Origin of the sequence: Rhizobium sp. R635 (genome assembly GCF_002211285.1) — a bacterium.
Lineage (GTDB): Bacteria > Pseudomonadota > Alphaproteobacteria > Rhizobiales > Rhizobiaceae > Rhizobium.
The window spans coordinates 168625-212734 of sequence record NZ_LOKX01000002.1 but is presented as its reverse complement, the minus strand read 5'-3'; the positions used below and the strand labels follow the sequence as shown (position 1 = coordinate 212734).

The window sequence follows — 44110 nt, the reverse complement described above, 5'->3', positions numbered from 1 at the left end:
AGCTCGGCGGCAAGGAGGTCGTCGCCCGTCTGCGCGCCGATGCCGGCATCGCACCCGGCCAAAACACACGCCTCGCCTTCAATCTCGACAAGGCCGTCTTCTTCGATCCCGAAACGCAGGCGCGGATCGTGTGATGTCCAGGTGCTAGAATGAGCGGTTCACCCGACATTGTTATCATCGGCTCCGGCGTCGGCGGCTCCACGATCGCCGCCGGCCTTGCTTCGACCGGCGCCCGGATATTGATCCTCGAAGCTGGCGATCACATCGCCGACCTTCCCGTCAATCGCGATCAGCGGGCCATCTTCCAGCGGGGCCACTTCCGGCCGCAGGAGACATGGTACGAAGCGGATGGCAAAGGCTTCAACCCCGGCAACTACTACAATGTCGGCGGGAACTCGAAATTCTACGGCGCCGTCCTGTCGCGTTACCGCAGGGAGGATTTCGGCGTCATCGAACACCGGGAGGGTGTGTCGCCGGCCTGGCCGTTCCCCTACGAGGTTCTGGAGCCGTGGTACTCGAAGGCAGAACATCTCTATCAGGTGCGCGGCAGTCTCGGTGAAGATCCCACGGAACCGTACCATTCGACTGCCTACGACTATCCGCCAGTCCCCGATGAGGCGCCAATCGCCGATGTCAGGGCGCGCCTCAGGAAGAAAGGCCTACATCCGTCTTCCCTGCCGCTCGGCCTGGATCTCGACGCTTGGCTCGCCAAGGCCCAAACACCATGGGATGCGCATCCGAATTCCCGCGACGGCAAGATGGATGCGGAGACCGCAGCTCTCGCGTCGGCGCTGAAGCACGAGAACGTGCGGCTGGAAACCAATGCTCGTGTTATGAAGCTCGAGACGGGAGCGGGGAGCCGGATCGACCGCGTCACCTATCTCAAGAACGGGCAGGCGGTGACCGTCTCGCCTGAGATCGTGATCCTCTCAGCCGGCGCGGTTCAGTCCTCCGTACTTCTGCTGCGCTCGAAAAACGACCGCTTCCCCAGAGGTTTGGCGAACTCTTCCGACCAGGTGGGCCGCAACTTCATGAACCACAACGCGTCCGCGGTCATCGCGGTCTCGCCGCGGTTCAGGAATACCGCGGTCTACCAGAAGACTTTTGCCTTCAACGACTTCTATCTCTCGGACGGGGAGGGAGGGCCGCCGCTCGGTAACGTGCAGCTTCTGGGCCGCATTTCCGAAAAGGTCCTCAAAGGGTCTCTGCCGCAAGCGCCAGAATGGCTTCTGCACTTCATCACCAGCCATGCCATCGACTTCTATGCGATGAGCGAGGATGTGCCCAATCCGGAAAGCCGGGTCATGGTGGATGGAGACCGGATCATTCTCCAATGGCAGCGAACCAACTGGGACGCCCATCTTGCGCTCGTCGCAAAATTGAAGGCGATCCTGAAATCGATCGGATTTCCGATCGTGCTGTCGAGGCCCTTCGACAAGCGCACGCCTTCCCATCAGTGCGGAACGATCCGCATCGGAAACGACCCGGCGACGGCGCCGCTGGACACCTACTGCCGTTCCTACGACCACGAAAACCTCTTCGTCGTCGATGCCGGTTTCCTGCCGACGTCGGCCGCGGTCAATCCTGCGCTCACCATCGCAAGCCAGGCGCTGAGGGTTGCGGATCACATTGCATCGAAGGACTTGCAGGCATCAGCAGATCCAACATTGAGCGCCGGCGGCTTTCGGTCGCGAGAGCGCAGGCAATAGGACAGTAAAATGGATTTCGACTACATCATCACGGGCGCCGGACCTGCAGGATGCGTGCTTGCAAACCGTTTGAGCGAAGATCCCGACGTCCGCGTTCTCTTGCTCGAAGCAGGTGGAGGCGACTGGAATCCGCTTTTTCACATGCCGGCCGGCTTTGCCAAGATGACCAAGGGCGTTGCCAGCTGGGGGTGGGAAACCGTTCCGCAGAAGCACATGAAGGGCAGGGTACTTCGCTATACCCAGGCGAAGGTCATCGGTGGCGGCTCATCGATCAACGCGCAGCTCTATACACGCGGAAACGCGGCCGATTACGATCGCTGGGCTGATGAAGACGGCTGCGAGGGCTGGGACTACCGCTCGATCCTTCCCTATTTCAAGCGTGCCGAGGATAACCAGCGCTTCGCCGACGACTATCACGCCTATGGCGGTCCGCTCGGCGTCTCGATGCCGGCCGCGCCGCTGCCGATCTGCGACGCTTATATCCGCGCGGGGCAGGAGCTCGGCATCCCGTATAATCACGACTTCAATGGCCGGCAGCAGGCAGGCGTGGGCTTTTATCAGCTGACACAGCGCAACCGCCGCCGATCATCGGCTTCGCTCGCCTATCTCTCGCCGATCAGGGACCGGAAGAACCTGACGGTCCGGACTGGCGTGCGCGTCGCGCGCATCCTGCTGGAGGGGAATCGGGCAATCGGCGTCGAGATCGCGACCTCGCGGGGATCGGAGATCGTGTGCGCCGAACGTGAGGTCTTGGTTTCCTCGGGCGCGATCGGGTCGCCGAAGCTTCTTCTGCAGTCCGGCATAGGACCGGCCGATCACCTCAAGTCGGTGGGCGTCAAGGTGCTCCATGATCTTCCGGGCGTCGGCGGCAACCTTCAGGATCACCTCGATCTTTTCGTCATCGCCGAATGCACCGGCGACCACACGTATGACGGCGTCGCAAAACTCCACCGCACGCTTTGGGCCGGAATACAATATGTCCTGTTCCGCACTGGCCCGGTGGCCTCGTCACTCTTCGAGACCGGTGGCTTCTGGTACGCCGATCCCGATGCGCGTTCTCCCGATATCCAGTTCCACCTCGGTCTCGGCTCCGGCATCGAAGCAGGCGTCGAGCGGCTCAAGAATGCCGGTGTGACGTTGAATTCCGCCTATCTCCATCCGCGCTCGCGGGGAACGGTGCGTCTGTCGTCGTCCGATCCGAGTGCCGCTCCCCTGATCGATCCCAACTACTGGTCCGATCCCCACGACAGGACGATGTCCCTGGAGGGTCTCAAGATTGCGCGCGAGATTATGCAGCAGGCAGCGCTGAAGCCCTACGTCATGGCCGAAAGGCTTCCCGGACCAAAGGTCATGACCGACGAGCAGCTTTTCGACTATGGCTGCGCCAACGCCAAGACCGACCATCATCCGGTGGGCACCTGCAAGATGGGGAGCGGCCCCGACGCCGTTGTCGGGCTCGATCTCAAGGTCCACGGCCTGGAAGGCCTCAGGGTCTGCGATTCCTCGGTTATGCCGCGTGTGCCCTCATGCAACACGAATGCCCCGACGATCATGGTCGGCGAAAAGGGATCGGGTCTCATTCGGGGCCTGCCTCCGCTGGCCCCAGCCATCTTCGCCTACGAACGCAATGATGCCAGGCCCCGCGCCCGCGCTGAAATCCGCTAAGCCCTGTCGAGAGGAGTACGACGATGTCAGAAGTGAGAGTTGCGGTGCTTGGCGCCTCGGGCTGGATGGGAAAGGTCCACACCATGGCCTACCAGACCTTTCCGCATTTCTTCGGCGTTTCCGATGGAACGGCGCGGATCGTGTCCCTTGTCGACGGCAATCCGAAGGTCGCCGATGACCTTGCCAACAGGGCGCCGGGCGCCCGAATACTCCAGGATTGGAAACTGGCGGTCGCCGATCCCGATGTCGACCTGATCGACATCTGCCTGCCGGACCATCTTCACTATCCCGTGGCCAAGGCGGCCCTGCTGGCGGGCAAGCATGTCTACTGCGAAAAGCCCCTGGCAAATACCGCTGGGGAAGCGCGGGAACTGGCCGACATCGCCAGAGAGAAGGGTGTCATCACGCGCGTCGGACACGCCTTTCCCCGAAATCCCGTCCATGATCTGGCCAAGGACATCATTCAATCCGGTGAAATAGGTGAGATCAAACTGTTCCGCGGCTGTCAGCACGTCGACATGTACGGTGATCCCATGGCGCCCTTCATGTGGCGCGCCGATGGAAAGCTCGCGCCGACCGGGATCGTCGGCGATACCGGCTCGCACATCTTCAGCTTCATGGATTTCCTGGTCGGCCGCGTCAGTTCCCTGATCGCCGACAATCTGATCGTGACGCCGCGCCGCCCGGTCATCGAGGGCCTTGCCTATGGCGAGCAGGTGAAACTGTCAGGCAACGAGGCCTGGGCCGATATCACCAATCCCGACGCGACGAACCTGCTCTGCCGGTTCGAAAACGGCGCCGGCGGCATCGTCGATTTCAGCCGCGTCGCGACAGGCCGCAAGTTCATGCAGACCTATGAAGTCTATGGAACGAAAGGCAGCATCGCCTATACCTATGACGAGATAAACCGGCTGCGTTTCTACTCCAACGACGACAGCACGGGACGCCGGGGCTTTCGCGAGATCGACGTGGGTCCGGAGAACCCGACTTTCAGGGCTTTCCTTCCGCTGCCGAACTTCGGCATAGGCTACAACGAGAGCAAGATCATCGAGGTGGCCGAGGTCATCCGATCGATCGTCGCAATGAAACCGATGTGGCCGACATTCGATACGGGCCATCATATCTGCCAGATCGTCGACGCATGCATGGAATCTTCCCGCCTGAAGCGCTGGGTCGATATCCCGCTCAATTGATTGTGACGAGCCGATGACCATAGACGTTCCGCAGGAAATCCTTGATGCATTGACCGATGTCGACATGCCGCGGCTTCCGCCGGAGGCTCCTGCTTCCGGAGCGGCCCGGCTCGCTGGCATCGATGTGCCGGTCTACCGGGCCGGCTGCGTCGTCGCCGGCTCCGGTGCGGCGGGCCTGCGCGCGGCGGTGGAAATGAAGCGGCGCGGCGATGACGTCGTCGTCATCAGCCAGAGCGCATGGGGCGGAACCTCGGCCTGTTCGGGATCGGACAAGCAGACCCTTCACACTGCGAATACGGCCGATCAGGGCGATAATTACAAGGCGATGGCCCGCGCCATCCGCAGCGGCGGCGCCATGGACGAGGATACGGCCTATGTCGAGGCTGTGGGCTCGTCGCGGATGATGGCGTCGCTGCAATTTTTGGGCCTGCCGCTGCCTCAGGACCCTCTCGGCGGAACGCTGAGATATCAGACCGACCATGACGAGGTCGGCCGTGCCACAAGCTGCGGCCCGCGCACCTCGCGCCTGATGGTCAAGGTGCTGGCGGAGGAAGCGATCCGGCTCGGGGTGCCGTTCTACAACCAGACCACCGCGGTCAAGATTCTCACCGAGGGCGATGGAACCGACCGGCATGTCGTCGGCATACTCATGATGCGCGCCGGCGACCGTACGCAGGAGAACCCGCTGGGCATCGCGCTATTCGTCAGTGATGTGATCGTGCTTGCCGCCGGCGGGCCGGGTGAGCTTTATCGTGACAGCGTCTATCCCAACGGCTGCTTCGGCTCGCTCGGGCTTGCCCTGGAGGCGGGCATCGAGCTCGTCAACCTGACCGAAAGCCAGTTCGGTATCGGAACGCGCAGGGAAGGGTTTCCATGGAACCTGTCGGGCACCTACGTCCAGGCGATCCCGCATATCTACTCGGTCGATATGCAAGGTGTCGAACATCACTTCCTGGGTGAATATTACCGCAGCACCCAGGAATTGGCGTCGAACGTTTTCCGCAAGGGCTATCAATGGCCGTTTCACGCAACGCGCATGCTCGATTTCGGTTCGAGCCTGGTCGACCTCGCCATCTATCGCGAAACGGCGGCAGGGCGGCGCGTCTTCATGGATTTCAACCGGAATCCGCTGCCGGTGCCGGGCGACCTGCCATTCGGCCTGGAGAGGCTGGATGAAGACGTCCGCCTCTATCTCGGCAAGGCCGGCGCCGATCAAGACATGCCGATCGACCGGTTGAAACACATGAACCCGCTCGCAATCGAGCTCTACCGCCGCTACAAAATCGACATTGCCGCCGAGCCGCTGGAATTCGCGGTCAACAACCAGCACATGAACGGCGGCCTCATGGTCGATGTCTGGGGCCGCAGTAATCTCAGGGGCTGTTACGCGGTCGGGGAGGCGGCCGGCACGCATGGCGTGACCCGGCCGGGCGGAGCGGCGCTGAATGCGGGGCAGGTCTTCGGCACCCGGGTGGCCGAGCATATCAGCGCGAGCGGTAGAGCGAAGCGGGCTGCAGCAGACGATATCACCACGACCGCGGAGGCAGGCATCGTCGACCTTCTGGGGGCTCTGCGCACCGAGAGCCCGCTCTCCGTCAAATCGATCCGTGCGGATGTGCAGGCGCGCATGAGCGAAAAGGCCGGCATCATCTGCGATCAGGAGAGCGTCAGCGGCGCCTTGAGCGAAGCACGCAAGCTGAATGCCGACATTCGTGACCAAGGCATCGCCTACGGCCGCGGAGCGGAAGCTGTTCGCGGCGTGCAATGGCGGCATATGGCGCTGGCATCGGAAGCCGTGCTCACCGCGCTTGACTTCTTCATCCGCAATGGAGGCGGCAGCCGCGGGGCCCGGGCAATATGCGATACGCAAGGCGAATCCCTTCCGCTTGTGCGCTCGGGTCCCCTGCAGCAGTATCGCTTCCGGAAGGAACGGCCGGCGCATCGGGAAGAGCAGATCGTCGTTCGGCTCGATGGGAATGAGATCGTGCTCTCAACGCGCCCGAACCGCACCTTCGATGAAAGCGCCAGATCCTTCTTCGAGCGGGACTGGCCTGCCTGGCTGACAGGCCGCATCTATGATCTCGCGGATGAATGAGGGCTGCTGATCAATCGGGATTCGGAACCGCCGGCGGAACCCGGACGCGTTCGGTATCGTCGGAACCTTCGGCGACGGCTTCTTCGCTTTTGCGCACATGCCTCGGTGGATATTTTCCCTCGATCGGCTTCGGCGACAGTTGGTCGTCGGCCTGGATTTCGTCAGTGTTTAGGTAGTTTTTGCCTTCGCTCATCGCCGTCATTTCCGATTGGAGGATTGCGGGGCGGGGATACGATCTTTCGGATCGGCGCGACCTGTTTCAGGGTTGGCACCGGCGGGACGGTCGCCCGCTTCACGGCCGCTGCCCATGTTGACCGGAGGCTTGCGCTGGTCGTCGATATTGGTTTCCGGCAGCTCGTCGTCCTGGGTGTCCTTGTTCAGTGACTTCGGCGGGATCTTTGCAGAATCGGGAATGGAATTGGTTGGCATGGGACAATCTCCTTCCATGCGTAACTCCAGCCGCCATTGCGGGTTCCCCGGCTCATGCGGCTCCAGCTTCGGGAAGGTCGAGTTCGATCATGACCGGCGCGTGATCGCTCGTATGCTCCCAGCCTCGCGGTTTCCTACGGACGCTCGCCGATCGAAGCCAAGGCGCGACTGCCGGACTGAGCAGGAAGTGGTCGATCCGAAGGCCGGCGTCACGCTCGAAGCTGTTTCGCCAGTATTTCCAGAATGTGTAGATGCGCTCGTCCGGATGCAGATGCCTGACGGCGTCGGTCCAGCCTTGAGCGACGAGATGGGCATAGGCCTTGCGGACTTCCGGCCTGAAAAGCGCGTCGTCCAGCCAGCGTTCCGGCTTGTAGACGTCGATCTCGGTCGGCATGACATTGAAGTCGCCAGCCAGGATCGCAGGCACACCGAGTTCGAGAAGCTCGGCGGCATAATCGTGGAGCCGACGGAACCAGCGGAGCTTGTAGTCGAATTTTACGCTTGGGAACGGGTTGCCGTTCGGAAGATATAGGCATCCGATCAGCATGCCGTCGATGACGGCTTCGATGTAGCGGCTGTGGGTATCGTTGGGATCGCCGGGAAGCCCGCGCCGTGTCGGGATCGGCGTCTTGCCCTTGGCGAGGATGGCGACCCCGTTCCACGATCTCTGTCCGTGCCAGATGGCGCCGTAGCCGGCTCGTTCGATCTCTTTTCGCGGGAATGTGGCATCATCTGCCTTCAGTTCCTGCAGGCAGACCACATCGGGCGCATCCTCCTTGAGCCAACGCAGCAGGATGTTCAGGCGGCCGTTGATCCCATTGACGTTGTATGTGGCGATTTTCATGAGACCCCCGCAACTCGGAGCGTTGCCTGGCGTCCTAGAAACGCTCCTGAGTTTCTTCCTCCGGAAGCCCGCGCCCGCAATCGGCCCAATTGAGGCGGCTTTCCACGCCGTAGTGTCCGGCCGGCCGGATTCTCTCCGGGGTATCAAGGGAGCCGGCCGTCACGCGCACCAGCTCATCGCCGTCATATTGCAGATAGAGCGGCGTTCCGCAGTCGCTGCAGAAGCCGCGTGTTGCGATCGGCGACGATCGATACGAAGCCGGTGTGCCGCGCGTCCAGACAAGATCGGCGATCCTGGTTTGCACGAGCACCGCGAAGGGACCTCCGGTCGCCTTCTTGCATATGTCGCAGTGGCAATATCCCGAGTGCGGCGGATGGCCTGCGAATTCATACCGGCAGGCTCCGCACAGACAGCCGCCGCTCCATTGCGTCGGCACGGCCGGCCTCAACGTGTCGCGCCGAAGACGAAGGCGATGCCGGCGACGATTGCGACCGCCGTCAGCGGCTGCTCGCGGATATGGTCTTCGATATCGCGCACGAAGCTACGCGCTTCCGCCTTTGCCACGCGGGCCGTCCCGGAAGCCAGCTCTGATGCCGATTCGGCTATCCGTCCGGCTTCTTTCCGAAGCGCGCGCATTTCCCGATGATCGGCTTGGAAACCATCGGAGGAGCCATCGGTCTCGCCGGTGGAGCGCAGGGCCTGGTCCACGAGCGGAAATTCCTCGTCGAGTTGGGTGATGTCGGGCTGCCGCCTCATCCGGTCGACCGCCTCTGTGTCGGTGCGGCCGGCAGGGATGGAGGTGTGAGTGGCCGACACGGGGTCGGACGCCGGGAAGGTGTCCTCGATTGCCTTGTCGAGCTCGCCTTTCCGGGGTTGCCTGCGCTGTTCTGCCTGTTCCCTACGCATGGATTGGACTGCCGGGGATTCGTTGGGGTTTACCATCAGGGATTCCTCCATTGTACGTCGACAATGAAAGCCACGACGAGGAAAGAAGTTCCGGAAGAATGCGTTCTCGCCTCACACAACGACAGTTGCGTCGAGGGCGGGCGATCCCGTCAGACTGTCCAGCGGATCACATCGGCTCATTTTGCCGGCTAAGGGAATTGGCAATCAGGAAGCCGGACTAAAGTCCTGCTGTGTCTGGCACCTAGGTCCGGTTGCTTTCGATTCGTGAAACAGCGAAAATGTCATGAGTCATATGAAGGCTGAAGAACGGGCGAACGAGGCTAGTAACATGCGTATCTCGAAACGAGATTTTCTGAGATTGAGCGGCGGCGCTGCCGTCGTCCTCGTGGCTGCCGCATCTCCAGCGACATTGAATTTCGACGGTCCCCTTCCTGGTCTGGCAATGAAATTCGCCGCGGCAAAAGACGGTAATAACGGGAACGGCAATGGCGGGGGCAACGGCAATAGCGGCGGGAACGGCGGCGGCAACGGCAATGGCGGAGGCAACGGCAACGGGGGAGGCAACGGCAACGGGGGAGGCAACGGCAACAGTGGCGGCAATGGCGGAGGGAGCGGAAGCGGCAATTCCGGGAGCGGCAGCGGCGGAAGCTCTGGATCTTCTTCCTCTTCGACCGGATCGTCAGCATCTTCGGGTGCGAGAGCGACCGCGGATTCCAACGGCTCGATCGACGTCCGTCATGCGAACGGCATCACGGAAACCCTCGAGCGCGGCCGCTACACCATGAAGGACTCGAAAGGCAGGACGATCATAAGCCGGCAGGCGACGGCCAATGATGCCCGCCGGCTGAGCCGCTTCCTCCGTTAAGGAAATTCCGGCAAATAGTGCAGCCGGATTGCATGAAAGCAAAGAGATAGAGCATTCGCCGGTCCGAGGCGCAAATGCATCTGGTTTAGCTTCGTTCGCGCCACTGCAGAGCCGCCTCGGTCCGGTTCGTTGCGCCGAGCTTGCTCAGAATCTGTGTCATATGGTGTTTCACGGTCTTTTCCTGCAGGTTGAGACGCAAGCCGATATGCTTGTTCGACAAGCCTTGCGCGACGAGATCCATCACCTCGCGTTCGCGCGGCGTCAGGCCATTTTTATCGGAGGTTCCGCCTTGTAAAGAATTCTCCATGGCCTTTGCAGACATTGTCGGCGAAATATATCGCGCACCGCCCATGATGGTTTGAATCGCCTCGGCGAGACCACGGGAGCCGACGCCTTTGAGGACATAACCCATCGCGCCGCGTTGCAGAGCGCCGAGCAGCGTGTCCACCTCCTCCGATACCGTCAGCATGAGAACTTTCGTCGAGGGACTGCGCGTCAGGACGTGGCCGATCGCAGATAGTCCGCCGCCGGGCATCGAGACATCGAGAAGCATGACGTCGGGACGATTGTCCGAGGCGATCATGGCCGCGTCGTCGCTGCTGGCGCCTTCACCCACGACGACGAAGTCGCTGATTTCCGACAAGCTGCGCGTGACGCCCTCACGGAAAAGCGGGTGGTCGTCCACGACGCCTATGGTGATTGCTGCCATCTCTAATCTCCCACTTCCATAGGCTCGAAGATCATGGTCACGGTTGTCCCTCCTTCGCCTGTCTTGACGTCAAAGGAGCCTCCCAGACTGTCGATCCGTTCCCGCAGTCCTACCAGGCCGAGGCTCGTCGGTCTCACCTCTGTCGGGTCGAAACCATCGCCCCGGTCGCTGACCTCGACACGAACATGACCATTGTGCGAGACCGCCTTCACAGCCTGTTCAATGCCGCCGCCATGACGATAGGCATTGTTCAGGGCTTCCTGGATGAATCGATAGATACAGATCTTCACGGCAGTAGCAAGTTCAGGTCCATCCTCATCGACAACAGTCTCGACGCGGGTTTCGGTCTTGTGCTGATGCGCTTCGACGACCCGGGTGACGATTTCGGTGATCGAGGATTTCTCGATCTGCGGCAGCACGAGGCCGCTGCAGATATTGCGGATCTCCGTCATGGCCTCGGCAAGGCTCGAGCGGATCCATGCAAGCTCCTTTTCCCGGACCTCCGGCTGCGTGGAGGCATTGACCAGCAAGTCGCTGTCCAGGCGCAGCGAGGCGTAGGCGATATGCTGGGCCGGACCGTCGTGCAGGTCGGCGCCGATGCCGCGCAGATAGGTTTCGTTCAGCGCCGCCGCCCGCTGGGAAGCGCGTTGCAGCCGCCGTTGAAGTCCGCGGTTTTCCGTCAGCAGCGCGGACAGTTCACGGACGCGTTCCCTCAGATCCTTGCGTTGCGCCTCTATCGTGCGGCTGCTGCGAAACACCAGAACGGAGAGAACCAGGAAAAAGATTGCCGTGAGTGCGGCGACGGCGCCCCAGCTCCGTAACCTGGCGTGCGCCAGGCTGTCCCCGAGCCCTTCCGCCGTTTCGTAGAATTCGAGGACGGCGACGGCCTGCCCCGACCATGGCTGGAGCACAGGGTTGTAGATTTCCATCAGCGGCTTGCCGAGCGCGCGCTCCTTGCCGCTTTCCGGATCGTCGGCGATCTCGTAGCGTGCGACGAGAGACCCCGCAAAAGCCCTCTGGAGCTTGTCGTTGACCGGAAACTTCTTGCCCATCAGCTCCTTTTCGTTCGAATAGAGGATGGTGCCGTCACTTCTCCAAAGTTTGAACGAAACCAGGCGCCTGCCGAGCGCGCCCTGGCCAAGGGTCTCGTCCAGCGCCTGAGCGCTGACTTCGTCCAGCAGCGATTCCTTCTGCATGTCGGGAAGCAGCGGCGCGACCACGCTATCCACGTAGAGCGCCGTCGCAGCGCCGGAATTGTGGATGACGGCCTCCTCGATGAGGTGGGTCACGAAAATGCCCACCAGCAACATGGCGGCGATCGAGATGAGTCCACCCGTGATGAAGAACTGGGAGGCAAGGGAGCGGGCATTCCAACGGCGAAGCCAATTCATTTTGATACCGGCGAGAAACGTCCCGCTTAACCTATCGCGTCTTTAGAGTTTTTCCAGATAAGATCAGGGTACGTTCCGGGTATCGAAGACTTCCGCGCCTCGGACGCTTTCCGTCAATTGGGTGGTGTCGCCCGACATTGCCGCGCCGAAGACATAGAGAAGGCCGGCGAGAACGATAAGGAGGGCAATGACGGACACGGTCCATGCTTCATCGGCTTTGGATCTGTTGCTTTGGGTCATGTTCAATCTCCTTCGCATCCTTCGAAACGACGCCGATCCCGTGGCGTTCCACCTTCGGGACCTCGGTCGGAGAGGGTGGGACCAAGGTCCGACCCCGTGGACATCGGGAGATTCGGCCATATTTCAAAGCGGATGAACCAGGTTCGGAGTGCGCGGACGTGACGATTGCCTTAGATGTCGAAGGCGGCTCCCAGGCCGCATCAACCGCTTCCTCCGCGCCGTTCGGAGAAGGCGTTGCCGATTTTTACGAGAGCCTTCTCGTGCCGATACTCTTCGAGCCCTATGCATCGGAGGTGGCGACGGTCGCCGAGCGGTTGAAGCCGACCAGCGTTCTCGAACTCGCCGCCGGGACCGGCGCCTTGACGCGCGCGTTGCGGGCAAAACTCGATCCGGCAGCGGAGATCGTGGCTACCGACCTCAGCCAGGCGATGATCGACGTCGGCGCGCCGACGCTGACGATGTCGCGAACGCACTGGATGCACGCGGATGCCCAAGATCTTCCGTTCGCGCCCGCGATGTTCGATCTCGTCGTCTGTCAGTTCGGGGTGATGTTCTTTCCGGATAAATCGAAGGCCTATGGCGAGGCTGCAAGAGTGTTGCGGAGCGGAACTCATTTCCTGTTCACGACATGGGATTCGCTCTCGGCCAACGACTTCGCGAGATCCGTTGACGAGTCTCTGACGAACATCTTTGCATCAGACCCGCCGGATTTCTTGAGAAGGCTGCCATATTCCTACTTCGACCCCCATGCGATCAAGGCTCAGGTATCTTCAGCGGGATTTGACGCCGTTTCCTGCGATCGGGTCGAGTTGACCTCGATCGCGGCCGCGCACGACGTCGCTGCTGCTTTTTGTCAGGGCTCTCCGCTCAGGGGAGAGATCGAAAACCGAGCTCCGGGACGCATCGGCGAGATCGTCGACGAGGTCGCCGAGCAGGTGGAATCGCGCCATGGGGTCCGTCCCTGCGGCGGCATGAGCGCCTTCATCGTCGGCGGCCGCGCTCCGTAACTCCCCCTTTACCACGTTGCGGCATCCGTCAGGCGAATCTTACAATCCGCGCCCTTTCTTATAACCATTCTTAATTTGGAGGTGCTTCACTTGCTCGAAATTTCGGGGCGAGCCTTCATGTCTATAATTTATCGATTTTTGATTACAGCATTGATTTTACTGACGACAACCGCATTCGCGACTGCCGAAGACTGGCGGGTCGTCAAGGCGACAGATCAAGCGAAATATACTGTCGACAGAACGAACTGGCTGGATCTGCGCACTGGCGACGTGCTCCCCAATCGGGCATGGGTTTCGACAGGTCCGCGCGGGCGCGTGCAGCTTGCCAGGGGCGTCGAGAGCATCACGTTCCAGCCGAATACGCTTGCCTCCATTACCGGTTACGGCGGATTCCTTTCGCCGCAGACGCAGATCGTCCAGCAGGTCGGCGCGCTGGATCTCGAAATCGAGAAGCGAAGCCAGCCTCATACGACCGTGCAGACGCCCTATCTCGCGGCTGTCGTGAAAGGAACGATCTTCCACGTGACTGTGGGCAAGACGAAGGCATCGGTTTCCGTGGATCGCGGCCTGGTCCAGGTCGCTTCCTTCGCAAGCGGCCAGCTGTCGAATGTTGGGCCGCGTCAGAGCGCGACCGTCGACAGCAAGGCCGGCATGACGGTGAAGGGCCAGCTATCCAAGCCCGACATCACGTCGGTTGCACCGTCGGTCGCCAGGGTTCCGGCGATCGGTACCACGAAACTTGCCGGCGCAGTCGATGCGTCCGAGGCGGCCAAGAACAAGTCCTCGGCTGTGGGAAAGGATACCGCTTCCAAAGCCGGTGACGCGGACAAGAGCGCGAACGGTAAGGGCAATGGCAATGGAAGCGGTAGCGGAAACGGCAATAGCGGCGGCAATGGTAACGGCAATTCCGGCGGTGGACACGGTAACGGTAATTCCGGCGGTAGACACGGCAATGGCAATTCCGGCGGCGGGAACGGCAATGATCACGGCAATTCCGGCGGAAACGGCAATAGCGGGAAGGGCGACAACAATAGCGGCGGTAACGGCAACGGCAATTCCGGCGGACACGGCAAAGGCAAGGACAAGTGAGACGAAGGGCGAGGGCGGTCGGGGATTATCTCTCCGGTAGCGTGAGCACCATCGCGGTTCGCATCCTGCTTATCGCCGTGATGCTGGCGCTGCCCCTGGCGGGTGCGGATATCGGCATCATCCAGGGATTCAACAACAGCCTTTTTGCCAAACGATTCGAGTGGGCTCCTCGCAAGGCCACCGGCGATATCGTCTTCGTTGCAATCGACAAGCGTTCTCTCGATACCGTCGGGACATGGCCCTGGCCCCGTAGCACCTATGCGACACTGCTCGACAAGCTGGTGGCATCGGGCGCCAGGGATATCTTCCTCGACGTCGATTTCAGTGCGTTCTCGACCAAGCAGGAGGACGACCTTCTGGCGGCGGCGCTGGAGAGAGCCGGGGGAGGTGTTCTTTTGCCGGTGTTCCGGCAGCAGGAGACGGCATCATCCTCCGAGGTGGCGGTGACAAGGCCGATCCCGCAATTCCTTCGGAATGCCTGGCCTGTGTTCGCCAATGTCGACATGGACCCGGACGGGTTCATTCGTCGTGTCGGCTTGGGAAGCCAGTTCGATGGAACTCCCACCCAGTCCGCTGCTTCAGCCCTCGGCAGGGTTGAGGGCGCTTCCGGTTCCTTGCCGGTCGATTACTCGATCAGGCCCGACACCGTTCCGACGTTCTCCTTATCCGACCTGCTTGATGGGACTGTCCCGGCCGAGGCAATCAAAGACCGCTCGGTCGTGATCGGAGCATCCGCGGCCGAGTTGAAGGATATTTTCGCCGTCCCCGTCTACGGAGCGATTGCCGGTCCGCTCATTCACGCGCTTGCCGCCGAGACCTTGCTCCAGAGGCGCTTCCTCAGGGCGCCCGATCAGGCGCCGCTGGAACTTTTATTTGCGGCCTTGCTCATCATCGGCGTGATCCGCAGCCGTTCGGCCGGAATGATCACCGTGGTGGCGGCCGGACTGGCCATTGCCGTCATCGGCGAAGTCGGCGCGTTCCAGCTACAGTGGCGCTATGGTCTCCTTGTCGGAACAGCCGTTCCGTGGTCGATGCTGATGCTCGCCTGGATGCTGGCCGTGAACGAGCGCGTCGACCTCGGCCGGGTACTTCTCGCCATGGCAAATACCGAGGCCCGGAACACCAGGCGTCTCATGAGGCGGATCATTGCCGACAGCTCGGACGGCGTCGTCGCATTCGACAGCGATCTGAGAATCGTCGAGGCGAGCCAATCCGCGAAGGCGCTGCTGCGGGCCGATGTCGGAATGTCACTTATCGGTGATGCCGATGCCGCCATCACCGATATCGTGCGCAGGCTGGTTTCGGAACACGATGCCGAACCGGGCAAGGTGCACGCGGCCCGGGTCGATTTCTCCAGCAATGCAGGTTCGCAGCCTGCTCACTATGAAGCGTCGGTTACGGTCTCGCCGCTCGAACAGCCGACTGCGCGCCGGACTGCGGGGCGGTCGCAGTTTGCCGGTTGGCTGATCATAAGGGACATCACCGCGCGACGTGAATATGAAGAGCGGTTGCAGAGACTGTCCGAGCTGGACGAACTCACGGGACTGCTCAATCGCCGGGAATTCGCCTCCCGGCTAGCCGGTCTTAAGGGGGACGTCCTCGTCTCCGTGCTGGATATCGAGCGCTTCTCGTCGCTGTGCGCCACGCTCGGCCGCGACGCCGGGGATGAACTTTTGGAGGCCGTGGCGGCCAGATTGGGCAATGCGTTCGCCGGCGATCTGCTGGCACGGTTGGACGGCGACCATTTCGGTATTGCCGTTTCCGTGACGGGCGAACGCCCGATCGAAGACTTTGCGGATGCTCTTTTGGGCCTGTTCGAGGAACCGGTCCTGATCCGCGGCGCTGCTGTGCCTATCTCGGTCCATCTCGGAATAGCCCGCTCGGGGGATTCAGCCCCAGGCGCACTTCCGAGTGCGGCTCAGTCGGCGTTGGATGCTGCGAAGGCGACGCCCGGCCGGCGATGGTCCTCTTTCGATCCTTCCACTGCCGTTCGCCAGGCCCGGTCGCGCCGGCTGGAACGGGACATGCGTGACGCTCTCCGGAACCGGCAGTTCTTCCTGCTGTTCCAGCCGCAGGTCGAACTTGCGGGCGGACGCCTCGTCGGCGCGGAGGCTTTGATCCGATGGAACCATCCGGAATTCGGGCTGATATCTCCGGCCGAATTCATCCCGATCGCCGAATCCTCCGGCTTGATCTGCGAGATCGGCCGCTGGACGCTGATCGAAGCCTGCACCGAAGCGGCCGGCTGGCCTGACGAGCTCAGCGTCGCGGTCAATGTCTCGGCGGTTCAGTTCGAGCGGTCCGACGTGGAGGCCGATGTGAAGGCGGCACTGTCCTCCAGTGGGCTTCCTTCTTCGCGATTGTGCATCGAGCTGACGGAATCCGCCTTCGTCGACCAGGGCGGATCGTCGGTCGCCAAAATGCGCGCGCTTCGTGAGACAGGGATCGTCATTGCCTTGGACGACTTCGGGACCGGTTACTCCTCGATGAGTTATCTTGCCGATCTCCCTCTCGACAAGCTCAAGATCGACCGGTCCTTCGTAAGGCGGATGAGCGGCAATACTGGCGCCTTCGAGATCGTGCGGGCGATCATTTCCCTGGCGCACGGGCTGAATCTGCAGGTTGTCGCCGAAGGCGTCGAACACGAGCCGGAGGCCGAGACACTGCGTCGGCTCGGCTGCGGGATGGGGCAGGGTTATCTCTTTGGGAGACCCGACGAACCTGTTTCGATGCTGTCCAAATGGAATGCCCAAAAGCTTTTATCCGCCGGGTGATGACGGCTCGGAGGCGGCTTATCCCTTTGAAATCTGCGCGTAAGAAGGTTCGCTCATCGCGCGGATGAGGTGCTGCTCGATCTCATGGCAGGTCTCGTCATACTCCCGCACCAGGTTCGCATGCGACGATCGTCCGCGAATGGAGTCACGCGCTGCGACCGCTGCCTGGTATGCTTCGAAGAGCTCGAGCTGCCACGGGTCGCGAGCTTCCATGATCAGTTTCCGCATCTGCGGCAGGCGCATCGCCAGGCGTCTGCGTCCGGCCTCCCGGCGGCTGGATCTTGCCATTCCTTCAGTCTCCTACTGCCCGCGACCGCAGGCCTTTGGATCGGCAATTAGCGTCGGCTGCGGACATTGAAATGGGATTTAGGACCAAGGGCCGGGCACCATCAGACTGAGGTCCGGGTTTGGGAACGACCCGGCACGCAGGTCGTTCGGTCAGCAGCGGTCATGAAGGCCGCGTTGAAACAAAGGAGGAAAAAATGCTCTCCAAACTTATCGTCGGTGCGGCAACGGCCGCGACCCTCATGTCGGGCATCGCCTTCGCCCAGTCCTCGACCGTCAATGGTGCAGCCGGCGGTGCGGTCACCGGCGCGATCGTCGGTGGTCCTGTTGGCGCTGCCGTCGGCGGTGTTGCTGGCGCAGTCGTCGGTACGGCGATCGATCCGCCGCCCGAAAAGGTCGTCACCTACGTCCGCGAGGCTCCCGCGCCGTCCGCGCGCGTTGTCGTGAAAGAGAAGATCGTCGTCGGCCAGCCCCTGCCGGAAACGGTTGTCGTAACGCCTATTCCGGACGACCCGACTTATGCTTATGCGGTGGTCAATGATGAACGTATCATCGTCGAACCGTCGTCACGCAAGGTCATCCAGGTCATCAAGTGACCTGATCCCCAGACGCGGCCCTGCCGCGTCTTCCCTCCGGAAGCATCAGCTAGAGCCTGAGAACCGCCGCGACGGCACGCCGTCGTGCGGCCAAAAACAGAGAGATTGTTATGAAGATCAAGACACTCGCCGTCATGATGACGGCACTCTCGATCGGCGCTTCGCCGATCGGCATCATGTCCGCCTCGGCGCAGGACGCACCGATCCTTCCCAAAAAAGGTGCCGCCCAAAGCGGCCAGCCCAGCGGCGATGCGGCCCAGCAGCCGGATGCGGGCAGTGGTGCCTCCGGCTCGAGTGACGCAGGCGCATCGAGCGGCGAGAGCAAGCAGCAGCCTTCCACTTCTGGCGGAACCTCGACGGATGGCTCCTCGGGTCAGACGGGAACCCAGCCCGATGCCAAGACGCAGTCCGGAACCTCCACTGAAACCGGTTCCGGTGGCGCGGGCACCGATACCCCAGGCGGAAATTCGGACAGCTCGAAGACCCCCTCGGGACAGTCCTCGACGGACACGCAGAAGCCTGCCGGCAGCCAGGACACAGGCACGTCGACCGGTTCCGGCGAGACCCAGAAGTCCGGCGATGCCAAGTCCTCCAGCGGCTCGACCGAGACCCAAAGCAATACAAAGACCGAAACGAACAATACGACCAATGTGAACATTTCGGTCGAGCAGCAGACGGAAATCCGTCAGGTGGTGAAAGAAGTCCAAGTCGAGCCGGTTAGGGAGGTGGACTTCACCGTTTCGGTCGGCACCACCATTCCCAAGAAGATCAGGCTCGAGCCGCTGCCGCCGCGGATCGTGGAGATCGTCCCGCAATACAAGGCCTACCGCTTCTTCATCCTTGCGGACGGCCGGATCGTCATCGTCGATCCCTCTGCATTCACGATCGTCTACATCATCTCGGCATAAGCGCCAGCATCCTGGCGGCGAACTTCGTCGCCGGGACCGGGGGAGAAGGAACATGATCTATTCCAAAGAGAAATCCGGCGGTCTGGCCCTGCCGCTCATTGCCATCCTGCTGGCGATCGCCGCCATTCTCGCCGCGCTTGTCGCCACGGGCAGCGATCATAGCAGTACGACCGGCCGGGTGTGGGTCCCGCAGGTTCAGCAGCAGGATCCGGGGAAATGAGAGCCATCGCATCCGTCGCCTTCGGCATCGCGAGCTCGGTCGGAGCCTGCATAGCGGTCGCATCCGTCGCGTCCCATGTCGTGGCGGATTCCAAACCCCAAGGATTCCGGGATCTGGCTTCGCCTGATCTGTGGACGACGAGGCCGATGAAGGTCGATCCTCGGCAACAGCGCTACGAACGTATTGCGCCCCAATATTCCAGCTATGTCACGGAGGCCCCGCCCATCAGAGTGTCGAGAGCGAGGCCGAATTCCGCTGGCCTTCCAACCGAACCTCAGACATCGCAGCCGCAGCATTCGGTCCAGCACCTCGCCTGGTGTGCGGAACGCTACCGTTCCTTCGATGCCGAGACCAACAGCTACCGATCCTATAGTGGCGAGATCCGGGAATGTTCGTCCCCGTTCCCGCAGACTGTCGTCGCGGCCGATGAACGCGCGGGTGTGAGTGTAAACCCGCAGGCGGCAGCCTGGTGCGCCGCCCGCTACAGGTCGTATCGAGCGGAAGACAACACCTATCAGCCATGGAACGGGCCGCGTCGCGGCTGTCAGGCCCCGGCTGCTGTTCCTGAGATTGTCGCCAGCAAAAATTGATCATTTGTGGTTGCGACAGGTACTATAACGAACCAATCCGAACCGTCAGACTTAGGTCCATGTCGCGAACGTTCCGGTTGTGATACCGGTTGCATTAGGGATTTGGCATTTACATTTTCAGGTTGGGAGATCGGGGATGGCCACGACGCTGCTAACGGAAATCCAGCAGGCCCAAACAAGGCTGCGGCTTCTCAGCAGGGCGGAGCGGGGAGCCCTGATCGCGCGCATCCTTCACGAGCTGAAAACGCTTCGGAACGAGGCTCTCGGAAATGTGCCGGCCGACCGCTGCGTCTGGATCGACAGGCTCATCGCATCCGTTTCCTCGACAATATCCGACATCGCCAACATGCAGGACGCCGAGTTCAACCGTGTCCTGAACGAGTTCGAAAAGCTCATGGCGACGCTGCAAGGTATTTCGCAAACGAGGAAGGCATCGAAGACCGTTCATTGAGAGGAAATGCCGCGACCTCGCACATCCTGAACCGGTGAGACAGGCGACGAAAGTGAGCTTTCGCCTTCCACCTGCAGATTGCGGGCTTGATCGCGGCAGTTCCCGTGAATTCTCTTTCGCGCCGAACGAGGTGGCATTGTCCCTCATCGCAGCCAAGGCACATTCCGCATCATAACCTGACGAGACGGCCGGCGGAGAGGAGTTTTCCAGCTCCCAGCAGCCGCTGGGAATGCGTGCTTCCCAGATACATGAGACCCCCATTCGACCAAAGTCCGGGGCTCCCCCGACTGAGTGCCTATGGCAGGAACAGTGAGCAAAAACCGTCGTTTGCCAAAGAGCTATCCCATCCGGAAACAGATGCGACGGCACCCATGACAAACGGAGGAATACACGATGATGAAGGTAACTCATGTAGCACTTGCGGCAGCACTGCTGGCGGGTACGGCGGTGTCCGGATTCGCGCAGTCGTCCAGCACCGTCGGCGCTGGCGGTTCGACGGCGGGCGGCGGAACTGCGAGCAGCACGATCGGTACTGGTGGCAGCTCCGCCGGTGGCGACTGCCCGGCAGGTTCCAGCAATTGCCCGTCCGGCTCTTCTTCGACGGTCGGCACAGGCGGATCTTCGGCAGGCGGCGGGACCTCCAGCAGCAGTGTCGGCACCGGCGGCTCCGCCGCGGGCTCGGGTTCCGGCTCGGCTTCGACGCTTGGAACGGGCGGCTCGTCGGCTGGCGGAGGCACCTCCAGCAGTTCGGTTGGCACGGGCGGTTCGGCTGCCGGCTCCGGTGATGCCAATTCGGCCTCCAGCGTCGGGACCGGCGCCTCGTCGGCCGATGGCGACAAGACGGGCAGCACGGTCGGCACCGGCGCAAGTTCGGCCGGGTCGTCTCATGACAACAAGGGCAAGAAGGGCTGTGCCCCCGGCCAGCTCAAGAAGGACGGCGCAGACAATAAGTCCTGCTGACCGCTCCGGCCGGCGCCTCGACAGGCGTCGGCCAACCCAGGAGATAACAATGACCAGCCTTTCTAAAGCCGCATGGACCGCCGCAGCCCTATTGGCCGCGGGGCAGGCCATGTCCGAAGACATAAAACTCGATGATGGCACCACCTGCACCGTCATCGAGGGAGACGTTTCCGCAAATGGCGGTATGTCCACGACGGTCACGGCCGGCAACGGTCATGTATCGTCATCGACGACAACAGGCGGGGGAACGACGAGTTCCGGCTCCTCATCGACATCCTCGGCAGGCGCTTCGGCAGGCTCGGGAAGCGTCGACAGTTTCTCGACGGCAAGCGTCACCCGGCCTGACGGCACCGTGATAACCAAGCGTTCAGACGGAACCTGTTCCGTGATGAAACCGAAGAAATAGGAGATCGCCATGAAACTCTCGAACATCATCGGAGCAATGTCGATAGCGCTCCTGACCTCGGCGGCAGCAGTGTCTGCGCAAGAATGCGAGACGGCCGGGACGGTCGGCTCGGGCGGAACGGCCTCGGCAGGCGGCACCTCGGCGAGTTCGGTGGGAACGGCCGGGACGTGCCGGACGGATGACGGAACGACCTCTTCCATCGGGTCCGGCGGAAGTGCCGCGACCACCGATGGAAAGGCCAAGAGCCAAACCCACGTCAATGATGGCGGCGACAAGCTGAAGGCACAGACGAAAGCGCAGGCGGTGGACAAGGGAACGTTCAGCAAGTCGCGAACCAAGACCAGTACGGACGGGGATACGCTGCAAAGCACGACCCGGACCATGTCCCGCGTCCCCGGCGAAAAGCCGGTCAAGAGCACGACCGGTCAGAAGATCATCCTGCCGGAGGAGTAGCTCTGAATGGCGCATTCGCTCGCATTCAGCGTTTTCCTGGCCGGCATCCATATCTGAGTTGCCGGCCTTTTCTCGCCGCCGCCGTATCGTCAGGGTTCACGAAGCTTTGGCTTCGAAAGTCGGGGCGAAATCACCCAGCGACTTCGCCTTGAGGATCATGCCCTCGATATCCTGCTCCACGATCGCTTCGAGATCGGCGAAGCTGTCGATGACATAGTAGATCGGCTGAAGGATATCGATCCGGTAGGGGGTTCTCAGCACGCTCATGAGATCGAACGGCCGGAATTCGCAGGCCGTGCCTTCCATTGCCGCCTTGGCTTCGCTCGGAGACGAGACGATGCCTGCGCCGAAGCAGCGGCGGCCCTGCGGCGTATTGATCAGCCCGAATTCGACGGTGAACCAGAAGATGCGGAACAGATGCCATGAATAGCCTTTACCGAGGCGAACGGCGGCTTCGCCGAAATGCCTGACGAAATTGGCATAGCTCTGGTTGGTCAAGAGCGGGCAGTGGCCGAAAACCTCGTGGAACAGGTCCGGTTCCTCGATGTAGTCGATATGCTCGCGGCGGCGAAGGAAGGTTGCGAGCGGGAATTTGCCTTGCGACAGAAGTTCATAAAAGCGCGAGGGCGGAATGAGCGCCGGCACGCCTTCGACGCCGAAGCCGGTGGTTTCGTTCAGGCGTCTGTTCACATCGAGAAGCTGAGGCACCTTCTCCGGCTTCAATCCCAGCAATTTGACACCGTCGAGATATTCGCGGCAAGCCGTATCGGCGAGCAACTTCATCTGGCGCACATAGAGTTCACCCCAGATCGCATCTTCTTCGGGCGTATAGTCGTATAGGCCGTCCGGGCCGGGCAGTTTGGCGGTGTAGCTGCTTTCCTTGGTCATAGGCTGATCCTCCCAGGCACGGCGCTGTTTCTGCCATTATGATCCGACTTTGGAGGATTTTCTTTTCTTTCGTGCTGGCTATTGCCATAATGATGGAAATTCTTCTCAGATATGGCACGGAAAATGAAAGAACCTGGGAACTTTCGCCGCAAGCTTCTGCAACTCGTCCAGGCCGACGGCAGCCTGTCGCTGGCCGACCTTGCCGAAAAGGCAGGCATGTCGCAGAGTTCGGCCTGGCGGAAGATCCAGGAGCTGGAAGCCGACGGCGTCATCCGCAAGCGCGTGACGCTGCTCGATCCGGGAAAACTCGATCTCAAGCTCTGCGTGATCGCGCATGTGACGCTGGAGGATCACCATGAAGAGGCGGTCGCCTCTTTCGCGTCGGTGGTGCTGGAGCGCCCGGAAATCATGGAGTGTTACGCCTTGTCGGGCGCTTTCGACTACATGCTGAAGATCCGGGCCAGCGACGTGGAAAGCTACGAAGCCTTCATGACCCGCTACCTCATGCGCAACCCGCATGTGCGCACCGTCGTATCGAGCTTCGTGCTGCGCGAGCTGAAATTCTCGACCGAACTGCCGCTCTGACGCCTGTTGGCAAAGGAGGCTGCGGACCTATCGCGCGTGGTCGCCATGCGCGCTGCCCGGCATGTGTATCGGAAAGCCTTCGAATGTCTTCAGCGTATCGAGCACGATCGACGTCTTCACGTGCTGCACGGATTCGTGGGGCAACAGAACGTCGTTGACGAATTTGGAGAGGTCGGCGAGCCCGCGGGTCGCGACCTTCAGATGATAATCCATTTCGCCGGTCAGCGCGTAGGCTTCGAGAACCTCCGGCAACCCATTGATCAGCTGGGAAAATCGGCGGGCATTGTCTCTGTTGTGGGTCGCAAGCGTCACGGAAATGACCACCAGCATATCCAGACCCAGTTTTTGCCGATCGAGGTAAGCCCGGTAGCTGCGGATATATCCCTCGGACTCCAATCTGGTGCGCCGGCGTGAGCATTGCGAGGGCGAAAGCGCGATCCGCTCGCCCAATTCGTTGTTCGTCAGCCTGCCGTCTTTTTGTAATTCCTGAAGCAGGCGAAAATCCAATTTGTCGAGATGCTCATCCATTGCGCGAAACCTCCAGAATGCTCACGAAGCATGCATAATATTTTCCTTGTATAGAAAGAATGCAAGAACTTTGCATGCGTTTTGGGTCACACTTTGCATGAGTGAAAGTTCAGTCTCGAGGAGGAGAAAATGGGCCCTTTCCCGCATGATGCGCCGCCGTCAGAAATCACCGCCGATAACCCGGCCGGCACCGACGGCTTCGAATTCGTCGAATTCGCTCATCCCGAGCCAGAGAAACTCAGCGAGCTCTTCACACGCATGGGCTATGTCGTGGTCGCCAGGCACAAGACGAAAGACATCACCGTCTGGCGCCAGGGGGACATCAACTATGTCCTGAACGCCGAAGCCGGCAGCCATGGCGCGCGCTTCGTCGCCAATCATGGTCCCTGCGCCCCATCGATGGCATGGCGCGTCGTCGACGCCAGGCACGCCTTCGATCATGCGGTGTCGAAAGGCGCGGTTCCCTATGAAGGCGATGACAAGGTGCTCGACGTACCGGCGATCGTCGGCATCGGCGGCTCGCTGCTTTATTTCGTCGAAACCTACGGGGCAAAGGGCGCGGCTTACGATGCCGAGTTCGATTGGCTCGGCGAGCGCAACCCGCGCCCAGAGGGGATCGGCTTCTATTATCTCGATCACCTCACGCACAACGTCTTCCGCGGCAATATGGACAAGTGGTGGGATTTCTACCGCAACCTGTTCAATTTCAAGCAGATCCACTTCTTCGATATTGATGGGCGCATCACCGGTCTGGTCAGCCGCGCCATCACTTCGCCCTGCGGCAAGATCCGCATTCCGCTGAACGAATCGAAGGACGACACGAGCCAGATCGAGGAATATCTGAAGAAGTACCGGGGCGAGGGCATCCAGCACATCGCCGTCGGCACGGAGGATATCTACGACGCCACCGACAGGCTTGCCGATAACGGCCTGCGCTTCATGCCGGGTCCTCCGGAGACCTATTACGACATGTCCTATGAACGGGTGAACGGCCATAGTGAACCCATCGATCGGATGAAGAAGCATGGTATCCTCATTGATGGCGAAGGTGTCGTGAACGGCGGCATGACGAAGATCCTGCTCCAGATCTTCTCGAAAACCGTCATCGGCCCGATCTTCTTCGAATTCATCCAGCGCAAGGGCGACGAGGGCTTCGGCGAAGGCAATTTCCGCGCGCTGTTCGAATCGATCGAAGCCGATCAGATCAAGCGTGGTGTTATCGGTACCGCAGCGGAGTAAACTCTCGTACATCCCGCGCGCCCGGAAGAGCGCGCAGGCGGCAGGAGTTTTCGGGGAGGAGTTGAGCAATGGACCAGACATCGATCCAGGCTTCCGAGGAAGCTGCGATAACAAACAAGCTGAAATACATGCCGGGCTTCGGCAACGATTTCGAAACGGAGTCGCTTCCGGGCGCCCTGCCGCAGGGCCAGAACAGCCCGCAGAAATGCAATTATGGCCTTTATGCCGAGCAGCTTTCCGGCTCGCCCTTCACCGCGCCGCGCGGGACGAACGAAAGGTCCTGGCTTTATCGCATCCGCCCGAGCGTGCGCCACACGAGCCGCTTTTCGAACGCTTCCTATCCCCACTGGAAAAGCGCGCCCTGCTTGGACGATCATTCGCTTGCCCTCGGCCAGCTTCGCTGGAATCCCATCCCCGCGCCTGAGGAGAAGCTGACTTTTCTTCAAGGCGTGCGGACGATGACGACGGCGGGCGATGTCACGACCCAGGTCGGCATGTCGGCCCATGCCTACGTCTTCAACGAAGACATGGTCGACGACTATTTCTTCAATGCCGACGGCGAACTGCTGATCGTGCCGCAGCTCGGCGCCATCAGAGTGTTCACCGAAATGGGCATCATGGATGTCGAGCCGCTTGAGATATGCCTCATCCCCCGCGGCATGATGTTCAAGATCCTGAGAAGCGGCGAGCAGAAAGTCTGGCGCGGCTATATCTGCGAGAACTACGGCGCGAAATTCACCCTGCCGGACCGCGGGCCGATCGGCGCCAATTGTCTTGCGAACCCGCGCGACTTCAAGACGCCCGTCGCCGCTTTCGAGGACAAGGAAACGCCCTGCCGTGTGCATGTGAAATGGTGCGGAAAGTTCTATGTTACCGAGATCGGCCACTCGCCCCTCGATGTGGTCGCCTGGCACGGCAACTACGCGCCTTACAAATACGACCTCAGGACATTCTCTCCCGTCGGCGCGATCAGCTTCGACCATCCCGATCCGTCGATTTTCTCGGTGCTGACAGCCCCCACCGAAGATGCCGGCACGGCCAATGTCGATTTCGTGATCTTCCCGCCGCGCTGGCTGGTGGCCGACCACACCTTCCGTCCGCCCTGGTATCACCGCAACATCATGAGCGAATTCATGGGCCTGATCCACGGCCAGTATGACGCCAAGGAAGAGGGCTTCGTGCCGGGTGGCATGAGCCTGCACAACATGATGCTGGCCCACGGGCCGGATGCACTTGCCTTCGAAAAGGCATCCAATTCCGAGCTCAAGCCCGTGAAGCTCGATAACACCATGGCCTTCATGTTCGAGACCCGATACCCGCAGCAACTGACGAAATACGCAGCCGAGCTTGAAACGCTGCAGGATGATTACCTCAAGTGCTGGGAGGGCCTGGAGCGCAAGTTCGACGGAACCCCCGGTATCAAGTGATGGCATCCTCCCGCATTGGAAATCAGACATGAAACTCGCGACATTGAAGGACTCCACCAGGGACGGCCGCCTCGTCGTCGTGTCCCGCGATCTCACCCGCTGCTCCGAGGTCGGCCACATCGCCCGCAACCTGCAGGCAGCGCTCGATGACTGGGAGCATGTGGCGCCGAGGCTTGAGCAGGTTGCCGAAGGCATCGAGACCGGCGCCCAGCCGACGATCCGCTTTCACGAACATGATGCTGCATCGCCTCTGCCGCGGGCCTATCAATGGGCCGACGGTTCGGCCTACGTCAATCATGTCGAACTGGTGCGCAAGGCGCGAGGCGCCGAGATGCCGGCGAGCTTCTGGACCGATCCGCTGATGTATCAAGGCGGCTCGGACGGTTTCCTCGCGCCGCGCGATCCGATCCTGGCGGCAGACGAAGCCTACGGGATCGACATGGAGGGCGAGGTCGCCGTCATCACCGGGGACGTGGCGATGGGCTCCGGTTCGCAAGCCGCTCGAAGCGCGATCCGCCTCGTGATGCTCGTCAACGACGTGTCGCTGCGCGGCCTCATTCCAGATGAACTGGGCAAGGGATTTGGTTTCTTCCAATCCAAGCCCGCATCGGCATTTTCTCCCGTCGCCGTGACGCCGGATGAACTCGGTGAGGCCTGGGATGGCGGCAAGCTGCATCTGCCGTTGCTCGTGAGCTTGAACGGCACGGCATTCGGCAAGGCGAATGCCGGCATCGACATGACCTTCGATTTCGGCCAGTTGATCGCCCATGCCGCCAAGACGCGCAATCTCGTGGCCGGCACGATCATCGGCTCCGGAACCGTCTCCAACAAGCTGGACGGTGGCCCGGGCAGGCCGGTGGAGGAGGGCGGAAACGGCTACTCCTGTATTGCCGAACTCAGGATGATCGAGGCCATTGAGACCGGATCGCCGAAGACACCCTTCATGCGGTTCGGGGATCGGATTCGCATCGAGATGAAGGATCAGGCCGGCCATTCCATCTTCGGGGCGATCGAGCAGACGGTCGAAAAATACGCGGGAGCCGGGGAGGCATGAGCGAGGTCGTTCTCTACGATTACTGGAGATCGTCGGCGAGCTACCGCGTCCGCATCGCCCTCAATCTCCTGGGCATCGATTACAAGACGGTGCCCGTCAATCTGTTGGAGGGCGCACACGAGACGCCGGAATATCTCGCGCTCAACCCGCAAGGGCTCGTGCCGACATTGGTGATCGATGGGAAAACGCTGACGCAATCACTGGCGATCATCGAATATCTGGCCGAGCTTCGGCCGGAATCGGGATTGCTGCCAGCTGACATCGCCGACTGCCAGAAAGTGCGCGCCCTCGCATATGCGGTCGCCATGGACATCCACCCGATATGCAACATGCATGTCACAGCGCATCTCATGACCATGACAGACAAGGCCGACGCCCGCGAGCAATGGATGAAACACTTCATCGCCGCTGGGCTCGGGAAGGTGGAGGCCATGATCGGCGAAAGCGCCGGAGACTTCACCTTCGGCGACCGGCCCACGATGGCGGACCTCTGTCTCATTCCGCAAGTCTACAACGCCCGCCGCTGGGGCGTCGAGATGACCGATTTCAAACGCATCGTCGAGATCGACGCGAGATGCGCCAAACTGCCCGCCTTTGAGGCGGCGCATCCCGACCGGGTGAAACCGTAGCTTCATTACACGGCAACACTACACGTCCCGCCACGAAGAAATTTTCGCAGCCTGACCCAACCTCCGCCCGGCCTCATCGATGAGCTGCCAGACGGTCACGTCCTCGATCCAGAACCGCCGCCCCGATTTCGCGATCCTGACACCACGCCCATTCTCGACAAAACCATCACGCGTGACGGCATCCAGCAACCGCTGCCGCTCGGCACGATCGGGCTGCTCGGCCGAAAGCCGCGAAGGCAGCGCGATGAATTCATCCCAGCTGTATTCGAAGCAGTTCTGCGCGGTCCGGTTTGCGTAAATGAAGCGCGGATCGGGCTCGGTATTGTGGGCGAGAACGACGAAGGGGGCGTCGTTGTAAAGCCAGTCTGGGCCTTGGCCGTCCTCGACGAGAGGGCAGCCGACGATGCGGGCGTAGCTTCCGGTTAGGAGCGAGAAGAAATCGGGGTCGTTTCTAAGGGCGGGGCAGGGAGGAATGTCGTAGTGGGACGTCATGAAATGCCTTGTTGGTGAAGTATTTTCATGCATGAGACATAGTCGATAGTCATTGCATAGGTCTACAACGCCCGCAGCTTGGGATTAATATGGCCGATTTCAAGCGTATCGTTGACATTGACGGCAGATGCGCCGAACGATGAAATCGCAGCGGCAAACAAAACCGCGACGAAATCGGCGTATGCGTTAACTGCTTTCTCGCGCTTCCACATCAATCGCCGGCATGACGTCGGGCTGGAGATTGATTTGAACGTCGAACACTGCGAGCCCAAGCGAAGGCTGGACAACGGAAGAACTCGCCGCAGAGGATGGTAAGGCGATCGATACGATCGACGGAAATTCTCTACTCGCTTCAGTCGATATTATATGCACATACCTTGGACTAAACATAAGGAAGATGTTCAGGAACAAGGCCTACGCCGATTCCTTCAATTATTCTTTCTATCTCGTCCAATACGGCGCTCGGAATTCGTTTGCGAGCCATGCGAAGTGCCTTTGGAACAGTATTTATGTTGTCCGCAAAGCATAAGTCAACTAAAGGAGGGGTGCCAGCTTCGCCAGTGGCAAGAAGCAGCATCAGACCATTTTGATATCCACGACAGTAGCAGGCATCCCAGTAGTTGGACGCAGCGACGTACGTTTCAACTTTTTTCTCGTAAGCGTGGATAAGATATCTGACCCGTTCCGACTGGAAATATTCTCCGCTTGAGCGTGTGTCCTTGATGCGCATAAGTGCATCCTGGAGCCCATCTTGGTAGGAGAGCACCAAAGTCATAATCGGTTTGCGCGTTTCAATAAAAACATCTGCCGCGTGATGATGGGCCTCATTGACATAGAGGAGGAATTCTTCGCAAAAATCAAATCGCTCATCATCTATTATTTGGTGTTGCTCGCAGAGCTTGCGATTGATGTGTATCCGCAGTTGCTCAAGAAAAAACGATCCGTCCGTTTCTATGGGAATAAGATTCAAGCCAGTCGACTTTAGATAATCACGGTCTATATTTGGTGATACAAAATAGGCAGAGCGAGAGAATTTCCCCATAATCTTGCTGAGTGACTTTATTATGGAAAGATAATTCGAATCTCGTAGGGAGTATCCGATATATATGATTGTTTTTGTAGCAAGTAATGTCTTGAGGTATGCTCCAAGGGCACCCTTTTCTAATCTGCGTAACGCTTGGTTGTAGTCATCTTTCGTTGCGACGATTGAACCGGCGTTGCTTATTGATCCGTGTATTTTGACTATTCGTCGAGCGGAGCTTTCAATAAATGGCAAGTCTTGGTCGTACACAAACGGACGAAGCCCGCTTTCTTCCTCAAAGAAGTCGTCCCAATTTGTCGTAATCACGTCCTCAATCATATAAAGCGGTCGTAACGCTCTATGAAAACGAGTCATTGGGACATAAAATCCGCGGAACGAACGAAAATATTCTATCCGCTCTCGTATCTTTTTTATGAGATTAATTCTCCCATCAACCCGGTCGCAATACTTGGTCATTAAGGTTGGAAAGTCTAAACTTGAATCAGAGATATTCATCTCTGCCTGGATCTGTTCGTAAAACGTAGTTTTGCAATGAGTGCGGTTCTCAGTGCTTATTCCTGCGCCTGCGAATATGACGCATCGACCCGCCACCAGTCTATCTAGTAAATCTGGCGGCAAGCTAAATTCTATTTCATCGCGACAAAATGCACAGCCACACTCCGACATGATCCTAGCTCCGAAGAAGCGCCGCCCGTCTATACCGTGACGGCGCTTCATATTGTAATCGGCTAAACTACGCTGGAGAATTTAGTTTAGCGGTGGGTGGCTAGACCTGGCGCTGGATCTGATAAGCCTGCTCAGCTGCACCCACTCGTAGCCCCACAAGTATCGCACTTCTCGCAAGTCCCATTCCTCACCATCGTGAAGTTCTGGCACTCCGAGCACATGTTGCCCGTATACCCCTGCATGATCGAGCGCTGGCGGCGTTCGGCTTCCATCTTCTTGGCTTCCGTCTTGGCCGAGGCGGCGTCGGCTGCGGCCTTGTCGGAGAAGAGGGCCGTTGCGTCGCTGGTGATTTCCTCGGTCACCTCTTCGGCGATCTCTTCCGCCAATTCCTTGGCGCGCTCCTCGTAATCGCGCTTGAAGGCGACGATCTCGGAGGTGGAGATGGCAACCGTCGGCTCCAGCTTGCGGGCAGCGCTGCCGGCAAAGGCGGTCACGGTGCCGGTGGAGGCGGCGCGGGCAGGGGCGGCGGTGGCGGCACCCTTGGGTTCGCCCGCCTGGCGTTCGCTGCCGGTGCCGGATACCAGCGTCGGCTTGTAGCCGCGGGTCCAGCCGGTGGAGAGCAGGTTGGTCTTGCCTTCCTGGATGCCCTTGCCGAGTGCCGTGTTCGAGAAATCAGACGTATCGACATGCGCGAGATCGTGCCGGCCGAGATAGGAGACGGCGAGTTCGCGGAAGACGTAGTCGAGGATCGAGGTGGCGTTCTTGATCGCATCATTGCCGATGACCATGCCGGCCGGCTCGAACTTGGTGAAGGTGAAGGCCTCGACATATTCTTCGAGCGGCACGCCATATTGCAGGCCGAGCGAGATGGCGATGGCGAAGTTGTTCATCATCGCACGGAAGGCAGCGCCTTCCTTGTGCATGTCGATGAAGATCTCGCCGAGGCGGCCGTCGCCGAATTCGCCGGTTCTGAGATAGACCTTGTGTCCGCCGACGGCGGCCTTCTGGGTGTAGCCCTGGCGGCGGTTCGGCAGCTTCTCGCGTTCACGCGAAACACGCTCGATCACCCGTTCGATGATCTTCTCGGTGACGGTGACGGCCTGGGCGGCGACGGGCGCCTGCAGCAGTTCCTCCAGCGCATCCTCGTCGTTCTCGTCTTCGATCAGCGAGGCGTTGAGCGGCTGCGAGAGCTTCGAGCCGTCACGGTAGAGGGCGTTCGCCTTCAGGCCGAGCTTCCAGGAGAGCATATAGGCGTTCTTGCAATCCTCGACGGTCGCCTCGTTCGGCATGTTGATCGTCTTGGAAATCGCGCCGGAGATGAAGGGCTGGGCAGCCGCCATCATGCGGATATGGCTTTCTACCGAGAGGTAGCGCTTGCCGATCTTGCCGCAGGGATTGGCGCAATCGAAGACCGGCAGATGCTCGGCCTTGAGGAAGGGCGCGCCTTCCAGCGTCATCGCGCCGCAGACATGGATGTTGGCGGCTTCGATGTCCTTCTTCGAGAAGCCCATATGGTCGAGCAGGTTGAAGCTCATGTCGGAGAGCTGCTCGTCGGAAACCTTCAGCGTCTCCTTCAGGAAGTCGGCGCCGAGCGTCCACTGGTTGAAGACGAACTTGATGTCGAAGGCGCTCTTCAGCGCCGCGTTGACGGCTTCCACCTTCTCGTCGGTCAGGCCCTTGGCCTTCAGCGTCGACGGGTTGATCGCCGGCGCCTGGTTCAGGTTGCCGTGGCCGACGGCATAGGCCTCGATCTCGGCGATCTGGCTTTCCGAATAGCCGAGCGTGCGCAGCGCTTCGGGCACGGCGCGGTTGATGATCTTGAAGTAGCCGCCGCCGGCGAGCTTCTTGAACTTGACGAGGGCGAAGTCGGGCTCGATGCCCGTGGTGTCGCAATCCATGACGAGGCCGATCGTGCCGGTGGGCGCGATGACCGAAACCTGGGCATTGCGGTAGCCGTGCTTTTCGCCGAGTTCGAGCGCCTTGTCCCAGGCCGATTTGGCATGGGCGGCAAGATCCTGGTCCGGGTTTTCCGAATGGATCAGCGCCACCGGATCGATCGACAGCGCCTCATAGCCGGAGGTTTCGCCGTAAGCGGCGCGGCGATGGTTGCGGATGACCCGCAGCATGCTCTCGCGGTTCGGTGCGAAGTTCGGGAAGGGGCCGAGTTCGCCAGCGATTTCGGCTGAGGTCGCATAGCAGATGCCGGTCATAACAGCCGTCAGCGAACCGGCGATGGCGCGGGCCTCGGTGGAGTCGTAGGGAATGCCCGATGACATCAGCAGGCCGCCGATATTGGCGTAGCCGAGGCCGAGCGTGCGGTATTCGTAGGAGAGTTCGGCAATGCGCTTCGACGGGAACTGCGCCATCATGACCGAGATTTCGAGCACGACGGTCCACAGGCGAACGGCATGTTCGTAATCGCCGATGTTGATGCGCTTGGTGGCCTTGTCCTTGAACTGCAAGAGGTTCAGCGAAGCGAGGTTGCAGGCCGTGTCGTCGAGGAACATGTATTCCGAGCACGGGTTCGAGCCGCGGATCGGGCCGCCGGCCGGCGAGGTGTGCCAGTCGTTCATCGTCGTGTTGAAGTGGATGCCCGGATCGGCCGAAGCCCAGGCGGCATAGGAAATCGTTTCCCAGAGATCGCGCGCCTTCAGCGTCTTCATCACCCGGCCGTCCTTGCGGGCGGTCAGCTTCCATTCGCCGTCATTCTCGACGGCGCGCAGGAAGTCGTCCTTGATCGAGACGGAGTTGTTGGAGTTCTGGCCCGATACCGTGAGGTAGGCTTCCGAATCCCAGTCCGTGTCGTAGGTCTTGAATTCGAGATCCTTGTAGCCCTGGCGGGCGAACTGGATGACGCGCTGGACGTAGTTTTCCGGAACTTGGTCCTTCTTGGCGGCGCGGATCTCGCGCTTCAGGGCAGGGTTCTTGGCCGGGTCGAAGCAATCGCCGCTATCGCCGCCTTCGCAATTGAAGCAGGCCTTCATGATCGCCTTCAGGTGCCTGGCGACGATCTTGGAGCCGGTGACGAGGGCCGCGACCTTCTGCTCTTCCTTAACCTTCCAGTTGATGTATTCCTCGATATCGGGATGGTCGATGTCGACGACAACCATCTTGGCGGCGCGGCGCGTCGTGCCGCCAGACTTGATGGCGCCGGCGGCGCGGTCGCCGATCTTCAGGAAGCTCATCAGGCCGGAGGAGCGGCCGCCGCCGGAAAGCTTTTCGCCTTCGCCGCGCAGCATGGAGAAGTTGGAGCCGGTGCCGGAGCCGTATTTGAAGAGGCGGGCTTCACGCACCCAGAGATCCATGATGCCGCCTTCGTTGACGAGGTCGTCTTCGACGGACTGGATGAAGCAGGCATGCGGCTGCGGATGCTCGTAGGCGGACTTGGACTTGGTCAGCTTGCCGGTGAAGGGGTCGACGTAGAAATGGCCCTGGCCGGGGCCGTCGATGCCATAGGCCCAGTGCAGGCCGGTGTTGAACCACTGCGGGGAGTTCGGCGCGACGCGCTGGGTGGCGAGCATATAGGCAAGCTCGTCCTTGAAGGCTGCCGCATCTTCTTCCGAAGAGAAATAGCCGCCCTTCCAGCCCCAATAAGTCCAGGTGCCGGCGAGACGATCGAAGACCTGGCGCGCATCGATTTCGGAGCCGGTCTGCTCCTCCTTCGGCAGGTTCTTCAGCGCGGCATCATCGGGAACGGAGCGCCACAGGAAGGAAGGAACGTCGTTTTCCTCGACCTTCTTCAGACGGGTGGGAACGCCGGCCTTGCGGAAATACTTCTGCGCCAGAACGTCGGTGGCGACCTGCGAGAACTGCGCGGGGACATCGATATTCTCGAGGCGGAAGACGATCGACCCATCCGGGTTCTTGATCTCGCTCGTCGCCTTGCGGAATTCGATATCCGCATAGGCGCCTTGGCCGGCCTTCGTGAAACGACGTTCGATGCGCATAGTCTTGACCTCGCGTTGGCGCCCGTCCCCGGGGCGCAAATTTCCTATCCGGCGGCAGATTGTCGTCGTGCAGCCAGCCTCGTTTCCGTATTGTGACAGGGGTGTCATCCGGAGAGATGTCTTCCTGTATCTTGTGGTGATGGTGGCTGCAAACGCTAAATATAGTATTAACAGCTTATTATCGCCAGTCCCGACGCCGCTTTTTTTGGAGGCTGAAAACCGCGCAAAAATCCTGTCGGGCCTGAACCGCTCCCGGTGCAAAACCCTGATTCTGCGTCCTGTTTTTCAAAAGGGAACCGGGCTCGTTACCTCCGGTCCTGTCGCCGCCGCAACATCAGTCACAATAAAGTTTGAAACAGGTGATTCCGTCAAGGGCTGGCTCTTAATTGAATGGTAACCACAACATATTGTGGATGCGCCTGTGGAGATTGGGGAAAGCCGGGGAATGTTGAAATTACAATGGCTTGCAGGCGCTGCCGGCTAAGGAAAACGGCGCGGCAGCAAAAAAGCGCCTTGCGGCAAATCTTGTGATGGCGTTTTCGATGCAAATGCGCATACCGATTCGCCCCGCCTGCGAGCGCCTTCAGAGCGCATCGATGGCGATGGTGACGATCGCCACGCCGATCGGCCTGTCCGCTTCGTCGAGGACGACGAAGCTCGCCTGGGTTTCGAGCATCTGCGTGGATTCGTTGCGTTCCGCCCGGTCGATGAAGATCTCGCGGGAGCCGTTGGCGAAGGTTTTGAGGTATTTCTCCTCGTCGCCCTGCCAGTAGTCGGCGGTGATGATGCTCTGCCCGACATTCAGCCCATGCGCGTCCGTGACGAAAAATTCGACGATCGCCCCTTGCGAAGCGTCCTGCCTGGCCTTCAGGTAGTGCGAGACCGATTTGTCGAGCAGCAGCTTGACCATCTGCAGGTGGTCCTGACCGATCTCCGACCGGTAGGCTTCGTCGAGAACCCGCATATCCATTTCGCTGACATTGACGAACTTCGCATTCTGCTCGGCAATGGCGCTCAGCACCAGCGGCGTCTCGACCAAGGGCCTGATCCGCTGTTCGACATAGTCGCGCACGAGGGGCACATAGGCAGGTTCGGCGTGGGCGGGAAAAACACATGCCGCCAGCCCGACCGACAGAATTGCTCCGAGATGCCCCCACCGCGCCATTTTGCTTCCCCGTATCGCATCAACAGTTTGCACGTTTTAAGCGCAACCTGACACGATTCTCAAACCACCGCGTCTATGAGAAGAAAATAAAATAGGTGCGGGAATCCCGGTAGCGGAATCAGGCAACCCCGCGGACAAAATCTGGAACAATTTCAAGTGGTAATTGCGAGGATCACGCGCCGCTGCCGGCGGCGGTCAGCGTGCGCCCTTGGCGATCGGCTCCTGATAGGTGAAACCCATGTCCCAGGGGAAATAGATCCAGGTATCCTGGCTGACCTCGGTGACGAATGTGTCGACGGTCGGCACGCCCTTCGGCTTGGCGTAGACGCAGGCGAAATGCGCCTTCGGCAGCATGGCGCGCACCTGTGCCGCGGTCTTGCCGGTATCCGTCAGGTCGTCGATGACGAGCACGCCTTCGCCGTCATTTTCGGTCAGCTCGGGCGTGATCCCCTTGAGCAGCACCATGTCGCCCTGGTTCACATAATCATGATAGGAGGCGACGCAGACAGTCTCGATCAGCCGGATGTTCAGTTCGCGCGAAATGATCGCGGCCGGAACGAGGCCGCCGCGAGTGATGCAGACGATCGCCTTGAAGGTTTGGCCGAGGCCGGCAAGGCGCCAGGCAAGCGCACGCGCATCGCGGTGGAACTGATCCCAGGAAACGGGAAAGGCTTTATCGGGAAGGGACATCGGGCTGCTCCGCGGCATGATGGAAACGACACGCCGTTTACCGGCGACCGGACGGGCTTGACGCGGCGATCGGCAAAACGGGAAATCGCGCGAGATGCTGCTGCGCGAGATCGCGAGCTGCAGCGCGCGAGCTGTGCCGAGGCGCGAAGCCGTCATCGGTCGCCGCAATTAGCGGGATTTGCCGGCAAAACGCAAGAGCAACGGTTATCGCGACAACAGGGTCAGCGCCGTCATCGATTGCAGCACGGTTTTCGTCGTGCCCCCGAAGATCGTCTGCCAGAGCCAGGAATGCGTGTAGGCGCCCATGACGAGAAGATCGATGCTGCTGTCGGAAAGCCGGTTCTCGATGACATCAGACGTGTGCTTGTCGATACTCTCCGCCGTGGAAAGCGTCGCCTTTACCCCGTGACGGGCAAGCGTGGCGGCGATCTCGGCGCCTGCCGTCAACGGCGATTGCAGCGCCGTTTCGGCCGGATCGACTGAAAAGATTTCCACCTCGTCGGCCGCTTTCAGGATCGGCAGCGCGTCGAAGGTCGCGCGTGCCGCCTCCTTCGAGCCGTTCCAGGCGATCAGCACACGCTTGATCGGCTTGGGCTGGCGAATGATATAGGGGATCATCAGCACCGGCCGGCCGGTCTCGAAGAGGAAGCTGTTGACGTCGACGTGGCTGTCGGAGGGTTTGGCGGGATCGGCCTGCGAGGCGATCAGCAGATCGGCGCTGCGGGCGCTTTCGAGCAGCGGCGAGGAGCCGTAGCCGGTTGATGTGGCGAAGCTGCGCCACTCGGAAGAGCCGCCGGCTGCGGCCGCTTTCTCCCGGAAGATGCGCTCCACCGCGACCGTTTCGCTGTGCGCCATGTCCTGCAGCGCCTGCACGGCGACGGGGTCGGGAATTTCCATCGGCGCCACCAGCGGCACGGCGGAGATGGTTTCGGCATGAAGGCCGATCACATGGGCGCCGCTTTCGGCGGCGATGGCAAAGGCGAAATCGGCAACGGCGCCGCTATTGTCCGCCGTATCGAGAATGGCGAGAATGGTTTTGTAGGACATATCAATTCTCCTTGCGCTGAAATGGTTTGCGCGAGGAAAGGAATGCACCGGACCCTTCTCCAGTTCCTTGATGTCAATCAAGGATGGCCGGCTCTCCTAAGCCTCGGCGGAATGATTTTCGGCGATATCCTTCCTCCGGCGGATGGTCTCGATCATCGCCTGCACCTCGGCGCCGGCCGCATCGATCACCGCCTGCGAACGGCCGCGCACGACGATCTCGGTGAAGAATTTCTGGCCGACATATCTGGGGTAGGAACCGATGCTGGTTTCCGGATGCGCTTTCTGGATCGCCGTCAGCGGCGTGCCGATCTCGCCTTCGCCGTAAGGGCAGGCGATCGCCAGCGAAAGCACGGGCGTGCCGGTCCGAAGCGTCGGCAGCACGTTGTCGACCATCGCCTGGAAGACCTGCGGCACGCCGGCCATGACATAGACGTTGCCGATGATGAAGCCCGGCGCCGTCGAGACGGGATTGGCGATATGAGCCGCACCCCGCGGCATGCGCGCCATGCGCTGGCGCGCCTCGGTGAACTCCATTTCGCGGCGCTTGTACATATCGGCAAGCAGCGCCATTGCCGCGTCGTCGTGTTCGCAGGGCACGCCGAAAGCCTTGGAGATGGCATCGGCCGTGATGTCGTCATGCGTCGGCCCGATGCCGCCTGACGTGAAGACGTAATCATATTTGCCGCGAAGCGCGTTCAGCGCCTCGACGATCGCCTCCTCTTCGTCGGCGACGATGCGCACCTCCTTGAGGTCGATGCCGGAAAGGGTGAGCAGATCGGCGAGATGGCCGATATTCTTGTCCTTGGTGCGTCCGGAAAGAAGCTCGTCGCCGATGGCGAGCATGGCGGCGGTGACGATGTCGTGGCTCATGGGATGTTCCGTGATGTGAAGCTCGCAAATAGGTAGCGTCCTTCGGCCGCTTTGCAAACAGCCGCCCAATGCGTTCGAATGAGGCATGATTTTTACGCCTCGCGGCTCTTCCCATCGCCAATGACGCAAGATATTGAAAACGCAGCAAGCGGGCGTGGCGAAACTGGTAGACGCAAGGGACTTAAAATCCCTCGGCCTTGGCTGTACGGGTTCGATCCCCGTCGCCCGCACCACCTTCATAATCCCATTTGAATAGGCTGCTATTGAATATGCCTGTATATTGTGCATAAAGGCGGGTTATCGCTTGACAAAGGCATTTTCGGTGCAAGCATTGCGCCGCGACGGTTGAGTAAGTGTTGTCTTGTGGGAGTAAGGCGATGGTTTACGATTGGAGTGGGACTAAGACTCGGCGCATCCGGATCTTCAAAACCAGTGCCGCGCTTGTTCTGGGAACTGCGATGGCCGCGATATCGCTGTTCTTCTGGGCGGTTCAACTGCGCGGTTTCTAGATCGTCCTTAGCGCATCCCAGGAAGACGCGCTAAGGACGATCTATCACGTTTCAATCCGCACGATCCCGAATCGATCTTCGGGATTGTACGTGGTCCGTTGCTGACGATAATTACTGTTCTGCCAGCGGAAGCGCTCTCGCCTCGCGCCATTTGTTGATCACCCAGCCGGCCACGAGCCCGATGGCGGCGCCCACTGCCTTGATGCCGGCATCATGCAGGCGCGCATGGCGGGTCGGCGCGAAATATTGCAGATATTCAATGGCGACAGCGCCGACGATCAGTAGCGCCGCCACCGTTTTCCATTGTTTCGGATAGGCAAGCGCAAAGGCGAGCCCGAGGACCACATAGGCGCCGGCGCGGTCGGTATTGACGGTCGTCACGGTTTCCGGCCTCAACCCGATGGGCGAGACGGTCATGAAGATGATCGAGGCGAGCAGGAGCCAGGCGAGCGGTCTTGCGAATTTGAGTGTCGTCATGGCCTCATATTAATGGCCGGCCCTTTCATTGACAGTTAAAATCAGTTCATGTGCCGCCAATTTCGCGATTGGTTTAAGAAAGCCTTTCGGCGAGTGAGATCGCTCCGGGGCGGGAACCGGTCGCGAACGAACCGCAAGCGGGCGAAACGGGCTTTCTTTTGCCGGCCGGGCTGTGCGATAGCGGGGTGGCTAAATGTAAAATTGGACCACGCCCGTGACGAGACTTGATGTCGAAAGCGCCGAACAGGCAATGCGCAGCCTCTTTCCGGCAACGCCGCTGCAGCTCAACGATCATCTCTCTGCCCGTTGCGGGGCCGATATCTGGCTGAAGCGGGAAGACCTGTCGCCGGTACGCTCCTACAAGATCCGCGGCGCCTTCAACTTCTTCCGCAAGGCGATCGGGCAGGGCGCTTCGGCCAAGACCTTCGTCTGCGCCTCGGCCGGCAATCATGCCCAGGGCTTTGCGTATGTCTGCCGCCATTTCGGCGTGCCGGGCGTTGTCTTCATGCCGGTGACGACGCCGCAGCAGAAGATCGACAAGACCCGCATGTTCGGCGCCGAATTCATCACCATCCGGCTGTTCGGCGACTTTTTCGACCAGTGCTACCAGGCGGCGCGCGAGCACGTGGAGGCAGTCGGCGGCGTCATGGTGCCGCCCTTCGACCATGCCGATATCATCGAGGGGCAGGCGACGGTCGCAGCCGAAATCATGCAGCAACTGCCGCAGGGAGCAGTGCCCGACATGGTCGTCCTGCCGGTCGGCGGCGGTGGCCTTGCCGCCGGCATCACCGGTTATCTCGACGGCACCGTGCCGAAATCCGCCTTCGTCTTCGCCGAGCCCGCTGGTGCGCCGAGCTTGAGGCGCAGCATCGAGGCGGGGGAGGTGACGACGCTTGCCAAGGTCGATAATTTCGTCGATGGCGCCGCGGTGGCTCGCATCGGCGACCTGAACTTTGCGGCACTCCGCGATTTTCCGGCCGAGCAGGTGCGGCTGATGCCGGAAAATGCCATCTGCGTCACCATTCAGGAGATGCTGAACGTCGAGGGTGTCGTGCTGGAGCCGGCAGGCGCGCTGTCGCTGACGGCGATCGCCGCGATGGACGCCCAAGCGATCCGCGGCAGGACGATCGTCGCCGTCGTCTCCGGCGGCAATTTCGATTTCGAGCGTCTGCCTGACGTGAAGGAAAGAGCCATGCGTTACGCAGGGCTGAAGAAATACTTCATCCTGCGGCTTGCCCAGCGTCCCGGCGCGCTTCGGGATTTCCTCAATCTGCTCGGCCCCGACGACGATATCGCCCGCTTCGAATATCTGAAGAAATCGGCGCGCAATTTCGGCTCGATCCTGATCGGCATCGAAACGAAGGCGCCGGACAATTTCGCCCGGCTGGTCGCAAATTTCGAAGCTGCGGGCATGGGTTACGAGGACATCACCGAAAACGAGATCCTCGCCAACCTGATCATTTGACTTGGCGATTGCGCCGCCGCCGTGCTAGAGACGGCTCATGGCTTCGTTCATTTCAAATATCATTTCGATGTTCTCCGGCGGCGGCAAACCGGCTGCGGAAGCGGCAGGTCCTTCCGGCGAGCCGCAGCTTTACGCCGATTGCACGATCTATGCCGAACCACGCAAGGAAGGTGGCCAGTATCGCCTTGCCGGCCGCATCGAAAAGAAGGTCGGCGACGAGGTGCTGGTGCGCAATTTCATCCGCGCCGACATGTTTTCCTCCTCCGATGATGCGATCGAATGCACGGTGCGCAAGGCGCAGCAGATCATCGATCAGCACGGTTCGTCGCTTTTTGGCGACGGCGAGAAGGTTCGCCAGGTCTGAAATCGCGATCCCGGATGGGATCGGGATCGTACCGGCCGGAAATTTCCTTGCTTTTCAAGCCTATGAGCCGGCTGCTCATCCGAGCCGCGTGATCTTGCATACCTAATCTTAAAGGATTGCGGTGAAAGATGCCGCCTGCAGGATTTGCAGGGCTGCCCTCGTGTTTCACTTTTTCGGACGATCGACCACAGGAACCGCCGCCGCGATCGCCACGCCGGCAGGGGGCTGGCAGCGCCCGCCGGAAGCCGGGATGTCGTAATGGCGACGCTCAACCTCGCTCTCTTCGTCGTCGAAGCGGTCGCCTATTTCGTGCTGATGGTGACGCTGCTGCATTTTCGCCACCGGCTCGGCCTCGGGGTTTTTCTGACGGCGCTCGGCGTCATGCATTTCATGGAAACCTATCTGGCGGCGGTCTTCTACGTCTCGCTGCCGTTCGGAGACGTGTCGCCCGGCTCATCCGTCTTCTTCTCCGGCAAGCTGATGATGATCCTGATGCTCTATCTGCAGGAGGATGCCGCGACGGTGCGCCAGCCGATCTACGGCCTCTTCCTCGGCAATCTCCTAACGGTCGGTATCGCCTGGGTGCTGCAGATACATCAGCCGCTGCAGATGTCGGCGGGCCACACGCCCGACGTCGATTTCCTCAAGGAGATGGGCTGGCTGATGATCTGGGGCACGGCGCTACTCTATATCGATTCGCTCGGCATCATCCTGCTCTACGAAAAGCTCGGGGATTTTTTCCGCCGGCGTGTCGTTCTGCGTTTCATGATCTCGGGCTTTGCGCTGCTGACCTTCGATCAGGTCGGCTTTTTCGCCGCGCTGCATTACTTCCTGGACGTGCCGACCGCCGTATTCTGGGGCGGCTGGAAGGCGAAGATGCTTGCCGTCTGCCTCTATGCGGCAATGTTTGCGATCTACGAATATCACATCCGTCGCGTCGGCGCGGACGCCTCCGCCCGATCCATCAGCGACGTGTTCGGCGACCTGACCTTCCGCGAGCGCTACAACGATCTTCTGGAACGCACCGGCCGCGACATGCTCACCGGCGTCTACGATCGTACCCGCATGGAGCTGGAAGCGCCGTTGATGGTCGGCGAGGCGTTGAGGCAGGGACTATCCGCCACCGTCCTCATCATCGATGCCGACCACTTCAAGGACGTCAATGACGGCTACGGTCATCTACAGGGCGATGAGGTGCTGAAGGCGATCGCCACTCGGCTGGGCACGACGCTGCGCTCCAGCGACCGTATCTTCCGCTTCGGCGGCGAAGAGTTCGTCGCCGTCTGCCCCGGTACGAACCATGAGGAAGGGCTGCTGCTTGCCGAGCGTCTGCGCTGGACGATCGCGACCAGCGTCAAGACGCCGGATGACACGCCGGTGACGGTCAGCATCGGCGTTGCCACCGCCGATGAGGACGGTAGCAGCTTCACCACGGTGCTCTCGGCGGCCGACGGCAGGCTCTATGCAGCCAAGAAGAGCGGCCGCAACTGCGTCGTCGGCCGTTCCGGCGTGGTGAGGCTCGGTTAGCCCAGGCAAGCTCGTCTTGCCCAGGCAAGCTCGTCTTGCCCGTGCAAGCTTGCCTTGCCCCGGTAAGCTTCCCATTTGGCAGCAACCCCGCCAGCCCATAGATATTCTTCCAAGTACGGCGCGCCGCCCCAGCAAGGGAGCGGACGAGTCGCCCCTCCAGCATGTCGATCGGATGGAGTGCTCGCCATCGTGTTGACGATGTTGAATAAACAGAAATGTATTCCCTATGAATGTCGTTTTTTCAATAGGTTACGGACAAGATGAAAACGGCTTGTTAGGAAAATACAAACGTGATCTCCATTGCCGCACATTCCGATGAATTGTCTTGCGAGGGGCTTGGAAACATGAGTGATGCGGTTGCACAGCAGCGGGTCGATGGCGGCGAATTTGCCGTTTTGTGTATCGGAGGGTTTCTCCTTTCGATCGCCTATGGCGTAACCTTCCTGATCCCCATGCTGGTGGGCCAGCGGGGCGGGGACGAGGCGCTGGCCGGTCTGATCATCTCGGCGGCGACCGTCAGCACCGTCATTCTCGTCATCCTGTCCGGTCACATCGCGGATGCCATCGGCTCTGCGCGGGCAGTGGCGTTTTCCGGGCTGTTTCTTGCTGCATCCGGCTTGGGATTTGCCATGGTCCCGTCAGCGGGATTGAGCCTGATGGCCGTCGGTTTCATTCTCGGGATAGGCTGGGGCACATTCTATGCGCTCGGCCCCTTGCTGGTCGCCGCGATCGTCGAGCCGGAGCACCGGATCAGGTTTTTTGCGCTGCTTTCCGGATCGATGATGTCGGGCATCGGCGCTGGCCCGATCATCGGCCGTTTTGCTACCGGCTGGTCCATGCCGATCGAGACGGCCTTCATGTTTGCGTCCCTTTCCAGCCTTGCCGGCGGCGCACTTTACTTCCTGCTCCACATCAGGCTGACCAATGCCGGCAAGATTTTGCCCCATGTCAATAAGATCTCGTTTGGCGCGGCGCGCCAGGTGATCGCTTCTCGGGCTATGTACTCCATCGTCATGGTCGGCATCGGCGGCGCGATTTTCGGCGGATTGTCCAGCTTTCAGACCAGCTACGCCAAGGCGCATGGGTTCGACTACTCGCTTTTCTTCATTGGTTTCATGTCCTCCGCCATCTTGAGCCGGTTGTTCGTGGCGGGATATGTGGTCAAGAGAGACCCGTTCTATTCGCTTCTGGTTCTGACGAGCCTGACGCTGGCATCGATCGCGCTGTTCCTGACGGTGACATCGAGTCATCTGGTCTATCTGGGGGCGGCGGCGATGCTGGGGCTGGGATATGGGCTGACCTATTCCGTCATCAACGGCCTTGCCGCAAATGAAGCGCCGGCCGGCCTCATGCCGCAATCGCTGCTGCTATTCTCGCTGGCCTATTTCATCGGCGTCTTCGGTTTTCCGCTGATCGCCGGCAAACTCATCGTTTCATCAGGCATTCAGACCATGCTGTACGTGTTGCTCCTGCTTGCCATGCTGAATTTTGGGATCGTCCTGTTTCGGGTTGCCCATCGTGCAATCCATGTAAGCTAAGGCGGAGCATTCGCGGGGCCGGACAGGTTCGACTTGCCCGGCCCTGCTTGTTCAGGCAGCGCGGAAGATCTTGGCGCCGGAGGGCGCGCTCGTCATGCCGCCGTCGACAGTGATTTCGATGCCGGTGACATTGGCTGAATCGTCAGAGGCCAGATAGAGCGCTGCCTTGGCGATTT

The 44110-nt window shown here is 60.5% G+C and carries 46 protein-coding genes, 1 tRNA gene and 1 pseudogene (1 of these 48 cut by a window edge); 27 read left to right on the top strand and 21 right to left on the bottom strand.

The features are described 5' to 3' along the window. From ATY78_RS28105 to ATY78_RS03890, 5 genes and pseudogenes are all read left to right on the top strand, one after another. Window positions 1-134 (top strand): annotated as a pseudogene (locus ATY78_RS28105) (sugar ABC transporter ATP-binding protein); the annotation flags it as partial. Window positions 135-149: 15 nt separating this feature from the next. Next, a complete protein-coding gene (locus tag ATY78_RS03905) occupies window positions 150-1709 on the top strand; it encodes a GMC family oxidoreductase (protein WP_088681031.1) in 1560 nt (519 codons plus the stop codon). A 9-nt stretch (window positions 1710-1718) separates the two neighbouring features. Continuing rightward, window positions 1719-3374 carry a GMC family oxidoreductase N-terminal domain-containing protein gene (locus tag ATY78_RS03900; RefSeq protein ID WP_088681030.1) on the top strand — a complete coding sequence of 552 codons (1656 nt, stop codon included), beginning with the start codon at window positions 1719-1721 and terminating at the stop codon, window positions 3372-3374. 23 nt (window positions 3375-3397) lie between these two features. Then, a complete protein-coding gene (locus tag ATY78_RS03895) occupies window positions 3398-4567 on the top strand; it encodes a Gfo/Idh/MocA family oxidoreductase (RefSeq protein WP_088681029.1) in 1170 nt (389 codons plus the stop codon). A gap of 13 nt (window positions 4568-4580) precedes the next feature. Beyond that, complete coding sequence (locus ATY78_RS03890; RefSeq protein WP_088681028.1) at window positions 4581-6662, top strand: FAD-binding protein; 2082 nt, start codon at window positions 4581-4583, stop codon at window positions 6660-6662. A gap of 10 nt (window positions 6663-6672) precedes the next feature. On the opposite strand, the gene ATY78_RS03885 is transcribed toward ATY78_RS03890, so the two are convergent. From ATY78_RS03885 to ATY78_RS03865, 5 genes are read right to left on the bottom strand one after another with little or no spacing between them, the layout of a single operon-like run. Further along, window positions 6673-6855, bottom strand: a complete 183-nt coding sequence (locus tag ATY78_RS03885) for a hypothetical protein (RefSeq protein ID WP_088681027.1) — start codon at window positions 6853-6855, stop codon at window positions 6673-6675. Window positions 6856-6860: 5 nt separating this feature from the next. After that, window positions 6861-7091 (bottom strand): hypothetical protein, encoded by a 231-nt coding sequence (locus ATY78_RS03880; RefSeq protein WP_088681026.1) that lies wholly within the window; start codon window positions 7089-7091, stop codon window positions 6861-6863. A gap of 52 nt (window positions 7092-7143) precedes the next feature. Continuing rightward, entirely contained in the window at window positions 7144-7935 is a 792-nt protein-coding gene (xth, locus tag ATY78_RS03875) for an exodeoxyribonuclease III (protein WP_088681025.1), read from the bottom strand. A 34-nt stretch (window positions 7936-7969) separates the two neighbouring features. Further along, window positions 7970-8371, bottom strand: coding sequence for a GFA family protein (locus ATY78_RS03870; protein ID WP_088681024.1), 402 nt, complete (start codon window positions 8369-8371; stop codon window positions 7970-7972). Between the two features lie 8 nt (window positions 8372-8379). Continuing rightward, a complete protein-coding gene (locus ATY78_RS03865) occupies window positions 8380-8877 on the bottom strand; it encodes a hypothetical protein (protein WP_088681023.1) in 498 nt (165 codons plus the stop codon). Window positions 8878-9169: 292 nt separating this feature from the next. On the opposite strand from ATY78_RS03865, the gene ATY78_RS28440 reads away from it, so the two are divergent. Then, the gene (locus ATY78_RS28440) at window positions 9170-9706 is read left to right on the top strand and encodes a hypothetical protein (protein WP_088681022.1); all 537 of its coding nucleotides are present in this window, start codon (window positions 9170-9172) and stop codon (window positions 9704-9706) included. Between the two features lie 85 nt (window positions 9707-9791). On the opposite strand, the gene ATY78_RS03855 is transcribed toward ATY78_RS28440, so the two are convergent. The 3 genes from ATY78_RS03855 to ATY78_RS28950 all read right to left on the bottom strand — a co-directional run bounded on the left by ATY78_RS03855 (window position 9792) and on the right by ATY78_RS28950 (window position 12004). Then, on the bottom strand, window positions 9792-10415 hold the full coding sequence (locus ATY78_RS03855) for a response regulator transcription factor (protein ID WP_088681021.1): 624 nt from the start codon (window positions 10413-10415) through the stop codon (window positions 9792-9794). A 2-nt stretch (window positions 10416-10417) separates the two neighbouring features. Continuing rightward, entirely contained in the window at window positions 10418-11806 is a 1389-nt protein-coding gene (locus ATY78_RS03850) for a sensor histidine kinase (protein ID WP_088681020.1), read from the bottom strand. Window positions 11807-11869: 63 nt separating this feature from the next. Continuing rightward, entirely contained in the window at window positions 11870-12004 is a 135-nt protein-coding gene (locus tag ATY78_RS28950; protein WP_280950429.1) for a hypothetical protein, read from the bottom strand. A 200-nt stretch (window positions 12005-12204) separates the two neighbouring features. Between ATY78_RS28950 and ATY78_RS03845 the strand changes: the two genes are divergently transcribed. The 3 genes from ATY78_RS03845 to ATY78_RS03835 all read left to right on the top strand — a co-directional run bounded on the left by ATY78_RS03845 (window position 12205) and on the right by ATY78_RS03835 (window position 16916). Beyond that, on the top strand, window positions 12205-13053 hold the full coding sequence (locus ATY78_RS03845) for a methyltransferase domain-containing protein (RefSeq protein WP_088681019.1): 849 nt from the start codon (window positions 12205-12207) through the stop codon (window positions 13051-13053). 117 nt (window positions 13054-13170) lie between these two features. Beyond that, window positions 13171-14142: a hypothetical protein gene (locus ATY78_RS03840; RefSeq protein ID WP_088681044.1), complete on the top strand. Its 972-nt coding sequence runs from the start codon at window positions 13171-13173 to the stop codon at window positions 14140-14142. Then, window positions 14139-16916, top strand: coding sequence for an EAL domain-containing protein (locus ATY78_RS03835; RefSeq protein WP_088681018.1), 2778 nt, complete (start codon window positions 14139-14141; stop codon window positions 16914-16916). The genes ATY78_RS03840 and ATY78_RS03835 overlap by 4 nt, the downstream gene beginning before the upstream one ends. Before the next feature lie 18 nt (window positions 16917-16934). On the opposite strand, the gene ATY78_RS03830 is transcribed toward ATY78_RS03835, so the two are convergent. Then, window positions 16935-17204: a hypothetical protein gene (locus ATY78_RS03830; RefSeq protein ID WP_088681017.1), complete on the bottom strand. Its 270-nt coding sequence runs from the start codon at window positions 17202-17204 to the stop codon at window positions 16935-16937. A 194-nt stretch (window positions 17205-17398) separates the two neighbouring features. Here ATY78_RS03830 and ATY78_RS03825 point away from each other — a divergent pair, with 194 nt between their 5' ends. The 8 genes from ATY78_RS03825 to ATY78_RS03795 all read left to right on the top strand — a co-directional run bounded on the left by ATY78_RS03825 (window position 17399) and on the right by ATY78_RS03795 (window position 21785). After that, entirely contained in the window at window positions 17399-17797 is a 399-nt protein-coding gene (locus ATY78_RS03825; protein ID WP_088681016.1) for a DUF1236 domain-containing protein, read from the top strand. A gap of 110 nt (window positions 17798-17907) precedes the next feature. Further along, the gene (locus ATY78_RS03820; RefSeq protein ID WP_088681015.1) at window positions 17908-18705 is read left to right on the top strand and encodes a DUF1236 domain-containing protein; all 798 of its coding nucleotides are present in this window, start codon (window positions 17908-17910) and stop codon (window positions 18703-18705) included. Window positions 18706-18757: 52 nt separating this feature from the next. Continuing rightward, window positions 18758-18925 carry a hypothetical protein gene (locus tag ATY78_RS28430; protein ID WP_190237382.1) on the top strand — a complete coding sequence of 56 codons (168 nt, stop codon included), beginning with the start codon at window positions 18758-18760 and terminating at the stop codon, window positions 18923-18925. Further along, window positions 18922-19515 (top strand): BA14K family protein, encoded by a 594-nt coding sequence (locus tag ATY78_RS03815; RefSeq protein ID WP_088681014.1) that lies wholly within the window; start codon window positions 18922-18924, stop codon window positions 19513-19515. The genes ATY78_RS28430 and ATY78_RS03815 overlap by 4 nt, the downstream gene beginning before the upstream one ends. A gap of 136 nt (window positions 19516-19651) precedes the next feature. Then, a complete protein-coding gene (locus ATY78_RS03810) occupies window positions 19652-19966 on the top strand; it encodes a hypothetical protein (RefSeq protein ID WP_088681013.1) in 315 nt (104 codons plus the stop codon). Between the two features lie 393 nt (window positions 19967-20359). Further along, window positions 20360-20926: a hypothetical protein gene (locus ATY78_RS03805; protein ID WP_088681012.1), complete on the top strand. Its 567-nt coding sequence runs from the start codon at window positions 20360-20362 to the stop codon at window positions 20924-20926. A gap of 49 nt (window positions 20927-20975) precedes the next feature. Continuing rightward, on the top strand, window positions 20976-21332 hold the full coding sequence (locus tag ATY78_RS28770; protein ID WP_088681011.1) for a hypothetical protein: 357 nt from the start codon (window positions 20976-20978) through the stop codon (window positions 21330-21332). A 9-nt stretch (window positions 21333-21341) separates the two neighbouring features. Beyond that, window positions 21342-21785, top strand: coding sequence for a hypothetical protein (locus ATY78_RS03795; protein ID WP_088681010.1), 444 nt, complete (start codon window positions 21342-21344; stop codon window positions 21783-21785). Between the two features lie 96 nt (window positions 21786-21881). Here the strand turns inward: ATY78_RS03795 and ATY78_RS03790 are convergent, their stop codons facing one another. Beyond that, a complete protein-coding gene (locus ATY78_RS03790) occupies window positions 21882-22673 on the bottom strand; it encodes a phenylalanine 4-monooxygenase (protein WP_088681009.1) in 792 nt (263 codons plus the stop codon). 123 nt (window positions 22674-22796) lie between these two features. Here ATY78_RS03790 and ATY78_RS03785 point away from each other — a divergent pair, with 123 nt between their 5' ends. After that, window positions 22797-23258: an Lrp/AsnC family transcriptional regulator gene (locus ATY78_RS03785; RefSeq protein ID WP_003547665.1), complete on the top strand. Its 462-nt coding sequence runs from the start codon at window positions 22797-22799 to the stop codon at window positions 23256-23258. Between the two features lie 27 nt (window positions 23259-23285). Here the strand turns inward: ATY78_RS03785 and ATY78_RS03780 are convergent, their stop codons facing one another. Beyond that, on the bottom strand, window positions 23286-23786 hold the full coding sequence (locus ATY78_RS03780; protein ID WP_088681008.1) for an Lrp/AsnC family transcriptional regulator: 501 nt from the start codon (window positions 23784-23786) through the stop codon (window positions 23286-23288). Window positions 23787-23915: 129 nt separating this feature from the next. On the opposite strand from ATY78_RS03780, the gene hppD reads away from it, so the two are divergent. From hppD to maiA, 4 genes are all read left to right on the top strand, one after another. Continuing rightward, window positions 23916-25025 carry a 4-hydroxyphenylpyruvate dioxygenase gene (gene hppD, locus ATY78_RS03775; protein ID WP_088681007.1) on the top strand — a complete coding sequence of 370 codons (1110 nt, stop codon included), beginning with the start codon at window positions 23916-23918 and terminating at the stop codon, window positions 25023-25025. 68 nt (window positions 25026-25093) lie between these two features. After that, window positions 25094-26452 carry a homogentisate 1,2-dioxygenase gene (hmgA, locus tag ATY78_RS03770; RefSeq protein WP_088681006.1) on the top strand — a complete coding sequence of 453 codons (1359 nt, stop codon included), beginning with the start codon at window positions 25094-25096 and terminating at the stop codon, window positions 26450-26452. A gap of 28 nt (window positions 26453-26480) precedes the next feature. Beyond that, the gene (locus tag ATY78_RS03765) at window positions 26481-27506 is read left to right on the top strand and encodes a fumarylacetoacetate hydrolase family protein (protein ID WP_088681005.1); all 1026 of its coding nucleotides are present in this window, start codon (window positions 26481-26483) and stop codon (window positions 27504-27506) included. Then, window positions 27503-28135, top strand: coding sequence for a maleylacetoacetate isomerase (maiA, locus tag ATY78_RS03760; RefSeq protein WP_088681004.1), 633 nt, complete (start codon window positions 27503-27505; stop codon window positions 28133-28135). Before ATY78_RS03765 ends, maiA begins: the two co-directional genes overlap by 4 nt. A gap of 18 nt (window positions 28136-28153) precedes the next feature. On the opposite strand, the gene ATY78_RS03755 is transcribed toward maiA, so the two are convergent. From ATY78_RS03755 to ATY78_RS03725, 8 genes are all read right to left on the bottom strand, one after another. Next, a complete protein-coding gene (locus ATY78_RS03755) occupies window positions 28154-28627 on the bottom strand; it encodes an MEKHLA domain-containing protein (protein ID WP_088681003.1) in 474 nt (157 codons plus the stop codon). A gap of 62 nt (window positions 28628-28689) precedes the next feature. After that, window positions 28690-28914 (bottom strand): hypothetical protein, encoded by a 225-nt coding sequence (locus tag ATY78_RS28420; RefSeq protein ID WP_210191790.1) that lies wholly within the window; start codon window positions 28912-28914, stop codon window positions 28690-28692. 95 nt (window positions 28915-29009) lie between these two features. Then, window positions 29010-30386: an SIR2 family protein gene (locus ATY78_RS03750; protein WP_088681002.1), complete on the bottom strand. Its 1377-nt coding sequence runs from the start codon at window positions 30384-30386 to the stop codon at window positions 29010-29012. Window positions 30387-30466: 80 nt separating this feature from the next. Beyond that, window positions 30467-34282 (bottom strand): vitamin B12-dependent ribonucleotide reductase, encoded by a 3816-nt coding sequence (locus tag ATY78_RS03745; protein WP_088681001.1) that lies wholly within the window; start codon window positions 34280-34282, stop codon window positions 30467-30469. Between the two features lie 583 nt (window positions 34283-34865). Continuing rightward, a complete protein-coding gene (locus ATY78_RS03740; protein WP_088681000.1) occupies window positions 34866-35447 on the bottom strand; it encodes a hypothetical protein in 582 nt (193 codons plus the stop codon). A gap of 195 nt (window positions 35448-35642) precedes the next feature. Further along, window positions 35643-36137: a xanthine phosphoribosyltransferase gene (gpt, locus tag ATY78_RS03735; protein ID WP_088681043.1), complete on the bottom strand. Its 495-nt coding sequence runs from the start codon at window positions 36135-36137 to the stop codon at window positions 35643-35645. A gap of 204 nt (window positions 36138-36341) precedes the next feature. Further along, window positions 36342-37184 (bottom strand): universal stress protein, encoded by an 843-nt coding sequence (locus ATY78_RS03730; protein WP_088680999.1) that lies wholly within the window; start codon window positions 37182-37184, stop codon window positions 36342-36344. Window positions 37185-37280: 96 nt separating this feature from the next. After that, window positions 37281-38054, bottom strand: coding sequence for a competence/damage-inducible protein A (locus ATY78_RS03725; RefSeq protein WP_088680998.1), 774 nt, complete (start codon window positions 38052-38054; stop codon window positions 37281-37283). A 148-nt stretch (window positions 38055-38202) separates the two neighbouring features. Here ATY78_RS03725 and ATY78_RS03720 point away from each other — a divergent pair. Next, window positions 38203-38287: transfer RNA gene (locus ATY78_RS03720), tRNA-Leu, on the top strand. A 387-nt stretch (window positions 38288-38674) separates the two neighbouring features. Here ATY78_RS03720 and ATY78_RS03715 read toward each other — a convergent pair. After that, window positions 38675-39040: a VanZ family protein gene (locus ATY78_RS03715; protein WP_088680997.1), complete on the bottom strand. Its 366-nt coding sequence runs from the start codon at window positions 39038-39040 to the stop codon at window positions 38675-38677. Window positions 39041-39254: 214 nt separating this feature from the next. On the opposite strand from ATY78_RS03715, the gene ilvA reads away from it, so the two are divergent. The 4 genes from ilvA (at window position 39255) to ATY78_RS03695 (ending at window position 43934) form a co-directional block, all read left to right on the top strand. Beyond that, window positions 39255-40505 carry a threonine ammonia-lyase gene (gene ilvA, locus ATY78_RS03710; RefSeq protein WP_088680996.1) on the top strand — a complete coding sequence of 417 codons (1251 nt, stop codon included), beginning with the start codon at window positions 39255-39257 and terminating at the stop codon, window positions 40503-40505. 37 nt (window positions 40506-40542) lie between these two features. Then, the gene (locus ATY78_RS03705) at window positions 40543-40869 is read left to right on the top strand and encodes an HlyU family transcriptional regulator (RefSeq protein ID WP_088680995.1); all 327 of its coding nucleotides are present in this window, start codon (window positions 40543-40545) and stop codon (window positions 40867-40869) included. Window positions 40870-41127: 258 nt separating this feature from the next. After that, window positions 41128-42396: a GGDEF domain-containing protein gene (locus ATY78_RS03700; RefSeq protein ID WP_088680994.1), complete on the top strand. Its 1269-nt coding sequence runs from the start codon at window positions 41128-41130 to the stop codon at window positions 42394-42396. 344 nt (window positions 42397-42740) lie between these two features. Then, a complete protein-coding gene (locus ATY78_RS03695; protein ID WP_088681042.1) occupies window positions 42741-43934 on the top strand; it encodes an MFS transporter in 1194 nt (397 codons plus the stop codon). A gap of 51 nt (window positions 43935-43985) precedes the next feature. Here the strand turns inward: ATY78_RS03695 and ATY78_RS03690 are convergent, their stop codons facing one another. Further along, window positions 43986-44110: the 3' portion of a glucose 1-dehydrogenase gene (locus ATY78_RS03690; protein ID WP_088680993.1), read on the bottom strand. It continues 652 nt past the right edge of the window; only the last 125 of its 777 coding nucleotides appear in the window; the start codon falls outside the window, past its right edge; it ends in the stop codon at window positions 43986-43988.

What these genes read in the sequence shown, in the direction of transcription:
- ATY78_RS03905 (WP_088681031.1), top strand. Translation starts at nt 150, where the DNA reads ATGAGCGGTTCACCCGACATTGTTATCATCGGCTCCGGCGTCGGCGGC.
- ATY78_RS03900 (WP_088681030.1), top strand. Translation starts at nt 1,719, where the DNA reads ATGGATTTCGACTACATCATCACGGGCGCCGGACCTGCAGGATGCGTG.
- ATY78_RS03895 (WP_088681029.1), top strand. Translation starts at nt 3,398, where the DNA reads ATGTCAGAAGTGAGAGTTGCGGTGCTTGGCGCCTCGGGCTGGATGGGA.
- ATY78_RS03890 (WP_088681028.1), top strand. Translation starts at nt 4,581, where the DNA reads ATGACCATAGACGTTCCGCAGGAAATCCTTGATGCATTGACCGATGTC.
- ATY78_RS03885 (WP_088681027.1), bottom strand. Translation starts at nt 6,855, where the DNA reads ATGAGCGAAGGCAAAAACTACCTAAACACTGACGAAATCCAGGCCGAC.
- ATY78_RS03880 (WP_088681026.1), bottom strand. Translation starts at nt 7,091, where the DNA reads ATGCCAACCAATTCCATTCCCGATTCTGCAAAGATCCCGCCGAAGTCA.
- xth (WP_088681025.1), bottom strand. Translation starts at nt 7,935, where the DNA reads ATGAAAATCGCCACATACAACGTCAATGGGATCAACGGCCGCCTGAAC.
- ATY78_RS03865 (WP_088681023.1), bottom strand. Translation starts at nt 8,877, where the DNA reads ATGGTAAACCCCAACGAATCCCCGGCAGTCCAATCCATGCGTAGGGAA.
- ATY78_RS28440 (WP_088681022.1), top strand. Translation starts at nt 9,170, where the DNA reads ATGCGTATCTCGAAACGAGATTTTCTGAGATTGAGCGGCGGCGCTGCC.
- ATY78_RS03855 (WP_088681021.1), bottom strand. Translation starts at nt 10,415, where the DNA reads ATGGCAGCAATCACCATAGGCGTCGTGGACGACCACCCGCTTTTCCGT.
- ATY78_RS03850 (WP_088681020.1), bottom strand. Translation starts at nt 11,806, where the DNA reads ATGAATTGGCTTCGCCGTTGGAATGCCCGCTCCCTTGCCTCCCAGTTC.
- ATY78_RS03840 (WP_088681044.1), top strand. Translation starts at nt 13,171, where the DNA reads ATGTCTATAATTTATCGATTTTTGATTACAGCATTGATTTTACTGACG.
- ATY78_RS03830 (WP_088681017.1), bottom strand. Translation starts at nt 17,204, where the DNA reads ATGGCAAGATCCAGCCGCCGGGAGGCCGGACGCAGACGCCTGGCGATG.
- ATY78_RS03825 (WP_088681016.1), top strand. Translation starts at nt 17,399, where the DNA reads ATGCTCTCCAAACTTATCGTCGGTGCGGCAACGGCCGCGACCCTCATG.
- ATY78_RS03820 (WP_088681015.1), top strand. Translation starts at nt 17,908, where the DNA reads ATGAAGATCAAGACACTCGCCGTCATGATGACGGCACTCTCGATCGGC.
- ATY78_RS28430 (WP_190237382.1), top strand. Translation starts at nt 18,758, where the DNA reads ATGATCTATTCCAAAGAGAAATCCGGCGGTCTGGCCCTGCCGCTCATT.
- ATY78_RS03815 (WP_088681014.1), top strand. Translation starts at nt 18,922, where the DNA reads ATGAGAGCCATCGCATCCGTCGCCTTCGGCATCGCGAGCTCGGTCGGA.
- ATY78_RS03810 (WP_088681013.1), top strand. Translation starts at nt 19,652, where the DNA reads ATGGCCACGACGCTGCTAACGGAAATCCAGCAGGCCCAAACAAGGCTG.
- ATY78_RS03805 (WP_088681012.1), top strand. Translation starts at nt 20,360, where the DNA reads ATGATGAAGGTAACTCATGTAGCACTTGCGGCAGCACTGCTGGCGGGT.
- ATY78_RS28770 (WP_088681011.1), top strand. Translation starts at nt 20,976, where the DNA reads ATGACCAGCCTTTCTAAAGCCGCATGGACCGCCGCAGCCCTATTGGCC.
- ATY78_RS03795 (WP_088681010.1), top strand. Translation starts at nt 21,342, where the DNA reads ATGAAACTCTCGAACATCATCGGAGCAATGTCGATAGCGCTCCTGACC.
- ATY78_RS03790 (WP_088681009.1), bottom strand. Translation starts at nt 22,673, where the DNA reads ATGACCAAGGAAAGCAGCTACACCGCCAAACTGCCCGGCCCGGACGGC.
- ATY78_RS03785 (WP_003547665.1), top strand. Translation starts at nt 22,797, where the DNA reads ATGAAAGAACCTGGGAACTTTCGCCGCAAGCTTCTGCAACTCGTCCAG.
- ATY78_RS03780 (WP_088681008.1), bottom strand. Translation starts at nt 23,786, where the DNA reads ATGGATGAGCATCTCGACAAATTGGATTTTCGCCTGCTTCAGGAATTA.
- hppD (WP_088681007.1), top strand. Translation starts at nt 23,916, where the DNA reads ATGGGCCCTTTCCCGCATGATGCGCCGCCGTCAGAAATCACCGCCGAT.
- hmgA (WP_088681006.1), top strand. Translation starts at nt 25,094, where the DNA reads ATGGACCAGACATCGATCCAGGCTTCCGAGGAAGCTGCGATAACAAAC.
- ATY78_RS03765 (WP_088681005.1), top strand. Translation starts at nt 26,481, where the DNA reads ATGAAACTCGCGACATTGAAGGACTCCACCAGGGACGGCCGCCTCGTC.
- maiA (WP_088681004.1), top strand. Translation starts at nt 27,503, where the DNA reads ATGAGCGAGGTCGTTCTCTACGATTACTGGAGATCGTCGGCGAGCTAC.
- ATY78_RS03755 (WP_088681003.1), bottom strand. Translation starts at nt 28,627, where the DNA reads ATGACGTCCCACTACGACATTCCTCCCTGCCCCGCCCTTAGAAACGAC.
- ATY78_RS03750 (WP_088681002.1), bottom strand. Translation starts at nt 30,386, where the DNA reads ATGAAGCGCCGTCACGGTATAGACGGGCGGCGCTTCTTCGGAGCTAGG.
- ATY78_RS03745 (WP_088681001.1), bottom strand. Translation starts at nt 34,282, where the DNA reads ATGCGCATCGAACGTCGTTTCACGAAGGCCGGCCAAGGCGCCTATGCG.
- ATY78_RS03740 (WP_088681000.1), bottom strand. Translation starts at nt 35,447, where the DNA reads ATGGCGCGGTGGGGGCATCTCGGAGCAATTCTGTCGGTCGGGCTGGCG.
- gpt (WP_088681043.1), bottom strand. Translation starts at nt 36,137, where the DNA reads ATGTCCCTTCCCGATAAAGCCTTTCCCGTTTCCTGGGATCAGTTCCAC.
- ATY78_RS03730 (WP_088680999.1), bottom strand. Translation starts at nt 37,184, where the DNA reads ATGTCCTACAAAACCATTCTCGCCATTCTCGATACGGCGGACAATAGC.
- ATY78_RS03725 (WP_088680998.1), bottom strand. Translation starts at nt 38,054, where the DNA reads ATGAGCCACGACATCGTCACCGCCGCCATGCTCGCCATCGGCGACGAG.
- ATY78_RS03715 (WP_088680997.1), bottom strand. Translation starts at nt 39,040, where the DNA reads ATGACGACACTCAAATTCGCAAGACCGCTCGCCTGGCTCCTGCTCGCC.
- ATY78_RS03705 (WP_088680995.1), top strand. Translation starts at nt 40,543, where the DNA reads ATGGCTTCGTTCATTTCAAATATCATTTCGATGTTCTCCGGCGGCGGC.
- ATY78_RS03700 (WP_088680994.1), top strand. Translation starts at nt 41,128, where the DNA reads ATGGCGACGCTCAACCTCGCTCTCTTCGTCGTCGAAGCGGTCGCCTAT.
- ATY78_RS03695 (WP_088681042.1), top strand. Translation starts at nt 42,741, where the DNA reads ATGAGTGATGCGGTTGCACAGCAGCGGGTCGATGGCGGCGAATTTGCC.